The 57,671-nt window shown below is 28.5% G+C and carries 52 protein-coding genes and 1 pseudogene (1 of these 53 running past the window's edge); 13 read left to right on the forward strand and 40 right to left on the reverse strand.

The window, feature by feature from the left end:
• Positions 1–139: IS3 family transposase (locus Q5O29_RS03460; RefSeq protein WP_302631702.1), on the forward strand; the 139-nt coding region annotated here is incomplete at its 5' end.
• Between the two features lie 65 nt (positions 140–204).
• Here Q5O29_RS03460 and Q5O29_RS03465 read toward each other — a convergent pair.
• The 17 genes and pseudogenes from Q5O29_RS03465 to Q5O29_RS03545 form a co-directional block, all read right to left on the reverse strand.
• Positions 205–909 carry an IS3 family transposase gene (locus Q5O29_RS03465; protein ID WP_370545593.1) on the reverse strand — a complete coding sequence of 235 codons (705 nt, stop codon included), beginning with the start codon at positions 907–909 and terminating at the stop codon, positions 205–207.
• On the reverse strand, positions 867–1,565 hold the full coding sequence (locus Q5O29_RS03470) for a helix-turn-helix domain-containing protein (protein ID WP_022211613.1): 699 nt from the start codon (positions 1,563–1,565) through the stop codon (positions 867–869). The genes Q5O29_RS03465 and Q5O29_RS03470 overlap by 43 nt, the downstream gene beginning before the upstream one ends.
• A 65-nt stretch (positions 1,566–1,630) precedes the next feature.
• Positions 1,631–1,791 (reverse strand): annotated as a pseudogene (locus Q5O29_RS03475) (sugar phosphate nucleotidyltransferase); the annotation flags it as partial.
• Positions 1,792–1,824: 33 nt separating this feature from the next.
• Positions 1,825–2,742 carry a DMT family transporter gene (locus Q5O29_RS03480; RefSeq protein WP_022211614.1) on the reverse strand — a complete coding sequence of 306 codons (918 nt, stop codon included), beginning with the start codon at positions 2,740–2,742 and terminating at the stop codon, positions 1,825–1,827.
• A 4-nt stretch (positions 2,743–2,746) separates the two neighbouring features.
• Complete coding sequence (locus tag Q5O29_RS03485; protein WP_022211615.1) at positions 2,747–3,637, reverse strand: choline/ethanolamine kinase family protein; 891 nt, start codon at positions 3,635–3,637, stop codon at positions 2,747–2,749.
• A gap of 197 nt (positions 3,638–3,834) precedes the next feature.
• Complete coding sequence (gene gdhA, locus Q5O29_RS03490) at positions 3,835–5,172, reverse strand: NADP-specific glutamate dehydrogenase (RefSeq protein WP_370545594.1); 1,338 nt, start codon at positions 5,170–5,172, stop codon at positions 3,835–3,837.
• Positions 5,173–5,294: 122 nt separating this feature from the next.
• Entirely contained in the window at positions 5,295–6,407 is a 1,113-nt protein-coding gene (locus tag Q5O29_RS03495; protein WP_022211617.1) for a glycosyltransferase, read from the reverse strand.
• 36 nt (positions 6,408–6,443) lie between these two features.
• On the reverse strand, positions 6,444–7,058 hold the full coding sequence (locus Q5O29_RS03500; protein ID WP_022211618.1) for a hypothetical protein: 615 nt from the start codon (positions 7,056–7,058) through the stop codon (positions 6,444–6,446).
• Positions 7,055–8,020, reverse strand: coding sequence for a rhomboid family intramembrane serine protease (locus tag Q5O29_RS03505; RefSeq protein ID WP_022211619.1), 966 nt, complete (start codon positions 8,018–8,020; stop codon positions 7,055–7,057). Before Q5O29_RS03505 ends, Q5O29_RS03500 begins: the two co-directional genes overlap by 4 nt.
• 2 nt (positions 8,021–8,022) lie before the next feature.
• A complete protein-coding gene (gene pepF, locus Q5O29_RS03510) occupies positions 8,023–9,819 on the reverse strand; it encodes an oligoendopeptidase F (RefSeq protein ID WP_186834701.1) in 1,797 nt (598 codons plus the stop codon).
• Positions 9,820–9,857: 38 nt separating this feature from the next.
• Entirely contained in the window at positions 9,858–10,256 is a 399-nt protein-coding gene (locus Q5O29_RS03515; protein WP_022169263.1) for a DUF6762 family protein, read from the reverse strand.
• Positions 10,257–10,309: 53 nt separating this feature from the next.
• On the reverse strand, positions 10,310–10,576 hold the full coding sequence (locus tag Q5O29_RS03520) for a hypothetical protein (RefSeq protein ID WP_022169264.1): 267 nt from the start codon (positions 10,574–10,576) through the stop codon (positions 10,310–10,312).
• A 14-nt stretch (positions 10,577–10,590) separates the two neighbouring features.
• Complete coding sequence (locus Q5O29_RS03525) at positions 10,591–11,265, reverse strand: sensor histidine kinase (protein WP_370545595.1); 675 nt, start codon at positions 11,263–11,265, stop codon at positions 10,591–10,593.
• A 21-nt stretch (positions 11,266–11,286) separates the two neighbouring features.
• Entirely contained in the window at positions 11,287–12,075 is a 789-nt protein-coding gene (locus Q5O29_RS03530) for a Fic family protein (RefSeq protein ID WP_022211622.1), read from the reverse strand.
• 16 nt (positions 12,076–12,091) lie between these two features.
• Positions 12,092–12,862 (reverse strand): hypothetical protein, encoded by a 771-nt coding sequence (locus Q5O29_RS03535; protein ID WP_022211623.1) that lies wholly within the window; start codon positions 12,860–12,862, stop codon positions 12,092–12,094.
• A gap of 72 nt (positions 12,863–12,934) precedes the next feature.
• Positions 12,935–15,520, reverse strand: a complete 2,586-nt coding sequence (locus Q5O29_RS03540; protein ID WP_022211624.1) for a 3'-5' exonuclease — start codon at positions 15,518–15,520, stop codon at positions 12,935–12,937.
• Positions 15,521–15,736: 216 nt separating this feature from the next.
• Positions 15,737–16,291: a manganese efflux pump gene (locus Q5O29_RS03545; RefSeq protein WP_022211625.1), complete on the reverse strand. Its 555-nt coding sequence runs from the start codon at positions 16,289–16,291 to the stop codon at positions 15,737–15,739.
• A gap of 221 nt (positions 16,292–16,512) precedes the next feature.
• Between Q5O29_RS03545 and Q5O29_RS03550 the strand changes: the two genes are divergently transcribed.
• Positions 16,513–17,703, forward strand: a complete 1,191-nt coding sequence (locus Q5O29_RS03550; RefSeq protein WP_022211626.1) for a 6-phosphofructokinase — start codon at positions 16,513–16,515, stop codon at positions 17,701–17,703.
• A 51-nt stretch (positions 17,704–17,754) separates the two neighbouring features.
• On the opposite strand, the gene Q5O29_RS03555 is transcribed toward Q5O29_RS03550, so the two are convergent.
• Entirely contained in the window at positions 17,755–18,159 is a 405-nt protein-coding gene (locus Q5O29_RS03555; RefSeq protein WP_022211627.1) for a carboxypeptidase-like regulatory domain-containing protein, read from the reverse strand.
• Positions 18,160–18,243: 84 nt separating this feature from the next.
• On the reverse strand, positions 18,244–19,536 hold the full coding sequence (locus tag Q5O29_RS03560; RefSeq protein WP_022211628.1) for an aminotransferase class V-fold PLP-dependent enzyme: 1,293 nt from the start codon (positions 19,534–19,536) through the stop codon (positions 18,244–18,246).
• Between the two features lie 177 nt (positions 19,537–19,713).
• On the opposite strand from Q5O29_RS03560, the gene Q5O29_RS03565 reads away from it, so the two are divergent.
• The 4 genes from Q5O29_RS03565 to Q5O29_RS03580 all read left to right on the forward strand — a co-directional run bounded on the left by Q5O29_RS03565 (position 19,714) and on the right by Q5O29_RS03580 (position 23,428).
• On the forward strand, positions 19,714–20,376 hold the full coding sequence (locus tag Q5O29_RS03565; protein ID WP_302631689.1) for a hypothetical protein: 663 nt from the start codon (positions 19,714–19,716) through the stop codon (positions 20,374–20,376).
• Positions 20,377–20,388: 12 nt separating this feature from the next.
• A complete protein-coding gene (locus tag Q5O29_RS03570; RefSeq protein ID WP_022211630.1) occupies positions 20,389–21,006 on the forward strand; it encodes a DUF4397 domain-containing protein in 618 nt (205 codons plus the stop codon).
• A 181-nt stretch (positions 21,007–21,187) separates the two neighbouring features.
• Positions 21,188–23,107, forward strand: a complete 1,920-nt coding sequence (gene abc-f / locus Q5O29_RS03575) for a ribosomal protection-like ABC-F family protein (protein WP_022211631.1) — start codon at positions 21,188–21,190, stop codon at positions 23,105–23,107.
• A gap of 135 nt (positions 23,108–23,242) precedes the next feature.
• The gene (locus Q5O29_RS03580; protein ID WP_022211632.1) at positions 23,243–23,428 is read left to right on the forward strand and encodes a hypothetical protein; all 186 of its coding nucleotides are present in this window, start codon (positions 23,243–23,245) and stop codon (positions 23,426–23,428) included.
• Positions 23,429–23,529: 101 nt separating this feature from the next.
• On the opposite strand, the gene Q5O29_RS03585 is transcribed toward Q5O29_RS03580, so the two are convergent.
• The 4 genes from Q5O29_RS03585 to Q5O29_RS03600 all read right to left on the reverse strand — a co-directional run bounded on the left by Q5O29_RS03585 (position 23,530) and on the right by Q5O29_RS03600 (position 31,963).
• Complete coding sequence (locus tag Q5O29_RS03585; RefSeq protein ID WP_022211633.1) at positions 23,530–25,287, reverse strand: helicase-related protein; 1,758 nt, start codon at positions 25,285–25,287, stop codon at positions 23,530–23,532.
• Positions 25,288–25,454: 167 nt separating this feature from the next.
• The gene (locus Q5O29_RS03590) at positions 25,455–27,605 is read right to left on the reverse strand and encodes a YhgE/Pip domain-containing protein (protein WP_022211634.1); all 2,151 of its coding nucleotides are present in this window, start codon (positions 27,603–27,605) and stop codon (positions 25,455–25,457) included.
• A 274-nt stretch (positions 27,606–27,879) separates the two neighbouring features.
• Positions 27,880–29,718: an ABC transporter ATP-binding protein gene (locus Q5O29_RS03595; protein ID WP_022211635.1), complete on the reverse strand. Its 1,839-nt coding sequence runs from the start codon at positions 29,716–29,718 to the stop codon at positions 27,880–27,882.
• Positions 29,711–31,963, reverse strand: a complete 2,253-nt coding sequence (locus Q5O29_RS03600) for an ABC transporter ATP-binding protein (RefSeq protein WP_022211636.1) — start codon at positions 31,961–31,963, stop codon at positions 29,711–29,713. Before Q5O29_RS03600 ends, Q5O29_RS03595 begins: the two co-directional genes overlap by 8 nt.
• 178 nt (positions 31,964–32,141) lie before the next feature.
• Between Q5O29_RS03600 and Q5O29_RS03605 the strand changes: the two genes are divergently transcribed.
• Positions 32,142–32,579 carry a MarR family winged helix-turn-helix transcriptional regulator gene (locus Q5O29_RS03605; protein WP_022211637.1) on the forward strand — a complete coding sequence of 146 codons (438 nt, stop codon included), beginning with the start codon at positions 32,142–32,144 and terminating at the stop codon, positions 32,577–32,579.
• Positions 32,580–32,714: 135 nt separating this feature from the next.
• On the opposite strand, the gene Q5O29_RS03610 is transcribed toward Q5O29_RS03605, so the two are convergent.
• Positions 32,715–34,007, reverse strand: a complete 1,293-nt coding sequence (locus tag Q5O29_RS03610) for an NCS2 family permease (RefSeq protein ID WP_022211638.1) — start codon at positions 34,005–34,007, stop codon at positions 32,715–32,717.
• A 229-nt stretch (positions 34,008–34,236) separates the two neighbouring features.
• On the opposite strand from Q5O29_RS03610, the gene Q5O29_RS03615 reads away from it, so the two are divergent.
• Genes Q5O29_RS03615 through Q5O29_RS03630 form a run of 4 tightly spaced genes read left to right on the forward strand, consistent with a single transcriptional unit; the run spans position 34,237 to position 37,313 of the window.
• Positions 34,237–35,190: a metal ABC transporter solute-binding protein, Zn/Mn family gene (locus Q5O29_RS03615; RefSeq protein WP_022211639.1), complete on the forward strand. Its 954-nt coding sequence runs from the start codon at positions 34,237–34,239 to the stop codon at positions 35,188–35,190.
• The gene (locus Q5O29_RS03620) at positions 35,187–35,975 is read left to right on the forward strand and encodes a metal ABC transporter ATP-binding protein (RefSeq protein ID WP_022211640.1); all 789 of its coding nucleotides are present in this window, start codon (positions 35,187–35,189) and stop codon (positions 35,973–35,975) included. The genes Q5O29_RS03615 and Q5O29_RS03620 overlap by 4 nt, the downstream gene beginning before the upstream one ends.
• A 2-nt stretch (positions 35,976–35,977) precedes the next feature.
• Positions 35,978–36,820, forward strand: a complete 843-nt coding sequence (locus Q5O29_RS03625; protein WP_022211641.1) for a metal ABC transporter permease — start codon at positions 35,978–35,980, stop codon at positions 36,818–36,820.
• Positions 36,821–36,866: 46 nt separating this feature from the next.
• On the forward strand, positions 36,867–37,313 hold the full coding sequence (locus Q5O29_RS03630) for a Fur family transcriptional regulator (RefSeq protein ID WP_022211642.1): 447 nt from the start codon (positions 36,867–36,869) through the stop codon (positions 37,311–37,313).
• Between the two features lie 75 nt (positions 37,314–37,388).
• Here the strand turns inward: Q5O29_RS03630 and Q5O29_RS03635 are convergent, their stop codons facing one another.
• The 3 genes from Q5O29_RS03635 to pulA form a co-directional block, all read right to left on the reverse strand.
• Positions 37,389–38,444: an aldose epimerase family protein gene (locus Q5O29_RS03635; protein WP_022211643.1), complete on the reverse strand. Its 1,056-nt coding sequence runs from the start codon at positions 38,442–38,444 to the stop codon at positions 37,389–37,391.
• Between the two features lie 123 nt (positions 38,445–38,567).
• On the reverse strand, positions 38,568–39,371 hold the full coding sequence (locus Q5O29_RS03640) for a DUF4037 domain-containing protein (protein ID WP_022211644.1): 804 nt from the start codon (positions 39,369–39,371) through the stop codon (positions 38,568–38,570).
• 89 nt (positions 39,372–39,460) lie between these two features.
• Positions 39,461–41,443 (reverse strand): type I pullulanase, encoded by a 1,983-nt coding sequence (gene pulA / locus Q5O29_RS03645; RefSeq protein WP_022211645.1) that lies wholly within the window; start codon positions 41,441–41,443, stop codon positions 39,461–39,463.
• Between the two features lie 298 nt (positions 41,444–41,741).
• On the opposite strand from pulA, the gene Q5O29_RS03650 reads away from it, so the two are divergent.
• Positions 41,742–42,293, forward strand: coding sequence for a hypothetical protein (locus tag Q5O29_RS03650; protein WP_022211646.1), 552 nt, complete (start codon positions 41,742–41,744; stop codon positions 42,291–42,293).
• A 79-nt stretch (positions 42,294–42,372) separates the two neighbouring features.
• On the opposite strand, the gene Q5O29_RS03655 is transcribed toward Q5O29_RS03650, so the two are convergent.
• From Q5O29_RS03655 to Q5O29_RS03710, 12 genes are all read right to left on the reverse strand, one after another.
• On the reverse strand, positions 42,373–42,528 hold the full coding sequence (locus tag Q5O29_RS03655; protein WP_186834737.1) for a zinc-ribbon domain-containing protein: 156 nt from the start codon (positions 42,526–42,528) through the stop codon (positions 42,373–42,375).
• Positions 42,529–42,747: 219 nt separating this feature from the next.
• Complete coding sequence (locus Q5O29_RS03660; RefSeq protein WP_022211647.1) at positions 42,748–42,906, reverse strand: DUF1540 domain-containing protein; 159 nt, start codon at positions 42,904–42,906, stop codon at positions 42,748–42,750.
• A 77-nt stretch (positions 42,907–42,983) separates the two neighbouring features.
• Positions 42,984–43,859 (reverse strand): radical SAM/SPASM domain-containing protein, encoded by an 876-nt coding sequence (locus Q5O29_RS03665; RefSeq protein WP_022211648.1) that lies wholly within the window; start codon positions 43,857–43,859, stop codon positions 42,984–42,986.
• Between the two features lie 80 nt (positions 43,860–43,939).
• Entirely contained in the window at positions 43,940–44,767 is an 828-nt protein-coding gene (locus tag Q5O29_RS03670) for an energy-coupling factor transporter transmembrane protein EcfT (protein WP_022211649.1), read from the reverse strand.
• Positions 44,764–46,470 carry an ABC transporter ATP-binding protein gene (locus tag Q5O29_RS03675; protein WP_022211650.1) on the reverse strand — a complete coding sequence of 569 codons (1,707 nt, stop codon included), beginning with the start codon at positions 46,468–46,470 and terminating at the stop codon, positions 44,764–44,766. Before Q5O29_RS03675 ends, Q5O29_RS03670 begins: the two co-directional genes overlap by 4 nt.
• 139 nt (positions 46,471–46,609) lie before the next feature.
• The gene (locus Q5O29_RS03680; protein ID WP_022211651.1) at positions 46,610–47,164 is read right to left on the reverse strand and encodes an ECF-type riboflavin transporter substrate-binding protein; all 555 of its coding nucleotides are present in this window, start codon (positions 47,162–47,164) and stop codon (positions 46,610–46,612) included.
• 106 nt (positions 47,165–47,270) lie between these two features.
• Positions 47,271–48,704 carry a spore germination protein gene (locus tag Q5O29_RS03685; protein ID WP_302631697.1) on the reverse strand — a complete coding sequence of 478 codons (1,434 nt, stop codon included), beginning with the start codon at positions 48,702–48,704 and terminating at the stop codon, positions 47,271–47,273.
• Positions 48,705–48,809: 105 nt separating this feature from the next.
• A complete protein-coding gene (galT, locus tag Q5O29_RS03690; RefSeq protein ID WP_022211653.1) occupies positions 48,810–50,336 on the reverse strand; it encodes a UDP-glucose--hexose-1-phosphate uridylyltransferase in 1,527 nt (508 codons plus the stop codon).
• Between the two features lie 35 nt (positions 50,337–50,371).
• Positions 50,372–51,586: an ROK family transcriptional regulator gene (locus Q5O29_RS03695; RefSeq protein WP_022211654.1), complete on the reverse strand. Its 1,215-nt coding sequence runs from the start codon at positions 51,584–51,586 to the stop codon at positions 50,372–50,374.
• A 185-nt stretch (positions 51,587–51,771) separates the two neighbouring features.
• Positions 51,772–53,211 (reverse strand): DEAD/DEAH box helicase, encoded by a 1,440-nt coding sequence (locus tag Q5O29_RS03700; protein ID WP_022211655.1) that lies wholly within the window; start codon positions 53,209–53,211, stop codon positions 51,772–51,774.
• 101 nt (positions 53,212–53,312) lie between these two features.
• Entirely contained in the window at positions 53,313–54,977 is a 1,665-nt protein-coding gene (locus Q5O29_RS03705) for a ribonuclease J (RefSeq protein WP_022211656.1), read from the reverse strand.
• A 168-nt stretch (positions 54,978–55,145) separates the two neighbouring features.
• Positions 55,146–56,480 carry a CoA-disulfide reductase gene (locus tag Q5O29_RS03710; protein ID WP_022211657.1) on the reverse strand — a complete coding sequence of 445 codons (1,335 nt, stop codon included), beginning with the start codon at positions 56,478–56,480 and terminating at the stop codon, positions 55,146–55,148.
• 155 nt (positions 56,481–56,635) lie between these two features.
• Here Q5O29_RS03710 and Q5O29_RS03715 point away from each other — a divergent pair, with 155 nt between their 5' ends.
• On the forward strand, positions 56,636–57,172 hold the full coding sequence (locus Q5O29_RS03715) for an NUDIX hydrolase (RefSeq protein WP_022211658.1): 537 nt from the start codon (positions 56,636–56,638) through the stop codon (positions 57,170–57,172).
• Positions 57,173–57,324: 152 nt separating this feature from the next.
• On the opposite strand, the gene Q5O29_RS03720 is transcribed toward Q5O29_RS03715, so the two are convergent.
• Positions 57,325–57,671, reverse strand: part of the annotated coding region (locus tag Q5O29_RS03720) for an HAD-IIB family hydrolase (RefSeq protein ID WP_022211659.1) (this coding region is incomplete at its 5' end). 377 nt of the annotated region lie beyond the right edge of the window; 347 of its 724 annotated nt are in view.

The following is a 57,671-nucleotide window of genomic DNA, read 5'->3' on the forward strand; positions in this document are numbered from 1 at the left end:
TACATATCGTACCTTCGAAGAAGCTAATATGGCTGTTTTTAAATATATTGAAGGTTGGTATAACAGAAAAAGGCTACACTCTTCTATTAATTACATGACTCCAGATCAATGTGAATTATTAGCTAGAAGTGCAGCATAAAAAAGTTTGACTTTTTGTGTCTAAAATATTGACATAAGACCAACCTACTCTAGACATTGATTGTATCATCTTATTTTTTTGAATTTTTTTTGAAATAATTTATGAGTATATTGGAAACCTCTATCACTATGAACTAACGGTTTAGCTCCAGGATTAGACTCTATTGCCAAATCTAATGTATCAAATACAAGTTTATTATTATTACGGTTACTAAGAATATATGAAACTATTGTTCTATCATATAAATCAATAATCGTACTTAAATAAAGCTTTTTATTAGAAGCAGGAATTTTAAATTCGGTAACATCAGTTGCCCATTTTTCATTTGGTTTTGTTGCTAAAAATTCACGATGTAATACATTTTCAGCAATTGCTTTAGATGTCGACCCTTTATACTTTTTCCTTTTTGCTCTAATTAAAGCTTTGATTCCTAATAAATTCATTATTCTTTGTACTCGGCCTTTGCTAAAAGAAGTTCCTTTATCTCGATTAATCCAATTTGTCATTCTACGGTACCCTAAGATATGATTATACTTATCATCATATTCTTTAATCCAAATTGCTAATTGCTTATTTTCAACTTCTTCTTTTGTTTCTTTTCTATGAAGCCATTTATAATAACCGGCTCTAGAGACTTCAAGTTGTTTACACATCCAAATTATATCCCAATCCTTTTCGTCTTTAAAAAATTTAATTGCTAGATATTTAGGCTCTAATTTTCCTCTGGCTAATATCGCCTCCCTTCGATTTCCTGTACTTTTTTTAACAATTCTATCACCATATCTTTTTCTTCTAGCTGACGCTTAAGACGATTGTTATCTCTACGCAACCTTTCAAGCTCATCAACCTCATCATCTTTCTTATGATGACCACGTTTATCAATTAGTCCAGCATCGCCGTTAGAATCATATTTCTTTACCCATGTATAAACTTGATTATAAGAAACTTTATACTTATCAGCAGCTTCCTTATAATTTCTTTCATTATTAATGCAGTATTTAACAATTTCTACACGTTCTTCTTTACTTGTTTTTCTTCCTTTAGCCATATAGACCTCCCACTTTGATTTATAATCTTTAAGTTCTATATTGCTATTATACTTTTTAATCCATCTTCCTAAAATACTAGGACTTAAAATTTCATATTTAAAACAAATGTCTTGTTTACTGCCTTCTCCTCTTAAATAAGATTCTACTGCTTCAATTTTCAATCTAGAAGAGTATGATTTATTATGAGGCTTATCATAAAAACTCATTTCTCCTAATTCTTGATATTTTCTTGCCCAAATACGTACTATATTTCCTTTATTACTGTTGTATCTTATTCCTAGCTCACTACATATTTCTTTAGTACTTTTTCTACCTGAAAGATAATCTTTAGCTGCTTGAATTTTATCTTCTGGTAAGTACTTAAATTTTCTACCCATAAAAAATACCTCCAAAGTAGATTTTGGTTATTTACCGTGTCTACTTTAGAGGTATCATATCATCATGTCACAACTATTATTTCATTTATTCCTATTTCTCTAATAAATTTTATTTGCCTTTCAATTATACTTTCATTATTTATTTTAATTAATGGCTTGGGGGCGTATTTAATGTTAATGGTCTCAATCTACTCCCCATTCCTGCTGCCAAAATTATATCCCTCATCTTATTTTCCCTTACTTTCTCTCTTAAAAAATATTATTCTTTTTTATTAATATCTATAACTGTAAATATTGAACCAATTATAATTAAAACACAAGAAATTACTGACTTTATATTTATCTTATGTCCTAATAACACTATTTCCATAAGCACTGACCATGCTGCATAACTTATATTTAGTGCCATTGCCCTAGTAACTCCAATCCTATTAATTGCCTTATAATAAAATATATATGAAGAGGTTCCTAATAATGATATTAAAAATATATAACTGTTAATTGAAGTACTTATTATTTCCAATGTAACCCTCAATTCATTAATTATTGGAATTATAAAAATTCCATATGTTACTGCTGATATAAATTGTCTAATTTGTAATGATTCTTCAGGTAAAATATCATTATCTTTCATTCCATAAGCACAAATAACAGCTTCTAATGCCCAGCTAATTACACATGATATAGCAAAAATTAATCCTAGTATAGAACTAGTTTCTTCATTACCTTTAGAATATCCTAAAATTATTATTCCAATAATGCTAATTAGCAATCCAATTAAAGATGTCTTATTTATTTTTTCATTTAAAAATATATTTGAAAATAATGCTCCAATAGCTGGATATATTGCAGAAATCATTGCAGTATATGAAGCTCCTACAAAATTAATTGACAAAAGATATGATGTCATCCCAATTGGCCCCCCTAATATTGAAGCCAACATTATTATTTTTCCATTCTTAGTTTTTAATATTTTAATAACTTTAGATAATTTTTTTTTAATTATCATATATAATGTCATCCATAAAGATGAAAACATATCATGTAAAAAGGCACTAATAAAAGGAGCTAAAAATATTATTTTATTTGTTTTTGTAAAGTATTCTGATGTTATTATAATACCCATTAAAACAGTATCCATAGCCCATAATATACCAGATAATAAACCATATATCATATTATTACACCATTAATTCAAATACTTTTTTCAAATTTTCTTTAGCCCTATTATATCTATTTATTCCATACTGTCCAAAATAATCACCATTAGCTTCCTTTATAGTAATCCATATACTCCATAGAAAATCTTGATATATTTTATTAATCAAAATTCTTTTAGTATACTTATCTTCTACATTTCCTTTAAAATAAGTTTTTAAAAATAACTCTTCCTCATTTTCTGTAAAATTATTTTCCAAACAATATGCTGCTAAATCCCACATTGGATCATTCATTCCTGCATATTCCCAATCTATTAAATACATTTTATTTTCCCTATTTTTAATAAAATTTTCTGATACTGTATCATTATGACAAGGAACTAATTTTATATCATCTATAATATCTTTTAATAAATATACTCTTTCTTTTATGTTGTAATAATCTTTGAAAAATAGTGCATTTTTCTGTTTTGATAATTTTTCATATAATTCAATTTTTGAATATATATCAAATATATTTTTCATTTTTTCTTTTGATATATGAAGCTTTCTTAATATAGAGCATCCCATTTCAATATTCTCTATTTTTTTAGATGAATTAAGATTTAATGCTTCTGAATTTTCTATAAATTTAGAAATTTTTACTCTAGTACCTTTATTAAAATAAATTAAACCAGAATCTAATCCTATCTTATTAGCATAAATAATATTATTATATTCTTCTTTTCTATTTATCATATCCCCTGTTCCAGATGTTGGTATTCTTAATGCATACCACGTATCTTTAATAAAAACTTTAAAATTTCTATTAGTCATCCCTACCATAGATACAATTTTCTTTATTTCTTCTTTATTTATATTTAGTGAATTGCACACTATTTCATTTATATATTTTTTATCTAAATATTTCATTAAAAACCTCAAGAATTAGTTTATATTATTATATATTTAATGCTGAAATTAATTATATCAAAAATGAGATTAAATATAAATAGAGAGATTACTATATCTTAAAAATAACTTAGATAAAAACTTATCTAATTATTACCCTTTATTGGCTAGGTAAAGATATATTATCTCTCTATAAAAAATGTTTGGATATTACATTATTAAACTATTCCTTGTGCCATCATCGCATCTGCAACCTTTATAAAACCTGCTATATTGGCACCAGCTAATATATTTCCTTCACAGCCATATTCTTTAGCTGCTTCTGCGGAGTTTTTATAAATATTGGTCATTATATCTTTTAATTTTGCATCTACTTCTTCAAATGTCCATGATAATCTCATGCTGTTTTGTGACATTTCAAGAGCAGAACAAGCAACTCCACCAGCATTAGCAGCCTTAGCTGGTCCAAACAGTACACCTGCATTTTGTAATTCCTCTATAGCATCTAATGTTGTAGGCATATTAGCACCTTCTGAAACAACTTTTGTCCCATTAGCAATTAATACCTTAGCTGATTCTAAATCTATTTCACCTTGTGTAGCACATGGAAGAGCAACATCACATTTAATATGCCATATACCTCTACATCCTTCATGATACTCAGCAGTAGGTACATAATCTAAATATTCCTTTATTCTTCCTCTCTTAACTTCCTTTATTTCCTTTACAGCATCTAAATTAACTCCATTTTCATCATAGATATATCCATTAGAATCACTAATGGCAACAACTTTAGCTCCTAGTTCTGTAGCTTTTTCAGTGGCATATATAGCTACATTTCCTGAGCCAGAAATTACAACTTTCTTACCTGAAAAAGAAATATTGTTAGCATTCATCATTTCTTCTGTAAAATACACTAATCCATATCCTGTAGCTTCTGTTCTAGTAAGGCTACCACCATAATTTAAGCCCTTACCTGTCAAAACGCCCATATGACTTGCATTTCTTAGCTTTTTATAATATCCATAAAGATAACCAATTTCTCTTCCACCAACTCCAATATCACCAGCTGGAATATCAGTATCAGGTCCTATATGTTTATAAAGCTCTGCCATAAAACTTTGACAAAATCTCATAACTTCGCCATTTGATTTACCTTTAGGATCAAAATCCGATCCACCTTTTCCTCCACCTATTGGAAGTCCTGTTAAGGAGTTTTTAAATATCTGTTCAAAACCTAAAAATTTAATAATACTTGCATTAACAGTTGGATGTAATCTTAAGCCACCTTTATATGGTCCAATAGCACTATTAAATTGCACTCTATATCCTCTATTTACTTGTACTTTCCCTTGATCATCTACCCATGGAACTCTAAAAAATATTTGTCTCTCTGGTTCAACTACCCTTTCTAGAATACCAGCTTCAATATATTCTGGATGTGCATCTAATACTGGTGCAATTGAAGTTAATACTTCCTTAACAGCATCATTAAATTCCTTTTCACCGCTATTTCTTCTCTCTACTTGTAAAAGTACGTCATTTACATATTCAATTCCTCTCACCTTTATAAGCCCCCTTAAAATTTTTTCACTTTATATTATACCCCTTTTCAAAGCAAAAAAGTAATGTTTTGTAAAATTTTTAATATTTTATAAAATCTCTCTTTACTTTTTTATTATTTTATTTCTTTTATTAAACTAAATATATTTTCGCAAGATTTACTTTTATCAAAAGCAATACATGCTTTTTTCATTGTTTCTAATTTTTCATCATTAGTTAATAAAACTTCAATGGTGTTTCTTATGCTTTTATCGTTACTGCTTAATCTTACAGCCATATTATTCTTAATAAGAAAATCTGCATTTTCTTCCTCTTGGCCTGGTATTGCATCAAAGATTACCAAAGGTATATTACAAGCTAATGCTTCAGTTACTGTAAGACCTCCAGGTTTAGTGATTATCATATCGGCACACTTCATATACTTAACAATTTCCTCTGTAAAGTATATAAGCTTTACATCCTTTTCACTTAAAGCAACCTTTTCTTGAAACTTTTCATAAAGCTTTTTATTTCTACCTGTAACTATAATTAATTCAAAATCATAGTCAATATCTATAATATCTTCATAAATTCCAAGTATATTTTTTACACCAAAACTTCCTGCCATCATAAGAACAACTTTCTTATGATGATTTAAATTTACATCATTCATATAAATGCTATTCTTTTTATCATCATAGAAATCATTTTCTATAGGGATACCAAAAGAATGTATCTTATCTTTACCTACACCGGATTTTATCATTTCCTTCATCATATCATCATTAGATACTATATATTCATTTACATTATCTCTTATCCAAGCATTATGTGGACCATAATCTGTCATAATACATATCAAAGGTACATTTATCTTTTTTTTATCTTTTAAATATGCAATCATTTCCGTAGAAAAAGGATGAGTCGTAAGTATTATTTGTGGTTTAAATTCCTCAATAAGAGGAATTAACTTTTTGGCAAATATACTATTCATCCTATTAACATAATTATTCATCATAGGTTTATCATTGCTTAATTTATATAGCTTTCCATATAATTTAGGAGTTTTCTTTGCTAGATATAAATATCCATTTGTTACTGTCTTATCAAGTAACGGATTAATATACTTAAAAGTATCCACTACATTTACGTTGATGGCATTATCTTTTTCCTTAAAATAACTTTTCAAAGCATTTGAAGCCCTTATGTGGCCACCACCGGTAGATGCAGTCAGTATGAGCACATTCATTTTATTCCTCCATAACTATTTCTATAGTTTCTTACTCTATCTATTCATTTCCTTAATAATATTTTCTATAAAAGATATATTTTTTCCTTTGATGTATAGATATATAGGTATATTAGTTATTATGCCCATAATGCTTCCACATATAATATCCATCATTGTATCTATAAGGCTATTATTTTGTGAATGAAATCCAAAAAGCATATCAGTGGAAAATTCCCATATCTCCCATACTCCTGCAGCTGCAATTGAAAATAAAATTGAAAATATAACTGCAAAATAAGTATTAAAATCACCTTTAATTTTTCCATTATTTAAATGTAAGAATAATATAAACCCTATGATAGCAATTATTATACCTGATAATAAGTGTAATAATTTATCATAAATAGGCACTATTCTATATAAATCCCATACATTACCTAGATATATGGCACAAATAGTAAATGATAGTATTACATAAAAACTTATTTCAGATTTCTTTAAAAATGTTATTTTACATACAAAATAAGCCATCCATGCTGTAACTGCAGATAAACCTATTCTAAACAACTCATCATAATCTTTAATCGCATACTTATATACAAATGTTATAATTAATACCACCATATAAATAAGATTAACTAAAAATGGTTTATTTTTTTTAATGGTCATTTAAAATTCTCTCCTTCACCTAATAATAATGCTATTAATGCTCCAATAATAAGCCCACCAAAGTGAGCTGCATTATCAATGTTGCTAGTACTTATACCTATTACTACATTTACAAATATAACTTGTAAAATATTCATCATATATGCTTTTCCTATTTGTTTTCTATGCTTTATACCAAATATAAGTATTGCACCAAGCAATCCAAATATAGCTCCTGAAGCTCCTACTGAAACTGATTGTGGTCCAAAAATATAACTAAATATACTTGCTGCAATAGCTGATAATAAATATATTGTTAAATACTTTATTTTTCCATAAACATACTGAATTTCTGGTCCTAATATTTTTAAAGCATACATATTAAAAAATATATGAACTAATCCTCCATGAAGAAATGCACAAGTTATTAATCTCCAAACCTGCCCTTTATCAATAAGTGAATTTACTTTTGCTCCCATGATTATTAAAGTATCTATATCTATATTAAATATATTTTTTGAAATCCAGGCAGATATTAAAAATACTAACAAATTAATCGCTATTAATATGTTAGTCAACATCATATGTTTATTTCTTTTATTATTTCTGTTTTTTGTAATATTCATTTCATTAATGATAGGAATAAGTAGTTTACAACTACTACTGCTGTAAACTACTTTCTTATCTCTTAATGAATAAATAAGCATATTATCATGTTCATAATAATTATAAGAACCATCTGTGGTTACAATTTCATTTATGACAAAATTTTTATTGCTAAAAGATTTAAGATATCTATATGCCTCATCATAAAGTGAAACATTATATGAATTTTCTACTATCACTATAGCGTAAAGTACCTTTTCATTTTCTAAAATTGCTATCCACTGTTCTTTTTTAAGGCTTTCACTATAAAAACTTCTAATATAAAAACCTGATTTGCTTACTAAAGTATTAAAAAACTTTTTTTCAAATTTATCCATTACTATATTTCTTTCTCTAACATCTCTAATAATTCATTAAATCTATCAATAGTTGCTTGTAGTGGCATAGATGTAGTCATATCCACACCAGCTTTCTTTAATATCTCTATTGGATAATCACTTCCACCACTCTTTAAAAATCCTACATACTTTTCTACAGCATTTTCTTTTCCATCTAAGATATTCTTAGCAAAAGCTGATGCTGCTGCATATCCTGTTGCATATTGATATACATAAAAATCGCTGAAAAAGTGAGGAATCCTTGACCATTCAACATCTATATCTTCATCAACTATCATATCTTCACCAAAATATTTAACATTTAACTCATGCCATTTTTCATTATAATCTTTAGCTGTTAAAGCCATTCCTTGCTCAAAGCTTTCATGAGTCCAAAGTTCAAATTCAGCAAACATCATTTGTCTAAATACAGTAGTTCTGATTTGCTCTAACTCTTGATTAATTAAATATAATCTTCTCTTTTTATCCTTTTCAGTATTTATTAAATGATGGATTAAAAGAGCTTCATTGGTAGTTGATGCTACTTCTGCACAGAATAAAGTATATCCTGCATAATAATAGCTTTGCTCTTTTCTTGAGTAATATGAATGTATTGAATGACCCATTTCATGAGCTAATGTTGATACATCACCTAATTGATAATTATAATTTAAAAGTACATATGGTTTAGTATCATATCCACCCCATGAATATGCTCCACCTCTTTTACCCTTATTCATATATTTATCTACCCAACCATCCTTAATTCCTTGAGTAAATATATCTAAATATTCTTTTCCTAAAGGTGCAAGCCCTTCAACAATCATTTCTACACCTTTATCAAACTCTATATGTTCCTTATCAAGCTCAATCACAGAAACATATAAATCATACATATGCATTTCATCTAAACCTAATAATCTCTTCTTTAATGAAACATATCTATGAAGACTTGATAAATTCTCATCTATTGTCTTAATAGCATTAGTATATACTTCAACTGGTATATCATTTGGTTTTAATGATGCCTCTAAAGCGCTATTATAATTTCTTATTTTAGCTCCAAAATTGAAAGTCTTGATAGAACTTGATAAAGTGGTTGCTAAAGTATTTTCAAATGCCTTATATTCTTTAAATAGTCCTTCAAATGCAGCTTTTCTAACAGCTCTATCCTTTGATCTTATAAATGAAGAATAGTTTCCTTCTGTTAATTCCACAGTGTGCCCTTCTTCATCTTTAATATCACCAAATTTCATATCTGCATTGGTCATTATATTATGAATAGAAGATGCTGAATCAAGACAATCTGATGCTGCTGCTAACAATTCTTCTTCCTTTTCACTTAAAACATGTGGTTTTTCTTTTAAAATATTTTCCAATAAGAATTTATATTCTTTTAAGCCATCTAATCTTTCTATTTCTTTTTCAACAAATCCATCTTCCAATGAAAGAATTTCTGGTACAAAGTAAGCTGAATATGTAGCATACTCTGCCATATAGGCATCTATTCTATTCATCATGCTTTGATACTTAGTATTGGCCGTATCTTCATCACTTCTTAAATGTGCATATACATAAATCTTTTCTGCTTTTCTAGATATTTTTTCATTTACTTCAAAGTATTCTAATAGCTTTTCTCCAGAACCAAGCTTTCCTTGAAATTCTTTTAATTTAGGTGCTTCTGTTTTAAGCTCTTCAAATTCCTTTTCCCATACTTCATCATTGCTGTATATTTCATTTACAAGCCATTTATCTTCTTCTCTTATTTCCTCTCTTTTCTTTAAAACCTTATCGTCCATAGCCATATCGCTACAATCTATACTGTAGCACTCCTTTCTTATTTATACTCTTCTTCTTTTCCCTCAATATCCTTAAATACCTTTTCCATTGATTCTTCAACTAATTCTATACAAAGATCTAATTTTTCTTTTAAATAATCATAATCATCCTTATATTCAAACTTTACTAAAAATGTTGGATTATATTCATCTTCTATATCCTCTATATCTAACCCTTCACCTTTAAATAATTCATAATCAAATAAATCATAAATAGCAGAATATTGCCATTCTTCTACATCCTCTTTTGTATCAAATATGAAGTAAACTGTATCACCTTTTACATAGAAGTTTTTTACAAATTCAGCACCTTCTGAAACTTGAAAACTTCCAACCTCCTTCGATACAAATCCTGTTTCATTATCTCTTTCCATTAATATTAAACTTGAATAATCCATTGCATTTCTCCTATTTCTCTCTTGTAAAATTTTCATATATTTTTATTATAATATTAGCTTAAAAGTTTATCAAATTTTCTTACTGTTTCAAAACAATGATAATTCATTCCTTCTTTTGAGTGATTATTAATGAAATCTTTTACTTCTACAGTAAAGTTTTCTGACTCATCTAATTCTATATCCACAGTATCATCTTCATTAAAAGTAAGACTTGTTACTTCTCCATGAGAAATTTCTTCATCTTCATAATAAAAAGTTACTCCTGCATCCACTAGTGTTTCATAAATGTCCATTAACTCTTCTATTTTATCGCTTCTCATTTGTTAATCTCTCCTTATATTATTCCTTTTAAAAATGTTATATAAAATGTAGTACCTTTATTAAGCTGGCTTTCCACTGTAATAGTGCCGTTATGTGCCTCTATTATTTTACGGCTTAATGACAAGCCAATACCTATACTGGTAGGATTCAATGAATTTTCTCCTTTATAAAATCTATTAAAGATTTTTCTAAGTTCATCCTTTTTTATGCCTTCTCCATTATCCTTTATTGAAATTCCTATAGATAAAGGTGTTTCTTCTAATTTTATATCTATAATACCATTATTTTCTGTATGTTCAATAGCATTTTTTATAATATTACTAATAGCCTCTTCCATCCATTTTTTATCATGAAGATAATATCCTTGGCTATGACAATTTAAAATTATTTTTTGACTTTTTTCTTCTGCTTTTAACCTTAGAGGTCCTATGACATTAACTATAGTTTCTTTTAATGGTATTGTATCTTTATTATATTTCACAACATTACTTTCTATTCTGGCATATTTTAATAAGGTTGTTATAAGCCATTCCATTCTATCTAATTGCTTTGAAGTAAATTCTATAAACATATTTTTATCTTCTACAGACATACTTTCATGATTTTTTAAAATATCATTATAAGATATAAGTGCCGCAAGAGGTGTCTTTAATTGATGTGATATATCGCTTATTATATCTTTTAAAATTCACTTTATTCTTTAAAATCCTTATTCTATATCTAATAAAAACGTATCCTCTAACTCACACATAAATTTCATATATGTTAACATAAACTTAAGCCATGCATCATATTTACCAACTTTTAATGAATCTTCTATTGCATCATAGTAAAAGCCTTTATCTTGGTTTCTAATAATTATTCTTGGATAACTCTTAGCAGTTAAAAGACCATTCATAATAAGCCTTGATAACCTACCATTACCATCCATGAATGGATGTACTCTTACAAAATCTAACTTAAATTTAAAAATATCTATTAACTCTTTATCACTATTATTAAATCTATCTATAGCTTCATTTAACTGCTCTTTAACCTTTTCTGCTAGCGGTGGATTAATTAGGCTATTTGAAATATATACCTGACTACTTCTAATTTTTCCTTCCCATTCACTATTTTCTAATGTATTAAATGTTATATCTTTATGAATTCTACAGATAAGTTCTAAACTTAAATCATTATTTATAGAAAAATTATCTCTTATAGCCCTATTTAATTGTATTACTTCAGTTTGTGATCTTAAATCAGCATCTTGAGCAATTCCTTCAAGTACAGCTTTTGTTTGACCCTTTGTTAAGGTATTACCTTCTATTTTATTAGATGTATATACCTCTAAATATGCAATTCTATCATTAAATGGCCTATATCTGTATGTTTCTATAATCTTAATCATTTCATCTTGCGAAAGCCTACAATTTTTCACATTATAACTTTTAAATTTTACTTTTTTAAAATTAGTAAAAAACTGAACATCTCTAGCTTTAAAATCATCTGACATCTTACTAACCTCCCTATCATAATATTATTTCTTCTATACAATTTCGAATATATTTAGGAAAATAATTTGTAAGTTCGGCATGACTATTATATTTCATCACATCAAACTCACAATCATAATTTAATTTATTAAGCTCATTAACCAAGGGCTTTAAATCACTTTCATAAGTTTCCTCTTCACTGGAATAATGTAAGAATATCTTAGTATTATTCTTAGTGCTTTCTTCTAATTTTTTCTCCATAAGCACATTTAAATACTCTATGGATTCTTCACATGTATTTCCCATAATATATTCTAAAATTTCTTTATGGCCTGGTAAATTTAAATAATTACCTAACATATATTGAGGCGCCCCTGCAATAACATAAGTGTTCTTTCTATCTAAAGCAAAATATAATGCTCCATAAGCACCTTTGCTTGAACCTATATAAACTTCTTTTTTAGGCTTTATCTTATTGCAAATGCTGTTTATCAAACCTTGTACATCTTCTGCAATCTTAAAATCCTTATCTTTTCCTAAATAATATGCCCCTCGTCCATCAAAGCCAAAATCATCTAAGATAAAAAGCTTATTAACATCATAATTTTCAACTGTTCTCATATAGTTATATCTAGCATTTTGTCCTTTAGCTGTGCATGAAGTAAAAAGAACTAATAAAACTTCTGAATTTTTATTTTCTTCTAATATATATTTAACCTTATATTTTTTGCCTTGATAGATTTTCTGTTTCCTTACCATTTTATATTTTGTCTTTAACAAATCTATTGCCTTACTTATCTTCCTCATTTTTACCTCTTAGCTACTTATATTTAATTTCTAATTTTTTTAAACTCCATTAATTTATTCCATAACTCTTAATTAACCTAAGTATTTATAATCTATTAGCTTTATAAACCTACTTTCTTCTCCTCTTCTTCCATAAGCTCCTTCAAGACTGCATGTCATATAAAGCCTTTTCTTTGCTCTAGTGATAGCAACATAAAAAGTCCTTTTTTCTTCATCAATATTATTTGCTTTCACTGACATATATGAAGGGAAAGTATTTTCCTTTAGTCCTGCTAAAAATACCGTATCATATTCTAGTCCCTTTGACTGATGCACTGTAATTATAGGTATCTTAGTAAATTTGCTTCTATTTATAATAAGTGCTTCTAAATCGCCATTAGATAATGCAGTGATCTTAATTATTTCCATAAGAGCATCCCTATTGCTCTTTTCTTCTTCATCTAACTCCTTTAAAAGCATATAAAAATCCCTCAGACGCTCTATTTTTTCACGTCCCTCTTCTCCTGGATATAAGGTCTTTATACTAAACCCATTAATAACTTCAGCCACAATATCACATGGTCTTAAAGATTCAGCCTTAATAAATAAAGCATTTAACTTATTTCTTATAGCTGTAAAAGCCTTCATATGCTTTGACATATGAGCAATTCTCTCTAGTGATGTAGGTTTTATCTTATTTTTTATTGCCATCACTAAAAGTTCTTTTGTGGCTAAAATATCATCCATAGCATCATGGCTTGGTTTGTTAACAGTTTCAAAAATCCTGCTTAATGTATCTAATTTATGATTAGGTAAATTGGAATAAAATCTCTTATAAATATCTAAGGTATCAAAAAAGCCTTTAAATTTTACTTTTCCTAAATTTAATCTACTTAATTCACTAGTTAATATATTTATATCAAATTGTACATTATGCCCTACAATTATTGCATCCTTTGAAAATTCTATAAACTCTTTTAATACAACTTCTTTATCTTCACCATTTTCCATTAAGAATTTATCACTAAAGCCATGAATATGCTCCGATGATTTTACTGACTTCTTATTCTTTAAGAACTTTTCAAATTTTTCTGTAACCTCACCATATTTATTTATCTTTATGGCTGCTATTTGAATTATTTCATCTTCAGTAACATCAACACCAGTGCTTTCCACATCAAAGACAATAATATTATTATTTTCAAATTCATTGATTAAAAGCCCGTATTTCTCACCAAATAAAACAGTATTTTCATCAATATAATCACAAAGGCTTATGCCTATTGATTTATACTCATCAGATTCTATAGCCTCAAAAGCCTTATCTCCTACACCAGTAGGTAGTCTTTTTACAATTCTTTTTAAACTAATTGCATCATTCTTATTGCCAATAAGCTTTAAAAAAGCAATAATATCTTTTATTTCCTGCCTTCTAAAGAATCTAAACTGATCCACTAAGGCAAAAGAAAAATCTGCTCCTTCTCTAGATAATATATTCTCAATGTTTCTGCTAAGCTCAACATTATATCTATTATCTCTTGTTAGTACTGCTATCTTATTTAAATCTTCACCTTTAGCTTGTAGCCTTCTTATTTCATCCACAATGAATCTTGCTTCTTCCATGGAGCTATTTAAAGCTTTATATTTAATCTTTTCACCTTCAGCTTCCGTAAAAGCCTTTATTTCTTCTTTATATATTTCATTTACTTCATTTTCAAAGGCATTTTTTAAATATGATAAAGATGCCTCTGTAAGATTCTTAGTTGCCCTATAATTTTTTACAAAGATAATTTCCTTTGGTTTATATTTGTTTTTAAACTTGTCAAATATCTTATCAGGTTCTGACCCTCTCCATTTATATATGGTTTGAAAAATATCTCCACAAATTAAAATATTGTTATTGGCAAATATCTTTTCTATTATTGAATATTCCAATAAACTAGTATCTTGTACTTCATCGATATTTATATATTTATATTTGATTTTTAATGCCTCTATCAACTGTTCATCTTTAAATAGCTCTTTTACACTAACAATTATATCGGCAAAATCAACAGCATGATTATTACGTAAAGTCCCATTATAACTATTAATAAGTATATGACCTTTTTCCTTAAGAAATTTTTTTAAATTTAAATTTATATTACCTCTATCTGAACATAAACTATTTATTTTCTCTTCATTTTCTTTAAAAGATAACTTTACTACTTCTTCATAATCTTTTTTTTCATCTTCTGAATAAATATCTCTTCTTGCTCTTTCTAACTTTATAAAATCTAAAAATCTTTGAATTAATGGAATAGGAAAGTTAAAATAATTACATGTCTTTATTATTTCTATACAATCATCTTCATCAAAAACCACAAAATCAGTAAATATATCTGTCCTCTTTTTAGCTTGTTGCTTAATAATATCAAAACAAAAACTATGGAAAGTTCTTACCTTAACCTTATTTCCTTCAGCACCAACAATCTGCTCCACTCTTTCCTTCATTTCCTTACAAGCCTTATTTGTGAAGGTAATACATAATATTTCATCACCAGGCGCCTTCTTAGTTTCTATTATATTAGCAACTCTTCTTGCTAAAGTTTCAGTCTTACCTGTTCCTGCAGAAGCTAAAAGCATAATATTTTCATTTAATTCATTAATAACTGTAAGTTGCTCTCTATTTAGTGCCACAAAAACACCTCCAAAAAAAATATATACTACATTTAATTATATCTAAAATTAAATAAACTACAGATAAAATTATAAAAAATATTACTGGAAGTGTTATTTTCCAGTAATATTTTTCTATAATCCATTAACATAATTAATGCTCCTATTGTTAATAGTCCTATAGTGTTTTTGTTACAATTTTGTGTCAATAAAAGAAAAATTTTATTATTTCTTTATTTAAAAGAATATCATTTTTATTGCAAATAAAATAAGTATTATTCCTCCAAAAAAATCTGCATATTTAGTAACAAAACTTATCCTTCTTATAAAACGACAAAAATAAAATCCTGCAGTGCATATAATAAGAGTTATGATTCCTACAAAAATAGAATCAAGAAAAATTATTTCGTAAGATATTGTAGTTCCTATTGTAGTAAATCCTACTACCAAGGCATCTATACTTACTGAGACACCTAAAATTAAATACATAATATTTTTTAAAACCAAATCTTCATTTTCATTTTTTTCAAAGCCCTCTCTTATCATCATTACCCCTACTATACCTATGGCTATTCCTCCAATAATATTGGGAATTGCAGTAATATATTTTTCAAATAAAAAGCCCATAATAGCGCCACTAAAGAAAAATAAAAATTGAAATAATGCAAAAGATATAATGAAACCTATTTTTTTGCTTCTATTTACATGTTTATTTAATCCAATACTTATAGTTATACCAAATGCATCCATAGCCAAAGCTACTCCAACTATAAGAATATCTTTAATATTCATATGCACACTCCTAAATTATACTTATATAACATTGTATTATCTAATATTTTTACATATGTTACTTGGATACATATTTTCATTTTACTTTTACTTTTTTACATTATATTGTATTTTATTATAAAAATAATACTTTTATTTATCTATTTTTTGTTGTATAGTATATATTGTATTACGAATTAACTTTAAATAGTATAGCATATATAGAAAAGGAGTGTATTTTAATGACAAATTGTATCATAGCACAATCAGGTGGTCCGACTTCTGTAATAAACTCAAGCGTAGTAGGACTTTATAATGCAAACAAAGAGTTAAAAGCATACAATAAGGTTTTTGCAGGCTTAAATGGAATTGAAGGTATTTTAAACGGTAATATAATTGACTTAACTTCTTATAGTGATGAAGAAATTAATAAATTTAGATTTACTCCATCTTCTGGCTTAGGTTCATGTAGATATAAAATGAAAGATTTAGATGAATCAACTGAAGAATATGACAAGTTATTGGACATACTAAAGGCTAATGATATAAAAGCGTTTTTCTATGTAGGTGGCAATGACTCTATGGATACCACTGCCAAACTTAGTAGATATGCAAAAGAAACTGGCATAGATATTACATTTATAGGTATTCCTAAAACTATAGATAATGATTTAATGTATACAGATCACACTCCTGGTTTTGGAAGTGCTGCACAATTTATTGCAAATTCAGTTTTAGAAACATATTTAGATTCTTCTGTATATACTAACAATGGTATATTCATATTAGAAACCATGGGAAGAGATACTGGCTGGTTAGCTGCTGCTGGAGCATTAGCACAAATGAATGGCAAGTCAGTTGCAGATTTTATTTATCTTCCAGAAAGAGCTTTTGATATTGAAATATTTTTAAAAGATGTTACAGATAAATTTAAAGAACAAAACCAAGTATACATAGTTGTTTCTGAAGGTATCAAAGATAAAAAAGGAAAATTCATTTCTGAAATTCAAGCAGATGCCAATGATAAATTTGGGCATGCTCAATTAGGTGGCGTAGGTAATTACTTAAAGAAGCTTATTATAAATGCAGGCATAACAAAAAGAGTAAAGTCTTTAGAGCTTGGCGTACTGCAAAGATGTGCAATGCATTGTTCTTCAGAAATAGATTTAAAGGAAGCTTATGAGGCTGGATATGAAGCATTAAAATATTCACTTACTGGAAAGTGTGGATACATGGTTACAATTGAAAGAACTTCTAATGAACCCTATGAAACTTCTTATTCACTTATTGAAGCTGATAAAGTTGCTAATAATATTAAATACTTTCCAACTGACTGGATTAATGATAAGGGAAATCATATAGAACCACAAGCTCTTAAATATTTACTACCACTAATTTCTCCTCTTCCAGAGTTCAAGGTATTTAATAAATAATATAAACAAAAGGCTCTAGTTTAATTACTGGAGCCTTTTATTTACTTATTTCTATAAAATAGTATCTTCAGATTTTCTATAGCCCTCTCTGCTTCTATTAGAACAGCAATTGTTGTTTCCTAAACATGAACCAACTTGGCAATTACAAATTAGATTGATATTATCTACATTAATATCATCTTTATATATCTTTAGCATATAAGTTGTATTAGGGCATAAAGGTCCAAATACAAACTGGCCATATCTATCTGTAAAAGTATGAGTTATTGGTGTTGGAATTGAACATCTATCAGTAACTTTTAATAATACAACTACAGCATCTGCTATTGCTCTTCCAGAATTATTAACTACAGTACCTAATATTGCACATCTATCTTCATTTTCTATTCTTGCTATAGCATTTATTTGCTGATTGCACCCAGTTGAAAAAGTACAACTACCTATTCTTCCGCTCATAACATTTCCCTCCTAAGTTGTTATACTATAAAGTATGATAAATTTACAAAAAGGGTGAATTTAATGCAATAAATATATTATTATTTACAAACATTTTTTACATATATATTCTATAGTTTCTAAAAATATATTTACTTCTTTTTCTGAATTATATGCTCCTAAGCTAACCCTTACCATTCCTGGCATACCATTTCTTGCAATATATTCTTCTATTTCATCACTCTTTATACCAAGTAGCCTTCGTGTATACGGGTGTGCACAAAATCCTCCCTGTCTTACTGCAATACCTCTAATACTAGCTAAATATTCTCCAACCATCTCATATCCTAATCTATCTATATTAAACACCATTATCCCTAATTTATCTTCGATATTTTCATTGTCACCATACAGAATTACTCTTGAAAAATTTTTCATTCCATCAATCAACATTTTCAGCAATTTCTTTTCATTATTTTCAATTAACCCAAGTCCAATTTTATTCATTTCTTTTAAGGCCTGCATTAATGCAACTGCACCGAAAAAATTTGGACTTCCTGCTTCATTTTTCTCAGGTGTAGATAGCCATATTAAATGATCATCTAAAACTCTCTCTACAGTTCCTCCACCTTTGGTATCCGGTGGATACTTCTCTATTTCATCCCTCAAACCTATTATTGCACCACTACCAAATGGTGCATATACCTTATGTGCTGAAAATATTAAAAAGTCTATATAATCATCATCTTCTTCTCCACACATATTTACTTCCCTATGTGGTACTAATTGAGCTCCATCAATTATAACCTTTGCTCCATATTTATGGGCTAATTTAGCTACCTTTCTTATATCAGTAATATATCCAGAAACATTAGAAGCACCTGTAATAGTTACATACTTTATTCTTTCTTTATAAATATTAAACATTTCTTCTAACTCTTCCATGATTATGCGACCTTTTTCATCAACTTCTATATATTTCAAATCACACTTATCTCTCCAGGGAAGGTCATTAGAATGATGCTCCATTCTGCTGGTTATTACTATATCATCTTTATTTTCAATTAAAATATTAGACAATTTATTAATTCCTTCAGTGGTATTACTTACAAATATAGCTGTATATTTATTTAGAGGTGCATTAAAATAATCTATAACGTATCTTCTACATTCCTCATATAAATCGCTACTATACTGTGATTTTTGTCCATCGCCACGAGCAATAGATCCATAATTTTCACTAGCTTTTAATACAGCTCTCATAACTTTTTTTAAAACTGGAGTAGTAGCTGCATTATCGAAATTTATAGGAATAATTTGTTTTTTTCCATTAATTACAATCTTATTGTCTAAACCTATAAATAATTTTCTAATTTCATCTATATTATCTCTACGCATGACATTCTCCCCTCCCTTACATACTATTCATTCTAATTTGACATTGCTACTACCTCTTTTTATTATATTTTTATTATAAACTTCTAAGGATAAAGCCCCATTCATAAACTTAAGTAACAGATAAATTATTTTTTTCATACATTATTAATAAATTATTTCTGGAGGATAAAAATGAAAATGGAGAAGAAAAAAGTAAAAAATAATAATAATAATAATGATTTAAAATTTACACCTTTAGATATTAATCCTTCCTTGAATATAGGCAACGAGAAGCTAAATTCAATTACTCCACCAAATACTTTAGATGGGATTTCCATAAATAGTGATTGTAATAATATTTATATAGGCTTCCCTCCTCTAGGATTAACTTCATCTAAATATAGTCCATTAATGACTAATTCATCATTGCTTAATTCTACTTTAAATTCCAATAACACCACAGGATATTATCCACCAATGCCTTATCCTAATAATATTCCTTCAATGGATACCAGCAATACTATACCTATTACGTCACCTAATGAAAATATCTTAAATAATGAATTTCCATCTGAAACATCTTCTGATAATTTATATTCATATAATACTAACGATTCTCGCAATATAAGTTACTATCTTCCTTCTATAAATCCATTAGATATTTTAAGAAATTTTGACTTATCATTCTCTGGTGATGACTCTAGGGATTCTGTTTCTAATAAGGAAATTGATGATATATTTGAATGCATAAAAACTGATAATTCTGCTATTCTTTCTACCTTAAAAGCCTACAGAATACCACTTCCTATTGCATCCTTAATAATTAAAAAAATTATTAAAATAACTTTAGAACATAAATAAGTAGGTGATTAAATGAGTTTATTTAATAGAAATGCACCTGTTATTGATTCTAATATTAGAATACTTCATGCTGTTCCAACTGCTACTGCTATTGATATATATGCCAATGGTAATCTCATTGCTAGAAATGTATCCTTTAGCCAACTGACTAAATATTCTGCTCTACCAGCTGGTAGCTACCAATTCCAATTATATGCTGCATGTACTTATGATAAACCATTACTTTCTCAAGATATAGCAATCACTCATGGTTCAAATTACACAATATCAGTGGTTACATTACAAGATAACTTATATCTTTTTAGGCTTAAAGATGATAATGTTCCTTCCACCAAAATATCTACTTTCCTTAGGTTTATGAATCTTTCTCCTAATTCTCCATTGCTTAGCCTTTCGTTGCCTAACAATACGGAGCTTTTTAATAGTGTGGAATATTTGGAAACTACAGGCTACTATATGATTTCTTCTGGAATTTATAATTTACAAGTTACCATTGCTTCAGATGAAAGCGTTAAAAAATATATAAATAATATTTCTTTTGATAATGGCAACTTCTATACCATTTATATAATTGGTCTATTTAATGATACTCCAAAACTGGGATATCTTCTTACTGTAGACTACCAATAAAACTTAGGAACTGTTGTAATTGAATTAAATATTCAAATAACACAGTTCCTAAATTTTATTTTTCATAAATATTCATTAATTATTTTTCCACCTTAGATTATTACTTTACTTTTACAATAGCTTTAAATTTCTTATTATAGTATAATAATTACGACTCTACTTAATATGGAGGTTAAATATAATGATAGTTTTAAGTTGTAAAGATATATGTAAAAGTTATGGTATTAGAGATATATTAAAAAACATTACATTCTCTATAAATGAAGGAGATAAAGTTGGTGTAATAGGCCCAAACGGCGAAGGTAAATCAACTCTTTTTAAAATAATAACTAAAGAGCTTTCCCAAGATTCTGGTGAAGTATTTATAGATAAAACCAGTAATCTTGGATACTTATCACAAAATTTATCTCTTGATTCTTCAAAAACAATATATGAAGAAACCTTATCTGTCTTTGAAGAATTATTAAATATTGAAAATAGATTAGCTACTTTAGAAGTTAAAATGAACGAGCCTTATGATGCTAGCAATGCAGCTTATCATGATAAATTAATAAAAGATTATACTACTCTTCAAGACATCTATTCACATAAAGGTGGTTATATTTATAAAGGTGAAATATCTAGAGTGTTAAATGGACTTGGTTTTGTAGAAGAACTTTTTGATAAAGAAATATCTACTTTAAGTGGTGGCCAAAAAACAAGAGTAGCTTTATGTAAGCTTCTTTTAAGAAAACCAGATATACTACTTCTTGATGAGCCTACCAACCATCTTGATTTAGAAGCAATAACTTGGTTAGAGGAATACTTAAAAAGCTATAAAGGAACTGTGCTAGTTATCTCCCACGATAGATTCTTTCTTGATTCTGTAACAAATAAAACTTTTGAAGTAATCGGTGGAAGCGTTGAAACTTATAATGTTCCATATACTAAATATCTTGAACAAAGAAAGAAAAAATATGAAGCTTTACAAAAAGCATATGATCTTCAACAAGCAGAAATTAAAAGACAGGAAGCTATAATTGAAAAATTCCGTTCTTTCAATCGTGAAAAAAGCATTAGAGCTGCAGAAAGTAGAGAAAAAGCCCTAGAAAAAATGGATAAGATTGATGCTCCTCCTACTGATAAAGAAAGCTCTAAGATAAAATTTGAAGCTCAAGTTAAAAGCGGATATGATGTTTTACATATTGAAAACTTGAAGAAATCCTATAGTGATAAGATGCTTTTTACAAATCTTTCATTAGATTTAAAACGTGGAGAAAAAGTAGCTTTAATAGGTGAAAATGGTAGAGGAAAAACAACATTATTTAAAATAATAATGGATAAAATTGAACCTGATTGCGGATTAAAAGTATTAGGTACCAATGTAAATGTAGGTTATTACGATCAAGAGCAGTCTAGTCTTGACATGTCAAAAACTATTTTAGATGAAGTGTGGGATGAATTCCCTAATATGACTACAGCTAAGCTTAGAAGTGTACTTGCCTCATTCTTATTTACTGGTGATGATGTTTTTAAAGAAATAAGTAAATTAAGTGGTGGAGAAAAATGTAGAATTAACTTATTAAAACTTATGCTTTCTAAGTCAAACTTACTTTTACTTGATGAGCCTACAAATCATTTAGATATACTATCTAGAGAAGCACTAGAAGATGCCATCCTTCAATATGATGGCACATTAATGATCATATCTCATGATAGATATTTCTTAAATAAGGTTATAAATCGTATTTTAGAACTTACGGAAGGTGGAATTACTGAATACCTTGGTAATTATAGCTATTATCAAGAAAAGAAGGAAAACCCCAACCGCTTCCATAAATATGAGGAATTAGCTGCTGGTAAAACAAAAACACAAATAAAAGAAGAAAAAAAGAAAAAAAGAGAAGCTGATAAAGAAGCAAAGGCATTAAAACTTCAAATTAAAAATATAGAAAAAAGTATTAGCGAATTAGAAGAAACTTTAGAAGAACTTCAAAATCAACTATGCCTAGAAAGCGTCTATTCTAACCCTGAAGAAAGCAATAGGGTTAATAAAGAAATACGCTCAGCTGAAAGTAAGCTGGAATCTCTTTATGAAGAATGGGAAAAACTTGCTGAATAAATTTCAGCATTTTTTTATTTATCACATAAAAAACACTTGAATTTTTTTTTATTTAGTTATAATATAATCTTGCTTAAGGCATATAGTAAGCAAAAATTATTACTAAAGAAAAATAATATTTAGGGGGTGCTTTCTATGATAAGAATATGCAGATATTGTTCTAATGTTGATATCGATGCCATTAAAACAATTGTTGGTGATGAAAATGTTGAAGTTGGATGCATCGGTCAATGCGGACAAAAATTTGTTGCTTATATTAATGACGAATTAATTGAAACTTCAACTGAAGAAGAACTATTAGATTATATAAAAAGAATCTAATAATTATTCTAAACTTAATATTTTACATATAAAATGTAATTTTAAAAATAAAATGCATTAAGATAAATCATTGTATCTTAATGCATTTACTTTTAATTAATTTAAATTCTTACTAGAATATCATTTATGTCTTCACTTACTCTCCTTCTTTCATTATAGACCCATTCCACATCAAAATCCAAATTAAATACCTTAGAAAATGAATAATACATATTAATCTTCTGATAATATATTTCTAAATCATCTAAGTTTCCTACAAAACATTGAGGTTTTGTTAATTCTTTGTATTTTAATACAAATAGTTCATCTACATAATATAAGAATAATTCCATTAAATCATCTCTAGACACATCAAAAGGAACTCTTATTAAATTCCACTGTTCTACTTCCTTTAACTTATACTTTTTAATTCTCTCAAGTATTAATAAATATTCACTTATATCCATCTTTGTATAATAATCTAAGCTTTCTTCTCTATCCTTCCATAATGCTAATTTTTGATTTAATGGTAAGTTCTTTATCTTTAATATGGCATCTGATGGGCCTATAACAGCCTTCTCTATAGGCTTATCCTTCATCTCTAACTTTTCTTTAAGTAAATCTTGTGTTCCACCTACAGCTGCTACATAACCTACATCATATATTCCCTTTCTTCCAGCTCTTCCTGCCACTTGTTTTACTTCCTGTGATGTAAGTTCTCTAACTTCCTCTCCATCATATTTAGAAACTGACATAAAAATAATTCTTCTTATTGGTAAATTTACCCCCATTCCTATGGCATCAGTAGTTACTAATACTTTAGTTTCTTTATTTAAGAATTCTGCATACTGCATTTTTCTAACTTCTGGTGGCAAATCTCCATAGATAATACTTGCTTTAATGCCCTTCTCTGAATAGCTTTGTGCTATTTCTAAAACTCTCTTCTTAGAAAATACCACAATAGCATCTCCTTCTTTAGTATCATTGTAGCTAAAGTTATTATATTCAACTTCCAATGGAGTATTTCTTGTATATTCATTTATTTCATAATCATCATTGCAATCAGTTAAGATTTTTTCTAATAACTCCTTGGTATTTAAAGCTCCACATACATGTATCTCTTTACATCTTAACCCTAATAAAGCCCTACTCCAAGCCATTCCCCTCCTACTATCACCAATCATCTGTATTTCATCAATAACAGCTATATCATATTCTTCATTTAAATTTACTTTTTCAATAGTGCATGAAACATGAGTAGAATTCTCATTTATTATTTCTTCCTCGCCAGTGATTAAATCACAAGGAACGCCTTCATTATTAAGCTTTTCATAATTTTCTAAAGCAAGAATTCTAAGTGGTGATAGATATATTCCTTTCTTTGCACTTTTTAAACGCTCAATAGCATTATAAGTCTTTCCAGTATTTGTATCTCCTAAATGAATTATAATTTTTCTTTTTATTGCTCTTGCTAACTTATATTCTTCCTTAGGATTTTCAGGAAAATTCTTTTCAAATTCTTCACCTACTATTTTAGGAATATGAAGCTTAGTAAGTACTGTCATAAATCCAGAGTTAAGAAATGAATTATAATTTCCAGCAATTACATCATAGAAATCAAATGTTGTTTTATTCTTTTTATTATAATCTTCTAAAAGCTTTTTAGCTGCTTCTTCTAAAGCTTCTTCATACTTCATTACTACTTCTTTATACTCCCTAAATCCTTGATTTTCCATTTCCTTCAAGGTTTTAAGTTTCTTTCTAAGAGCCGTTTCTTGCTCTACTAAAGCTCCTGCCTTAGAATGCTTTATTATGTCCTCAATATTTGCTATTTGCCCTTTTAACTTTTTAAACTCCCTTTGAGCAGCATTTTTTTTCATGAATTTAAGCTCCCTTCCAAAAGTATCCTTATAATTTATTTTAACATATTCCTGTCCATATCTTTTATCATTTCATGGAATTTATTCTTTAATTCTTAATTTTATTAAAAAAAGCACTAGATACACAATTTTGTATCTAGCACTTTTATTTTTACTACTATTTATTACTACTCTCCTAATCCACTTTCATGGAACTTTTTAGTGAATCCACTTAGAAGATTATTTATTGGCTTCTTTAAGAATATTGAAATAAGTATTGATACTACTATATAAATTAACATTATAACTATATCTTTTACAAGTACTGATTGAACTACTCCTCCTATTGCTTCTCTAGCAAATGAAATAGCATAAGTAAATGGTAAAAATGGATTTATTATCTGGAAGAACTTAGGTGTAAGTTGTATAGGGAATGTTCCTCCTGAACCTGCAACTTGTAAAACAAGTAATATTATTGCAGTTACCTTACCAACATTACCAAATACAGATACTAATGAATAAACTATAGCTACAAATACTACACTAGTAAATAAAATTCCTGTTACAAATAATGCTGGATTTACACAATATATCTTTAATAAATATAAATCACCTAATGATACTATTAAAGCTTGTGTCATTCCTATTGTAAGGAATAATAATAGTTTTCCAAAATATACTTCCATATGATTATATTCACCATGTGCCTCAACACTAAACATAGATACTAATAAAGTCATACCTACCCAAAGAGCTAATACTGAATAAAATGGAGTCATAGCAGTACCATAATTTCTCATAGGATATAAAGAATTTTCTTCTAACTCTACTGGTGAAGTAAGATAATTAGAACGCTCTTCAACATTATTCGCTATTAGTTTTAATAAATCTTTTAAATCGCTACTATCTTTTATTTTAGCTACCTTAGAAGTTACCTCATTTACAATCTCTTCTGCTCTTGGAAGATTATCTTTTGCATATTTAATTCCTTCATTACCTTTATTACATAAAGCAGATACAGTTGTCAATATTTCTTCTACTTTTGGTAGCTTATCTTGTGCTCTTTGTAATATTTCTAATGCACTTTTTGCACTATCATTAGCTGTATTTAATATTGTATTTATATTTCCTAATATTTCTGTATCAAATTTTTCATATAAATTTCCTGCAATATTACTTACATCATTTAATACAGTTTTTGCATTTTCAAGTTTTGATGTGTCTAATACATTTCCATTATCAAGTAAATTCCTTATACTTTGAATTTCATTATATAACTGATTTAAATTATTTTCAGCTGTTTCTAATTGACTAAGAACTCCAGATAATGCTCCATTTTGTGATTGACCATTTATCTTCTCTACTAATACTCTTATAGATGTAACATATTCTTTAAGACTACTTACTTTAGTACTTAAATTTTCTAATAATACTTTTACATTTTCACCATTAGTTTTTATAGCATTAATTACCACATCTACATAAGATGATACTTCATCTGCTAAGTCTTTTACCAAACCAATATCTGTTTTAATTGTTGGTGCTATATTATTTATCTCTCCTTGAGATGTAGTTATAAAATCAATTAAATTTGTTGCTAATCCTTTTGTACTATTTAAAGTATCAGTAATTAATGGAATATCATTTTGAAGATTTGTTACTAAATCAGCTACTTTATTTACTCCATCATAAGCTAAATCTGTTGTTTCATATAAATCTTTAAATTTAGATTGAATTTCCACAAGTTTATCATATAAATTATCTAACTTAGGTAGCTGTCCTTCAACTTCTATTCCTAAATCTTTCGCTGTTGAAAGAACTATATCACTTACCGTTTCTATAACTGTTTTATTAACATTTTCTTGTACTGCTGTTGCACCTTTAACAGTAATCTTCGGCGCTATTGCATTTACCTTTTCATTAACAGTATAAATAATTTTTCCTTTTTTAATATCATCAGTTATTAATGATAATATATCTTCAGAAAATTCTTCTGGAATAGTAATCATTGCATAATAACTACCTTCCTCAACGGCTTTTACAGCTTCTTTTTCACTTACAAATTGCCATCCCATGACATCATTTTCTTTTAGCTGATCTATAATCTGATTTCCTATGTTTTTAAATTCACCTTTAAGCTCTGCACCTTTATCCTTATTTACTACACCTATTTTTATTTGACTAGTTGCTTCTTTACCATATGGATCCCAACTTGCCTTAATATTAAACCAGGCATATAAAGAAGGTAATATAGAAAGTGCTATAAATACTATTAGTGCTGCATAATTAGTAAATATTTTTTTAATATCATCTTTGTAAATTTTAAAAATATTATTCACCTTGTTTGCCCCTTTCTCATCTTAAGTCATATAATAATATTTATCCAATCCTTTTTATTTATATATAGTATAATTTTTAGCCAAACTCTTCAAACCTCATATTAGGGCAAATTTCTTCTTTTATGACCATTATATTTAATTATGTTCTAAAAATATGTCTTTTTACATTTTTATACTATTCGGTCTAAAAACGTGAACATTCTTTAAATATCTGTTCATATTTATAGCTGAAATTGTTAAATATTATCAGAAATATTATTATAATAATATTATTTTAAAATTGACTATTATATAGCGATGCGTAGAATCCGTCTTTTTCTAATAATTCATGATGGTTTCCTTGTTCAATAATATCTCCATCTTTCATCACTAATATTAAATCTGCATCTCTTATAGTTGATAATCTATGAGCTATAATAAAGCTTGTTCTTCCTTCCATTAATTTATCCATAGCTTTTTGTATAAGCAATTCTGTCCTTGTATCAACAGAACTTGTAGCCTCATCTAGAATAAGTATTTTGGGATCTGCAAGTATTGCTCTTGCTATAGTTAAAAGTTGTTTTTGCCCTTGTGATACGTTACTTGCTTCTTCATTTAATTCCATATTATATCCATCTGGAAGTGTTTTGATAAATGAGTCTACATGGGCTGCTTTAGCAGCTCTCTTAACTTCTTCATCACTGGCATCCAATCTTCCATATCTCAAGTTATCCATTATACTGCCATTAAATAACCAAGTATCTTGTAATACCATACCAAACATCTTTCTTAAATCGCTTCTACTGAAGTCCTTTATATTATGTCCATCTATAGTTATATTTCCTTCATTAACTTCATAGAATCTCATTAACAGCTTAACCATAGTAGTCTTACCAGCTCCTGTAGGTCCTACTATAGCCACTCTTTGCCCAGGTTTAACCTTTGCTGTAAAATCATTAATTATTGTTTTTTCTGGATTATATCCAAAATGTACATGGTTAAATTCCACTTCACCAATAATTTCTTTAGTACTTATAGGATTTTCCACATCTCTAACTTCTTCCTCTTCATCTAAGAATTCAAAAACTCTTTCAGCGGCAGCTGCTGTAGATTGAAGAACATTAGCAATTTGTGCTGTTTGTGCTATAGGTTGTGTAAAAGATCTCACATATTGAATAAAAGCTTGAATATCACCCACTTCTATAGATCCTTTGATGGCTAAAAATCCCCCAATAATTGATACTAAAACATATCCTAAATTCCCAACAAACATCATTATTGGTTGCATAAGCCCTGATAAAAATTGAGATTTCCAAGCACTCTTATAAAGAGTATCATTTAAATCATTAAATGTATTAATTTCTCTTTCTTCTGAATTAAAGGCCTTTACTATATTGTGTCCTGAGTACACTTCTTCAACTTGACCATTTACATGTCCTAAATATTCTTGTTGACTTTTAAAGTATCTTTGTGATTTCTTAACAACTACTGATATAAGCCCTAAGGATACTGGTATTATTAATAATGCTACCAATGTCATTACCCAATTGATTGAAAACATCATAATAAGTACACCAATTAAAGTTGTTGCTGAAGTTATTATTTGTGACATACTTTGATTTAGCGTCTGGCTTACTGTATCAACATCATTAGTAACTCTTGATAACACTTCTCCATGAGTTTTAGTATCGAAATACTTTAAAGGCATTCTATTAATTTTTTCTGATATTTCTTTTCTCATCTTATAAGAAACCTTTTGTGCTATTCCTGACATTGCAAAACCTTGTATCAATGAAAAAATAGTACTTATCACATATAGAACCAATAATACTATTACTATTTGTCCTATATATCCAAAATCAATTCCTGCTCCAGCCTGACCTGTAACTTTGCTAACTAAACCTTCAAATAAAGCTGTTGTTGCCCTTCCTAATATCTTAGGTCCTACAATTGAAAATGCTGCTGAACCTATGGCAAATATTATTACTATTATTATCATCAATCTATAAGGCTTTAAATAAGACATTAAAGATTTCATAGTCTTCTTAAAATCTTTGGCTTTTTCACCACCAGCTCTTATACCGCCCATAGGTCCTCCCATGGGACCTCTCATTTTTCTTTGATCATTACTCATCTTGAAGCTCCTCCTTTGAAAGTTGTGATAAAGCTATCTGTCTATAAACTTCACAATTTTCCATAAGCTCTTTGTGAGTTCCTTTCCCTACAACTTTCCCCTCATCTAGCACTAATATCTGATCAGCATTCATTATTGTACTGATTCTTTGAGCTACTATTAATAGCGTACTATCACTTAATTCTTCATTTATAGCTTTTCTTAATTTAGCATCTGTCTTAAAGTCTAAAGCTGAAAAACTATCATCAAATATAAATATCTCTGAATTCTTAGCCAGTGCTCTAGCAATAGCTAATCTTTGTTTTTGCCCTCCTGATACATTAGTACCACCTTGAGAAATCTCTGTGTTAAATCCACTTTCTTTGCTAGAAATAAATTCTGTTGCTTGAGCTATTTCAGCTGCTTTATGCATATATTCATCACTTATATGTTCTCCACCATACTTTAAGTTAGATTCAATAGTCCCTGAAAAAAGCATCCCTTTTTGTGGAACAAAACCTATTTTTTCTCTTAAGTCATGTAATGAAACATTTTTAATATTTTCTCCATCAATTAAAATTTCACCACTAGTAACATCATAAAAACGTGGAATTAAATTAATAAGTGTTGATTTACCGCTACCTGTGCTTCCTATAAAAGCTGTAGTTTCTCCAGATTTAGCTTTGAAATTAATATCTTTTAATATATATTCATCTGCCCCTGGATATTTGAATGAAACATTTTTAAATTCAATTTCACCTTTTTCTTCTACTTTAAAGCTAACTGGATTTTCAATATTCTTTATGGCAATATCAGTATTTAAAACTTCTGATACACGTCCTGCTGAAACTAATGCTCTTGGTAAAATAACTGATACCATTGAAATCATCAAAAATGCCATAATTATTTGCATAACGTATTGCATAAATGCCATCATATCTCCAACTTGCATTACACCGGAATCAACTCTATGAGAACCTACCCATACTATTAAAAGCGTTACTCCATTCATAATGAACATCATTAAAGGCATCATCATAGACATTGCTCTATTAACAAAAAGATTTGTCTTTGTTAAATTCATGTTAGCTCTTTCAAATTTTTCTTCTTCATACTTTTCTGTGCTAAAAGCTCTTATTACAAGCATTCCTGTTAAACTTTCTCTTGTTACTAGGTTTAATTTATCCACTAGCTTTTGTACCATCTTAAATTTAGGAATTGCAAATACAAATAACACTGCCACTAAAGATAAGATAGATACTACAGCCACTACTATAACCCATCCCATTCCAGCTCCACTCTTAACTACTTTTACTATACCACCTATTCCTAATATAGGTGCATAAAATACTATTCTAAGTCCCATAACTATCAACATCATAATTTGCTGAATATCGTTAGTAGTTCTTGTAATAAGTGATGCTGTTGAGAATCTATCAAATTCAGCATTGGAGAAACCTACAACCTTATTAAATACATCTTTTCTTAAATTTCTTCCTAATGCTGCTGCTATTCTTGCTGCTATAAATGTAACTATTACTGCTGCAATAGTTCCTATTAAAGCAACTCCTAGCATCTTAGCACCTGCCATAAATAAATAATTTGTCTGTACTTTATCAATATCTATACCTAACTCTTTATATTGTTCCCTAACATATGTAACTGCTGATTGAGTAACCATACTTTCAGGCATTTCATCTAATTTTTCATTAATTCCCTTAATAATTTCTAAAACTTGCTCTTCTGGCATATTAGATAACATCATGAAAGGATCCATATTTGCCATATCAACACCTTCAGGTGCAGCCATAACATTACCAGAATCCCCCATAACTTTAGTAGCATCTCCACTTTCAAATAGAGATGTTATTAGCATAGGTCTACCTAGAATCTCATTCAATTTCCTTTTTACATCTTTACTCTTAGTATCTAATACATATATATCCTCATTGGCTAACTCTGGATATTGTTTTATATATTTTTCATAATCATCATCAGATAATTCTTCTTTCCTTATGAGCTTATAATTATCTTCAACCACTTTTTTATCGTCACTATTAGTAAATAATAATAACTTATTTAGTTCAGAAGATTTTATTGCTTTTGGTACTGCATCTTCGATACCCTTTTGCTGTATTCCAATATTAACTATATTAGACATATAGCTTGGCAGTGATAAATCACTTATTGCTTGAACAAATAATAGCATTATTGCAACTATTATAGCTCCTGCAAAAGGCCTTAAATATTTTAGTAATTTTTTCATTGCTTTATTCTCCTTATGCATTAAACTTATTATTTAATAACTATTATATTTTTATAACCTTTTTCCGTCAATAGATTTTATTATATTTATATAATAATTATATTTTTATCACTATTTTATTGTAAATTTTTATACATTAGATTATAATGATAATATTAAGAAATTCAGGAGGTAACTTATGAATTCTATAGACCATATACCTAATAATTTATACATACTTTTATTATCTCTAAATAGACGAGTTTTTAATCCAAATGATGCTTTAAAATCATTAAATCTTCCTTCATCTCATGCTAAAGTTTTATTTTATTTAATACATAACGGAGCAAATCCTATTTCAAAAGTAGCTAAAGATTTATCAATATCTAAACCTAATATGACTCCAATTATTGATAAATTAGTAAACGATGGCTATGTTGAAAGATATTGTGATGATAATGATAGAAGAGTTATATTAATTAAACACACAAAATCAGCATGCAATTTATTTAAATCTTTAGAAGCTCAAGTTAAAAATAACATCTATAATAAAATAAAAGTTTTAGATGAAGCTGAATTAAATCTTCTTTCTGAATCAATTGATAACATTTTAAATTTAATACCTAAAATAACATAATTTTAGGTATATGCTTTCATTGAAATAATATAGCAATATATAAATATTATTTTTTCATTTAAATTAAAGTAATAAAAATAGACACATTAGTTGGTTTTATATCAACTAATGTGTCTATTTTTAATTCTATATATTTTAATGTATCAAAATAAATTTTAGTATGAAAACTACTCCAATTATCCATGTAGGTATTGTTATTTCTTTTATTTTTCCAGAAAATGCTTTTATTCCTATATATGATAGCACTCCAAAGGCAATCCCATCTGCTATAGAATATGCAAAAGGCATCATTATTATTGTAAGGAAAGCTGGAATAGCTTCTGTATAATCTTCTAAATTTATGTCCTTGATATTTTCAATCATAAATAATCCAACTATAACTAAAGCTGACGCTGTAACTGCTGGTGTAACCATTCCAAATAACGGTGCAAAGAATAATGCTAAACAGAACATTCCTGCTGTAGATACTGCTGTAAGACCAGTTCTTCCTCCTTCAGCAACTCCAGATGCACTTTCAACAAAAGTACTTACAGTACTTGTTCCTAAACAAGCTCCTACTGTTGTACCAATTGCATCAGCAAATAAAGCTTTTTTAATGTTCTTAACTCTACCATTCTCATCAAGCATATTTGCTTTTGTAGCCACTCCTACCAATGTTCCAATTGTATCAAACATATCCATAAATAATAATGTGAATAATACTATTACCATATCAAATGAAAAAATATTATGCCATTCAAATTTCATAAATGTAGAACTAATTGATGGTGGAATACTTACTATAGAGTTAGGTAACTCAATTACTCCCATAGGAATACCAATGATTGTTGTAATAATCATTCCTAAGAATAATGCACCTTTAACTTTTCTCGCTACTAATATACCAGTGATTAGTATACCAATTAATGATAGAAGAATCGTGTTATTTCTTACATCACCTAATGCTAGTATTGTAGCTCCATCACCGATTACTACTCCAGCTGCTTCAAGCCCTAATAGAGCTATAAATAAACCAATTCCTATTGAAATAGCTTTCTTTATATTAACTGGAATAGAATCAACTATTGCTTCACGTACATTAAATAATGTTAACAATATAAAAATTAAACCTTCTAATAAAACTGCTGTTAGTGCAAACTCAAATGAATATCCCATTTGTAATACTACTGTATATGCAAAAAAAGCATTTAATCCCATACCTGGAGCTTGAGCAAATGGTAACTTTGCATATATACCCATAATTAATGTTGCCACTATAGATGATAATGCTGTTGCTGTAAAAACAGCCCCTGAATCCATTCCTGCTGCTGATAAAATTGTAGGATTTACTATTAGTATGTATGCCATTGTCATAAATGTAGTAATCCCTGCTACAACTTCTTGTCTAACATTCGTATTATTTTCTTTAAGTTTAAAAAATCTTTCCATTTTTTATCTTCCTTTTCTTTTATTTCGCTAAATACTAAATTATAATATCATATTTTTATATTTTTTCAATAGTTTTATCGAATATTTATTTATAGTTAATGTTTATCATTCGTAAAATCATTATATTATTTATTATTTTTTACTTTTTTGTTCTAAAATTCCTCTTTTTAGTTTATAATATTATATATGCAAATGCAAACTATTCTTATTTGAATTTAGGAGGATATTAATGAAAACTACATTAACAAAAATTTTAACCATAATTATTCTAGTATCTCTGTTTCTTACAGGCTGCAATAATTCAGCAAAATCTAATAATTCTACAGAATCTAATAATAAATTAACCATTGTTACTTCTTTTTATCCAATGTATATATCTACTTTAAACATAGTTAAAGATATTCCAAATGTAGAAGTTCTAAATATGACAACTTCTCAAACTGGTTGCCTTCATGATTACAGTCTTTCTACAAAAGATTTAAAAACTTTAAGCAATGCCGATATATTAATAATTAATGGTGCAGGAATGGAATCATTTTTAGATGATGTTATAGATGAATATTCTGATTTAAAAATAATTGAAGCCAGTAAAGGAATTGATTTAATTGAAGATACAGAGCATGATGATCACACAGAAGACCATGACCATGAAGATCATGATCACGATGTTAATCCTCACGTTTGGGTAAGTATCTCTAAGAATATTGAAGAAGTTTCTAATATAGCTGAAGAACTTTCTTCTTTAGATCCAAATCATGATAATGAATATCAAGATAATGCCAATGAATATATTGCAAAACTTGAAAACTTAAAAACTGAAATGCACTCAACTTTAGACAATATAGCTCATAAAGATATTATAACTTTTCATGAAGCCTTTCCTTATTTTGCTGAGGAATTTGGTCTTAATATTGTAGGCGTAATAGAAATCGAACCAGACTCTGAACCATCTGCTAAAGAAGTAGAAAATATTATTTCAATAATTAATGAAAAAAATATTAAAGCTCTATTTACAGAACCTCAATATTCTTCAAAAATTGCTGACACAATTGCTAAAGAAACTGGCGCTTCTATATATACTCTTGATCCAATTGTAACTGGCGATTCCAATGAAAAAGCCTATAACGACTATATTATCAAAATGCAAGAAAATTTAAATACTTTGAAAGAGGCCTTAAAATGATAAATAAAAATAACTTTTCTAACATTAATGAAAGCTGTAAGAACTTTTGCTGTACTAAAATTGAAAACTTTTCTGTAACCCTTGGTAGTAACAAGATTTTAGATAACGTTAATCTCCATATTCATTGTGGAGAATTAACTTCTCTTATTGGTCCAAACGGAGCTGGAAAAAGCACACTTTTAAAAGCATTATTAGGTGAAATTAAACATCAAGGAAGCTTAAAATTTCTTGGTACAAATGATGTAGCATTTCATCAACCTATAATTGGTTATGTACCTCAATATCTTACTTTTGATGCTAATTCACCAATAAGTGTTTTAGATTTATTTACTTCTTGTAAATCTCCTAGACCATCTATCTTTAACCCTAAAAAGAAAATTAGAAATGAAGTCTACGAAAGCCTATGTAAAGTAAAAGCTTCACATTTAATTGACAGAAGACTGGGAGCTTTATCTGGTGGAGAAATGCAGAGGGTTTTGCTTGCTTTAGCTTTAGATCCAATACCTAATATCTTATTACTGGACGAACCTATTTCAGGTGTAGATCAAAATGGAACTGAACTTTTTTATCATATACTGATGGAAATAAAAAAAAATTATGATTTATCTATTATCTTAGTTTCTCACGATCTTGATTTGGTTTATAAGTACTCTGACAGAGTAGCTCTTATTAATGGTACAGTAGTATGTTCAGGCACTCCTGCTCAAGTATTTAATAATCCAGCCACTAAAAAGCTCTTTGGTTTAAATTACAATGATAAATCATCTACATCAGGAGGACTATAACAATGTTTGATTTTATTTATAACTTGATGGATACACTTTTACCATTTCAATGGCTATCATATACTTTTATGAAAAATGCCTTACTGGCAGTATTAATAGTAACTCCACTTTTTGGGTTTCTTAGTACTATGGTTGTTAATAACAAAATGTCCTTCTTTGCTGATTCCTTAGGGCATGGTGCTTTTACTGGAATTGCTCTTGGTATTCTTTTTGGTGGTTTAAATCCAATGTGGGGTGCAACATTATTTTCAATTTGCTTTGCCATAGCAATTACTGTAATTAAAAATAAAGGGGCTTCATCCACCGATACTATCATTGGAGTATTTTCATCTACAGCCATTGCTTTAGGATTAGTACTTATGAGTTATTCTAGTAGCCTTAGTAAATTTTCTTCATATCTAGTTGGTGACTTACTTAGCATTACTAGCTCTGAAATAATACTGCTTATCATTGTATTTGTAGCAGTAATTATTTTATGGTATTTTATTTTTAATAAGCTACTTATAACTAGTTTAAATACTTCTCTAGCAAATAGTCGTGGTATCAATACATTATTAATAGAAATCCTATTTACATGTACTATTGCTGTAGTTGTAACACTTACTGTAAGCTGGGTAGGACTTCTTATTATTAACTCCTTATTAGTACTTCCAGGAGCTTCTGCTAGAAATATTGCTAAAAATGTAAGACAATATAATTTATTTTCTATGATTATTGCATTATTTTCAGGTATAACAGGCCTTATATTATCTTATTACTTAAATACAGTTACTGGAGCAACTATAGTTTTAGTTTCTTCTGTGGTATTTTTCATAACTTTAATTTTAAAGAAAAAGTTTATATAATATAAGTAATTAGCAATAATTATATAAAAATTTGGAGGATTTAAGTTTGCAAACAAAAACTGATTTTACTACAGCGCTAAAGAAAAAAGGCTTAAAAGTTACAAAGCATAGAAACTCACTTTTAGAAGTTTTAGAAATTGAAAATCAGCCTTTAACAGCAGAAGATATCTTTTTAAAGCTAAAAGAACAAGGCATATCCATAAATTTATCATCTGTATATAGAATACTTGATACTTTAGCAGATAATAATTTAATAATTAAATATGTACTTGGTGATACTAACAAAACTTTTTATGAAATAAATACATTAAAGCATAAACACCATTTAGTTTGTACATCCTGCAAAAAAATATTTCCTTTAGAAAATTGTCCACTTTCAAAATATGAAAGTGAATTAGAAGATAATTTAGATTTTGAAATAACAGGACATAAGCTAGAAATATATGGCATATGTAAAGAGTGTAGAAAGCATAAAAAAAGCCATTACGATTAACATCGTAATGGCTTTTTTTAATTGATAAGGGATAATAATCCATTTTTTTATTTTCAATTATTATTTATAAATCTACTACTTAGTAGTAAATTTATAAATAGTAGTGTGGTTATATTCTTCACCAGCCTTAAGTATAGTACTTGGAAATTCCGGATTTGCTAATGCATTTGGATAATACTGAGTTTCTAAGCATAAACCAGCTCTTCTTTTATACACAACTCCATTCTTTCCTTTTTGTCCTTCTAAAAAGTTTCCAGTATAAAATTGTACTCCTGGCATTGTACTATAAACATCCATTTTTATACCTGAAGTATCTTCTATCACTTCTGCTACAATATTTAGATTTCCTTCTTCTCCATCTATAATCCAGTTATGATCATATCCATGACCATTGTTTAATTGATCATAATCATCATCTATGTTTTGTCCAACTACTCTAAATTCTGTAAAGTCCATTGGAGTATTTTTTATATTTCTAATTTCTCCCCTAGGAATACTTTCTTCATCAGCTGTAGTTATATAACTACCATATATCTTTAACTTATGATTTAATATGTCTCCTGACTCTTGTCCAGCCAAGTTAAAATATGAGTGATTAGTTAGGTTCACCACTGTATCCTTGTCACTTTTAGCTTTATATTCTATTACAAGCTCATTTTTATTATTTAATCTGTAATTTACTGTAACATTTAAATTTCCTGGGTAATTTTCTTCTTTATCTTTGCTTAAATAAGTTAGCTCAAGATATTCACCTTGTTTATCTTCTTTAATCGTAGAGTTCCAAACCTGTTTATCAAAGCCCTTCTTTCCACCATGAAGATGATTATTTCCATCATTCTTTACTAGGTTGTATTCCTTTCCATCAATTTTTATTACAGCTTCTTGTATTCTGTTAGCACAACGTCCTACTAACGCTCCAAAATATACAGTACTTGTTGTATAATCATCTAAATAATCAAAGCCTAAAACTACATCTCTTTTATCTCCATTTTTATCTGGAATGTCTAATGATAAAATAACTCCACCATAATTCATTATTCTTGCAGTCAATCCGTTTTCATTGCTTAATGAATATATGTATATTTCTTTATTATCAATAATTTTATTAATTTTTTCTACTTTTATACTCAAAGTTTTGCTCCCCCCTTTTATCTCACTTTCACTTTTTAATTATATCACTGCATATTTTTAATGTAAATATTTTCATTAATTATTATACTATTAAATAGATAGGCAGCTTAATACTGCCTATCATTATATATCAATATTTTCTTTTCTCAATACCACCTCTAGATTATCCACAATTATATCTAAATTCTTTAAGATTTTATCATTACCTTCAATAAAGACTTTCTCTAAATTTTCTTTAAAATTTTCTGGCTTTATGTTACATTGATTTTCAATTATATCTATTAACTTTTTTTCTCCAGGATGAGGAATTTCATTGATGGCAAATAATATATCGAAATAGCTTGCTATAAATGCTGATAGCCTATGATTTATACTAACTAAATCATTTCTCCTCAGAGCTTTAGTTATTTGATTATAATATGAAGAAAAGCCTCTTCTTAAAATAGGATAATTTTTTTTCACTATATTATTTTTTAACTTTTCTGGATAGGCTATTTTACATTTATTTTGTAATTCTGTAAATACCCCATCTCTATCATAAACAATAACGGCATTTTTTACGTTATGCCAAAAGCAGGTTGTATATCCTATACATGCAATATTTCTATCTAATATGTTTGAAATTTGATCCTTTATCCAATTTATTTGAAAATATGTTATATCTACTTGTATATCTGAATTTCTTAAAAGAAATTCATCACCATCTCCCCAATAATCATTGCCTACTTCCATATAATCTGAAACTTTCTTAATAATCTGTGTTCTTCTATCATTATCAATTTCTTTTGATACTATAATATCTATATCTATATCCGAATAATTGTCTTTTCTACCGTTAGCTCCTGAACCTGCTAAAGTAATTGCCTTAACTTCCGGAATTCTTTTATACTCATTTACAAGCTGATATACCACCATGTTCATTCCCATAAAACTCACTCCTGCTTTTATTATATTCAAGTTAATAATGAATAGGTATTAAAATCTAACTATTCATCATTAACCTGTTTAATTGGAAATTACTTTATTAAGATGTAGGTACTTCTTGCTGAAACTTTAACCATAGAATCTTCTATTTTATATTGAGCTTTGCTATCAGCTTTTTCATTATCTACAAGCACACTCCACCCACCTTCATTCAAGTGAACTTCCACATCATACTTATTAGAATTAAATATTACAGCTATTTTACTATAACTTTCCTCATAATCTTCTGTATTAATCATATAACCTACTATATGATCTTCATTAAATTCATTACCTTTAGTCATAAAGGATATATTCTTTTGTATCTCTTTATTACTATTCATCCTAAAGGCTTTATATTCCTTTCTTAACTTAATGAGTCCTTTATAATAATTAAACAAATCAATATACCTCTGTTTTCTAAGCCATTTAAGTTCATTTATATAGTCTGAAGAATTATAGCTATTTTCTATAATTTCTCCTTCTAAATTTTCCTTAACTCTTGCAAACTCTTCACCTTCATGCAAAAAACTTATACCTTGAGATGTTAACACTATAGCTGCTGCCAACTTATTCATTTTTAAGATTTCTTCTTCATTTTCATCCTTACAAGACATTCTAAGCTTATCAAACAAAGTATTATTATCATGAGCTGAATCATAAGTAATTGTTTGATATGGCTCATTAGCCCAAAATACTTTTGAGTAAATTACTTTTGATAAATCTATTTCATCATGCTTTGTAGAAGCACATATTGCATATTTTATAGACTCTTCAAAATTATCTCCTCCATTAACAAAGCCCAAAGCTTCTTTTAAAAAAACTGAACCTTTTATAGAATCTCTTGCATCATCACTAAAGGCAGCAATTTGTAAATCATCAAATTTTATTATATTATTTTTAACTGCTGATTCATTACTATTTAATGGCGTATTATAACAAGTCCATCCTTCACCATACATAATAATTGATTTATCAACCTTATTTAACTCATTTCTAATTATCCTCATAGTTTCTAAATCATGAAGACCCATTAAATCAAACCTAAAACCATCAATATGATATTCCTTAACCCAATATAAGACAGAATCAATCATATATTTTCTATACATATACCTTTCAGATGCAGTCTCATTGCCACAGCCTGAACCATTGCTATAATTTCCATATTGATCCTGCCTATAATAGTAACCTGGAACAGTGATGTTTAAAGGAGATTCTAGATTATAGGTATGATTATAAACCATATCCATAACTACTCTAATGCCAGCTTGATGAAATTTATATACCATTTCTTTAAATTCACTAATTCTTACTGAACCTTCATATGGATTTGTAGAGTATGACCCTTCTGGAACATTATAATTTTGAGGATCATATCCCCAATTATAATTATCAGGACTATCATACCTTTCATCAATAGATCCGTAATCAAATACTGGCATTAGATGAATATGAGTTACTCCTAATTCCTTTAAATGGTCAAATCCTGTAGTTATGCTTGTATTTTTAATTTTACTATTTTCTAAAACAGCACCTATATACTTGCCTCTTAATGCTGGCAACACTCCTGAAGCTTCATTTTTAGTCAAATCTCTTATATGAGCTTCATATATTATTGAATCAGTTGCAGCTTTTAGTAAAGGTCTTTTATCATTACTCCATCCCGTGGGATTAGTAATTTCCATATCTATTACCATTGATTTTTCACCATTTATGGAAACAGCTTTTGCATATGGATCCACTGATTCATATGTTTTGCCATTATTTCTAACTAAATAATTATAATATTCACCATTTAAATCTTCATCTATTATAACTCTCCATACGCCTCTATCTTCTTTATTCATTTTTATAATAGTCTTATTAGCCTCTAGGTTATTATACTCTTTCCCATATAAAATTAACTGAACTTCTTCTGATAATGGTGCCCATAATTTAAATTCGCTACTATTCTTAGAATATATTACACCTAGCTCTCCATCATAATTATACTTTTCATTAAATTCTTTTGATTCAAAATAATTACTTTTCATAATATTTATTCCTCTCATACTCTTTTATCCTAATATGCCTTTAAGTATCGTTTCTATAGTCTACATTTTATTTTTACTTTTTTTACCATTTATTTTTTTATTATATCATACATTATATTTTTTTACTGCTTCATTTGTGAAATTTATAATTTCTCTAAAAAAGACAATGTAATTCTTAATATAAAAAATATTTTATTTTTTATATTAAAATTCACTTAAAGTTCACATACTATATCTATAGTGTGGAACAAGAAAATATAATTTTTGTTTTACATCAAGTTTTCAAGGAGGTATTTATATGAAAAAAAAATCTTTATCTTTAATGCTAATTTCTTTATTAGTATCTACCGAAACATTAATTATGCCTACAGCTCAAGCTTTTGCTTCAGTAGATACTGCTGATATCCTACCATGTTCTTGTGATGATGAGCGTCATAAAGATAATTGTGAAAAAGAACAGAAAAAAACTGAAAAATATAAAAAAGATTGTGAAAAAGAAAAGAAAGAAACTGAAAAAGATTGCAAAGATAATAAAAATTCTGGAGAAAAGGAGCAAAAAAAAGAAGTTTGTCCTGATATGCAATTTTGGACTGAAGATAATATTAAATTATTAAACTCAGATCAAAAAAATAAATTATGTGAAATTCAAGAAAAAATAAAAAAAGGAACTGCCCTTGATGAAAGTGATAAAAAAGCTTTATTTGAATTAAGAGATGCAGTATTTAAATGTAAACTTGGCGATAAAAAATATGAAGAATTTAAAAAACTAATTGAAAAGAAAAAATGTGGCGATAAATTAACAAAAGAAGAAGAAGAAAAATTAAAATGTTATTTTAAAGAGCTAAGATAGATCATAATTACATATTTTTATTTGCAAATAAAAAGGCTGTAATGAATAATCATTATAGCCTTCCTTAATTAAACAATAATTATCTATTATTGTTGTTTGCTTTTCTTGCTCTTCTGCATTCTACGCATCTCTTTGGTTCATTATCAAAACCTTTTTCTTTGTAGAAAGCTTGTTCACCTTCTGTAAATATAAACTCTTTTCCACAATCTTGACATACTAATGTCTTATCCATTATTAATTCCTCCACTTCAAAAGATTAATTAAATAATAATGTCTCTCTAACTCTTGGAGAAATTTATTATCATCAGAATCTTTTTTATTAATTATTACTGTTTAATTATACCATCTTATAAAGCTTTTACAACGTTTTTTTACTAAATTAATCATAATTTTACAATATTTACTTCAGAAGGAATGCTAAACAGCACTCCTTCTTTATTTAATACAAATACTATTACTTAAGTTCAAATGACTGACAATCTGTACATTCCACTTGTTTTGGATTTGCTTCATGTGTTCCTACTTGAATGACATCTAATGTACAGTATTGTTTATTTGTATTATTATACTTACAACTATCTACACTACATTTAATTCCTGGATTAATATTCAAAATACTCACCTCCTAACAAGATTATTATTAGTAGGTACTGCTGAAATTATTCTCCATAAAACTGTATTATTTATCTTCTATTTTGAATATCTTGTTACATATCCACATCTCTTACATAACTCTTCTATAGACTTTCTATTAGAAAATCCATCATATAATTCTTTTGCTCTCTGAGAGTTAATAATATCTTTTAAGGAGCTCTCAAATACATTTCCTAGAGGGATATTTCCTTCACTATCAAGACAACATGGCACTACAGTTCCATCCACTAAGATACCTATCTGATCTCTTAGCCCATAGCAAAATGCACTTTCACTAATAACTTCTCTATTAATATTAGGCCATTCAAATTTTTCCGCACTATTTACATAAACATTCTTACTTACCTTTATTCCTGGCTTATTACTTAAAGCTTCTTTAATATTTACTTCAGAATTCAAGCCATCTTGCAACATTTTTAATATATCATCATTTAAAGTATTCTTTCCCTTTAAATTTAAAACTCCGTTATCCATATTCCATAACCTTATAGAACATATAATATTTTCTTTTGCTTCATTAATAAAATTTAATACTTCAGATACATATTCCTCTAGTTCTTTAGTTACTTTATTTGCTTCAAAACTATGAAGTGATATATTTACTTGTCTTAATGCCTTGGCATTTATAAGACTATCTTTTTCTTTTTCTAATAAAGTTCCATTGGTAGTTATATTTACTTTTAAACCATTTTCATAACAAATCTCTAAAAATCTTGCTAAATTTTTATTTAGTAGAGGCTCTCCCATTAAGTGAAAATATACATGATCAGTATAAGGCTTTACTTTTTCTATTATTTCTTTAAACTTTTCTTCATCACTAAATTGAAGCTTTCTTCCTGTCTTAGGGCAAAAGTTACAACTTAAATTGCAAACATTAGTTATTTCTATATAAACTTTTTTAAATCTTTTCATTTATTTTCTCCTTTGCATAATTTTCATGTAATATACAATAAGAAAACCCAGCAGAAGCTGAGTTTTCTAATCATTCATCATTAAATAAATGGGTTATAAAATCTACTACCATTTTTAATTGTCATTATTATAGCTACGATAAATATTATGCTTACTAAAAATATAGATATATAGTCACGTTTTTCAAACTTTCTTCCACTATACCAAGTACGGCTTTTACCATTACCAAAAGCTCTTAGTTCCATTGCTGAACTAATGGTTTCAATTCTTTCTAAACTTGAAAAAACAAGTGGCATTATTATAGCCGCTGAACTCTTTATACGATTAAATAAGCTTTCTTTATTTGACATTTCAATCCCTCTTGCTTGTTGAGCAAATGATATTTCCTGATAATCTCTTTGTACATCTGGAATATATCTTAAAGCTATAGCCACTGAATAAGCTATTTTATAATTTACACCTATCTTATTTAAAGATGCAGCAAATTCACTTGGATTTGTAGCAACTATAAATAATAATGCCATAGGTATTATTGCAAAATATTTTAACGTTATGTTTAATTGATAAAATAACTGCTGCGTAGTTATAGTATACTGACCTGCAATATGGAACAAATCAGTCCTGCTTCCATAAATATACGTCCCCTCTAAAGGTGAAAATAAAAATATAGCAATATTATTAATTAGTAAAAATACTAAAATTAAATAAAATACAAATGATACAGTTTTAAATTCAACCTTTGATATCTTAAATATGGCTACGCTACAAATAACCATCACAACAAGGATTCTTGTGTCATAAGTCACCATCGATGCTAATGCCCAAATAACTAGACATATAAGCTTAGTTGCTCCAGTTAATTTATGTATAGGTGAGTTTATCTCTGAATACTCTAGCATTGCGCTCATATTCCCCTTATCCTCCTATCATAATTTATAAACCTTCTTACAAATTCCCTTGGGTCTTCTATACCACTCTTTACTGCTAATGCATATAATGAAGTTTCTTTTAAATTAGCTTCTTTTATGATATTCTCATTAGTTAAAATATTGGCTGCCGTATCTTCTGCAAGCTTCTTTCCATTGGATAATACAATTGCTCTATTGGTATATTCAAGCATTAAGTGCATATCATGTGTTATCATCACAATAGTAACTCCACTTTTATTTAATTCCCTTAAGAACTCCATAATTTCTGTATAGTGTTTAAAATCTTGCCCTGCTGTAGGCTCATCTAATATTATCACTTCTGGGTTAAGTACTAATATAGAAGCTATAGTAACACGCTTCTTTTGCCCAAAACTTAAAGCAGAAATTGGCCAATTCCTAAATTCATATAATCCACATATCTTTAATGTATTATATACTCTTTCTTTAATTTCATCTTCTGGAATACCTCGCACTTTTAATCCTAAGGCAACTTCATCAAAAATCATGGCTTTTGAAATCATTTGATTAGGGTTTTGCATTACTATACCTATTTTATCTGCTCTTTCTTTTATACTTTGCCCTGCAATATCTTCATTTTTAAATAAAATTCTTCCAGAGGTTGGCTTGTAGAATCCACAAATAAGCTTTGATATAGTTGATTTTCCAGCACCATTTTTTCCAACTATACTAACCATTTCACCTTTCTTTATATCAAAAGATACACCATGTAGTATTTCCTTTTCTTTAGAATAACCAAAGCTGATGTCCTCTAATCTTAAAATACTCTCATTATCATATGACGTTTCTTCACTGCTTAGTGATGTATACCAATCAGCAAGTTTTTCCTTGAAAACATCAACATTTAGTTTATCTATATGCTCTGGACTACACTGAGGATTTATCTCACAACCAGCATATTTTAATGCAGAAATATATAGAGGTTCTCTAATTCCAGATTCAGTTAGTAAATTGCAACTTAATAATTCTTTTGGTTTTATATCACTAACGATTTCCCCATTATTAACCACAATTATCCTATCAACATTGCAATGTAATACATCTTCTAATCTATGCTCAATTATTATTATAGTTTTTTTATTTTCCTTTTGAATCTTATCTATAAGCTCAATAGCACTTTTTCCTGTAGCTGGATCTAAGCTTGCTAATGGTTCATCAAATAAAAGTATCTCAGCTTCTCCTACCATAGCTCCTGCTAATGTTACTCTTTGTTTTTGTCCTCCAGATAATCTATGTGGAGCACTATTTAAATGAGTATCTATTTCTACTATCTTTGATACCATTTGAACTCTTCTTTTCATTTCTTCTTGCTCTACACAGTCATTTTCTAATTTAAAAGCTATATCTTCTGCCACTGTCAGCCCTATAAATTGACTATCTGGATCTTGAAGAACTGTTCCAACCATATTTGAAATCTTAGCTATGCTAAGTTCCTTTGTTTCTTTTCCATTTATCTTTAAACTACCTTTAATTTCACCTTTATAAGAAAATGGTACCAGTCCATTTATACAATTCGATAATGTACTTTTACCAGAACCTGACGGCCCTACAATAAGAACCTTCTCACCTTTATAAATAGTTAAATTTATATTATTTAATGTAGGTTTTGCTTGAGCTCTGTATTGAAAACTAAAATCCTTAAATTCAATTGCTGGTTTTTTCATACAAAATTCCTTCTCCATTTTATTTTATTACCACTAACAAATATACTATATTTTAAGCTATATGTCATTAACTTAATTATGATAAAAGTAAAAAGACAAAGAATTATGTCAAAAAAACATATTTCTTTGCCTTTTATTTCTATTCTTTATGTAAGCTTCCCTTTTTAACTCTCGTCTTTGTATATGTTGCAATAAGTATACTTCCAAGTATTCCAACCATCAATATATTAAATCCAAAAGATACAGCCCCTTGAACAAATACTTTCTTGACAGGCTCTGCATAAATAAGCACATCTAATCCCGGTGCTACTAATAACCATGCAATAGCATTTGCTATTATTTGATATATATTAAATACTATTATTTTGTTTCTTCCAAACTCACCATCTTCAAGATTAAGCCTTTTTTTAGATAATCCTATTACTAATCCAACTATACCTGAAGCAATAATCCAGCTTATCCAAGGTGAACCATAAAGAATTAAATCCTTTAATAAATGTCCAACAAGTCCAATTGATAATCCAGCAACTGGTCCATAAATTACAGCCATTAATGCTAAGAATGCATATACTGTTTCAACATTGGTATTTGGTATAAATGTTGGAATAGAACCAAAACGGCTTAAAATTATAAATACCGCTGCTCCTATACCTATAGCTACGATAGTATTTATAGATAATTTACTTTCACTCACAATCTTTACCCCCTTCTAATAATCATATACATCTTAGAATATATTATTAATGCCCATTCGTCAAGATTATATGTCATTCAACAAAATTCTATATTATTTAACAAAATTATTTATTATCTACTTCCTTCTTCCATCTAAAGATAAGCTTTAATAATTTTGCTCTATCAAAAGGTATTAATGGATAAAGATATGAATCGCCTGTAATTGTCTTAGTTGTAGCTATTATTATTGTATTTATTATTATTCCTGCAATAAAACCTAATGTACCAAAAATTCCTGTTAATAAAAGAAGTATTAACCTAGTAAATTTAAATGCATAACTTAACTCCACACTTGGTTGAACAAAGCTAGTAAGTGCTACTATTGCCATATAAAGAATAGTTTGTGGTGTGAACCATCCAGTCTGGACAGCATAATCTCCTAATATAAGTCCACCAATTATCGATAATGAAGTACCTAATGAATCTGGTGTATTAAGCGATGCCAATTTCAATCCATCAATAGCAAATTCACCAATAATAAATTGAAAAAATATAGGTATATTATATGAGTCCTTTGGTAATAGAAAACTAAAAAAACCTCCTGCAAAATTCATTAGCCAGCTTGGATTATCTGTTAATAATACATATACAGGCGTTAAAAATAAATTTGCAATAAGCACCACTATTCTAATGAGCTTTAAGTAATTACCAGTAAGTACAGGAAGATAGTAATCATCTACTGATTGTAAAAAGCTAAATACTGTAGTTGGTAAAATCAATATAGATGGGGTATTATCTATTATTATGATTATACTTCCTTCTACTAGCTGTGCTGCTGCAACATCTGGCCTTTCAGTATACCTTATCTTTGGGAATGGTGTAACCCAACTTTTACTATTTATTGATTCAACAAAGCTTTGATCACCTAAAGTCAGTGACTTAATATTTAGGTTTTCAATCATATCATTTATCTTTTTTAATTCGTCTGGCTTAATCTTGTCAGAAATATATCCCACAGCTACATCTGTCTTTGATATACTACCAATACTATGCATTTCAAAAACTAAATGAGGATCTCTTATCCTTCTTCTAATTAATGCTGTATTAAATACAATTGTTTCTACAAATCCATCATGTGCCCCTCTTAATACCTTTTCCTTATTTGGTTCATCAATACCTCTTGCAGGATATGTTCTAAAATCTAGAACTATAGCCTCTTTCCATGGTCCAAGCATTATGGTCTGACCGCTTAATACTGCTTTAACAAGGCTATCTACATCATCATCAGTACTTGCTTCTATGGAGCTCAAAGCCTTTTCAATTAATTCATTGGCACCTTTTATACTGTTGAAATCTTCTTTTTTTAAATTATACATATCTCTTCGTACGTATTCTAAATTAGTGTCCTTTATAAAACCATCTAAATAATATAAATAAAATTTGGTATTATGAACATCTACTATCCTTGCTAGCATATCAAATGTATTTCCTACATTTAGATTTTTCTCAATGATTTCTATATTTTTCTTTAAATCATCAGTTAACTTCATCTTACGCATACCCCCTAAATCTTTAGTATTATCTTTAGTATGCTTATTTTTAAACTAAATTATCCATTTTCAATTACCACTGAAAAAAAGTGCAGCTTTTTGCTGCACTTATCATTAATATATACTTTCAGTTATAAACTTTTCAAGTCCCCTTTGTCCTTTTTCAGTTCTCTTAAATACACCTGCATCTTCAAGAACTCTACTAAATATTTGTCCAACACTCTCTTTCACTATTCTTCTAGCTTCTTCTAATGAGACATTTCTATTTTGCTCTATAAGCTCTTCTATCCATGGAACGTGCTTATCTAATGCTGGGTTATTTAATGCTTCTTCTTTATTGTATTTAGTGTTGTCACATAATAAATCTGCTATTAATTCTAATTCATTTTGTAATCTTCCTGGCAATACTGCTAATCCCATAACCTCAATTAACCCAATATTTTCTTTCTTAATATGATGAAGTTCCCCATGAGGATGGAATATTCCATCTGGATATTCTTCAGTAGTTCTATTATTTCTTAAGACTATATCCATTTCATAAGCATCACCATTTCTCCTAGCAATAGGCGTAACTGTATTGTGAGGAACATCTCCTGAATATGCTAAAATATCATTTTCTTCATCAGAATATTCCTTCCAACTATTGTATATCTCCATTGCAGCATTTATTACTCTATCCTTATTATTAGAACTTAATCTCACTACCGTCATTGGCCATTTTACAGTTCCAATCTCAACATCTTCAAATTTATGATTTGTATAAGTCTTTTCAATAGCTGCCATTTCCATTGGGAACTTATGTCTTCCACCTTGATAATGATCATGAGTAAGTATTGAGCCACCTACTATTGGAAGATCTGCATTAGATCCTATAAAATAATGTGGGAATTTATCAATAAACTCAACAAGCCTAGTTAAGGAATCTTTTGTAAGCTTCATTGGTTCATGTTTTCCACTAAAAACTATACAATGTTCATTATAATAAACATATGGTGAATATTGCATATACCATTGTTTATTTTGAAGCTCTAAAGGTATTACTCTATGATTTTGTCTAGCTGGATGATTTAAACGTCCTTGATACCCTACATTTTCTACACAAAGAAGGCATTTAGGATATGTAGCTGCTTTCATCAGCTTAGCCTTAGCTATCTCCTTTGGATCTTTTTCTGGCTTAGATAAATTTACAGTTATCTCTAAATCACCATATTCTGTTGGTGCAAGCCACCATAAGTTTTTATTTACTCTTTCAGTCATTATATAATTTGATGATTTACTTAAATCATAATACCAATCTGTTGCTTTTTCTATACTATTCTTTTCCGCCTTTTCATAGAACTTCTTAACAACTTGTCCTTCTGTAGGCATAACTAATCCCATTATTTTAGCATCTAATAAATCTCTATAAGTTGTTGTATTTTCTTCAATTATTCCTTTTTCATAAGCATAATCTAAAATATTTTCTAATATTTCTACAGGAGTTTCACGAGCATCATCCTTTACTTCTCCCTGAAAAGGTTCTTCAACGTTTAAAACAGCCATTAATGAATTTCTTACAGGAATTATATCCCATACTGTTATCATTTTCTTCCTAACTGCAAATTTAATTAATCTTTCAATTTCATATGCCACATTCACCATTTTTGTTCCTCCATGTTCTAAATACCATATATTATTTAATTAAAAACTATTTTTTCACCTTCAAACAATTCTTTAATAACTAAAGTTACAGCACCTATGGTTGCTGCATCTTCTCCCAATGAAGATTTTGTAATCCTCACAGTTTCAGCCGAAAGCTTTAATGCTCTTTTGCTTACTTCCTCTTCAATAATCTCTATTGCATGAGAATTATCTTTAAATATTTCACCAACCATTATTATATATTCTGGGTTTAATATGTTAATCAAATTAGAAATTACCATTCCTATATACATAGCTGCTTCAGCAATTGCATTCACTGCCAAAGAATCCTTTTCTTTGGCTGCATCACATATATCCTTAATTGTTATCCTTTCAATGCTACCTTTTTTTAATAAGATACTTTGAAAATCATTTTTTAATAACTCTACTACTTTTTCTACTATACTATTATTAGAAGAAATTGTTTCTAAACAACCATAATTTCCACAATTACATCTTCTTCCATCATTTCTTACGGAAATATGCCCAATTTCACCAGCACTAAAATTAACTCCATAATAAGGTTTATTATCTATAATTATTCCTGCTCCAATACCATTGGAAACATTAATCACTATGAAATTTTCCTTGCTTTTTGCTATGCCAAACCAACTTTCTCCTAAAGCTATGGCCCTCACATCATTATCAAGGAAAATAGGATACTCTATTTTTTCTGATAACTCCTTTTTTATATCTATATTTCTCCAACCATAGTAAGGAGAATATTCTGATATACCTGTATAAGAATTTACTATACCATGCATAGCAATCCCCACACCTATAATCTTTTCTTTATGGATACCACTTTCATCTATTATCTCATTTACTAAATTTACTATTATTGATAATACATTATCTTTATTTCTATCTTGATTTTCTAAATCCACTGATTTTTTAATTAGTATCTCAGCTATAATATTACTTATTACTACTTCTATTTTTCCAACTCCAATGCTAACACCTATTATATAGCGAGCATTTGGATCTAATTCTAAGATTATAGGTGGCCTTCCTCCACTTGATTCACCAATCCTACTTTGAACTAGATATCCTCTTTCCATTAGCTCTTTCGTAATATTGGTTATGGTGGCGGGAGTAAGTCCTGTAATCTTTGCAATATCTGCCCTTGATAAAGCTCCATTACCCATTACAGCTTTTAAAACAACGGAAATATTTAATTGTTTCATTAATTCAAAGCTACCCTTTATCAATATCTCCACCTCATAAACCTTTGTTAATTATTTTAATAAAGTATATAAAAAAATATTCATGAAATTGTTTACTTACTTAAATTCTATACTTATTCCAATAAACTGTCAATAAATTTTTCATATAACCTAAAAATAAAGAAGCTGAAAATTTTTAGCTTCTTTATTTTTCTCTAACTAATTCATAATTATTTCTTGGCTCTTTCTACCCTAAGCTTCTTTCCTTTTATGGTCATATCCTTTAAAACATTTAGAACTTTATTACCTTTGCCATTTAATATATCCACATAGGAAGCAATATCTTGTACATCAATAATTCCTATATCTTCTGAATTAACACCATCAATTCTCGAAATAGCTCCAACTATGTCTCCTGCTCTTATTTTCTTTTTCTTACCACCATTTAAATATATCTTAGTGATTGCTTTTTCTACTTCTTTAGTCTTATTTTTTTTAGCCTTAGGATTTGTTTTTAGCTTGTTGGCACTTGCTTCTTTTTCTCTTATTTCATTATTTGATATTGGCTCAATCTCATTAATTTCAAAGCCTATGTACTCTTGGATTTGCCCTAAAAGTCTACCTTCATACTGATTTACTAAACTTATGGCCTTTCCTTTAGATCCTGCTCTTCCTGTTCTCCCTATTCTATGTACATATGCTTCTTTTTCCACTGGAAGATCATAATTAATTACATGAGTAAGACCTTCAACATCGATTCCTCTTGCTGCAATATCTGTAGCCACAAGTATTCTGAAGAATCCTTTTTTAAATCTTTCCATGGTAGCCATTCTATCCTTTTGCATCATTCCACCATGTATCTTATCAACTGAATATCCTTTTCTCTTAAGATTTTCTGCTACTTTATCTACATTTTCCTTTGTTTTACAAAACACAACTACCCCTTCTGGTATTTCTTTTATCAATACCTTACGCAGTTCATTTAATTTATCTTCTTCATTTATTTTATATAACTCATGGGTAATTTTATCAGTTATCAGCTTTTGAGCCTTAATTTCAATATTTTCAGGATTATTCATATAACTATTACTTAAATCTAGAATTTCCTCTGGCATTGTTGCTGAAAATAACATTGTCTGTCTTTTATCATTAAGTTTTGAAACAATAGATTTTACCTGATCAACAAAGCCCATATTTAGCATTTCATCTGCTTCATCTATTACTAATATGTTTATACCTGTTATGTCAAATGTCCCTCTTTCAATATGGTCAATCACCCTACCTGGAGTACCTACCACTATATGAGTTCTTTGCTTTAACTCTCTTATCTGCTCTGAAAAAGGCTGTTTACCAAATATAGCTGCCACTCTTATTCTTTTTAATCTACCTAAGCTCTGAATTTCTTCTTTAACTTGTATGGCAAGTTCTCTTGTAGGCGTTAATACCAAGGCTTGCGGCTTAGTATTATCCCATATTACCTTTTCACATACTGGTATGGCAAAAGCTGCTGTCTTTCCACTACCTGTTTGTGATTTCACCACTATATCCTTACCCTCTAATGCTTCAGGAATAACTCTTTTCTGCACATCAGAAGGATTCTTATACCCCATAGCATCTATAGATTTCTTAATTTCTTCACTTATTTTATATTTTTCAAATCCATTTTCCACTATCTTTACCTCTTCATTAAATATATTTTCATCTATCTAGTATAACCTAAAAATAAAAGAAGTGAGATATCTTTCTTAAATATTTCACTCCTTATCATTGATTATACTTCCATTATTATAGGTATAATGGTAGGTCTTCTTTTAGTTCTATCATAAATATAATTTTCTACAGTTCTCTTTACATTGCCCTTTAATACATACCATTCAATTATTTCCTTATCTAAACACTTTGTTAACTCTTCTGTTGCTAATGATTTTACAACTTTTATCAGCTCTTCTGATTCCTTAACATATACAAATCCTCTAGTAACAATATCAGGTCCTGAAACAATACTTAACGTCTCTTTTTCTATGGTAACTACTATTATAACCATACCATCTTGTGCTAGATTTCTCCTATCTTTAAGTACTATATTGCCAACATCACCTACTCCTAGTCCATCTACATATACTGCCCCTGCCCTTACCTTTCCATCTTTTTTACAACTATCTTTAGTTAATTCTAAAACTTGACCTGTTTCTAAAATAAAGACATTCTTTCTAGGCATTCCCATATCTACAGCCAAATCTCCATGATGCTTTAAATGCCTATATTCACCATGTACTGGCATAAAGTATTTAGGTTTCACTATGGTATGAATCATCTTTAATTCTTCTTTATAAGCATGACCAGACACATGTACTTCCTCTAGATCATCATAAATAACTTCTGCTCCTCTTCTAAATAATTCATTAATAACTTTAGATATCAATTTATCGTTTCCTGGTATGGGGGATGCAGAAATAATAAATGTATCTTTGGGCTCTATGCTAATTTTTCTATGGCTTGAAAAAGCTATTCTTGCCAGTGCTGCCATAGGCTCTCCTTGGCTTCCTGTGGTTATTATTGTTATTTGTTCATTGGAGTATTTAGATATATCATCCAAATTTATTATATCTGTATCTGGTATATGTAAGTATCCTAACTCTCTTGCTACATTTGATATATTTTCCATACTTCTACCACTAAAAGATACCTTTCTCTTATACTTAAGAGATAAATGTATTATTTGCTGCATTCTATGAATATTAGATGCAAATGTAGCAACTATAATTCTTCCTTTACTATTGGCAAAAAGAGTATTTAAAGTCTTTTCTATTGATTTTTCTGATGGCGAATATCCAGGAATTTCAACATTTGTGCTATCTGCCATCAATAACAAAACTCCTTCATTACCTAAATTAGAAATTCTCTGGAGATCTATTACCTTACCATCAATAGGAGTATAATCAATTTTAAAATCTCCTGTATGTAGAATTGTACCTACTTCTGTATATATTGCTAATGCACATGAATCAGCAATACTATGAGTAACTCTAATAAATTCTATCTTTATCTTATCAAAGGCTACCATATCTCCTGCTTCAACATTTATAAGAGTGCTTTCATTTAAAATATTATGCTCTTCTAATTTTGATTTTACTAAACCTAATGTGAGTTTTGTCCCGTATACTGGAACATTTAACTGTTTAAGTATATATGGCAGAGCTCCTATATGATCCTCATGTCCATGGGTTAAAAAGAATCCTTTAACTTTTTTTCTATTATTAACTAAATAAGTTATATCTGGAATTATTAAATCCACTCCATACATATCTTCATCTGGAAAAGCTATTCCGCAATCTATTACTATTATTTCATCTTCATATTCTATGGCTGTGATATTTTTCCCTATTTCACCTAATCCACCAAGTGGAATTATTCTAATTGTACCTTCTTTCATCATATAATCACCTTTCGAACTAATATAACTAAACATTCTTACTTTATATTTATTATTTGTTTTTATTAATTATTTAATTCTTTATATTTAATTTTATGAATATTCAATGAAAGAAAACAACTGTACATATAACAGATACTAAAATAATTAATTAATACTAACTACTACTTTTTATTTACTTACATTACCTGCTACGTTTAATACATCCCATGTTCTTGAGAATGGAGGTGCATAACTTAAGTCAAGCATTCCTAATTGTGCAGTTGTCATCTTAGCAAATATACATGTAGCTATTACATTACATCTTTGAACTGCATCTTTGTATCCTGCAACTTGCCCTCCATAAATAACTTTTGTATGAGCATCATAAATTAGTTTAACATATATCTTTGTTTGTCCTGGATAATAGCTAGTATGATTCATATCAGTAATAAACTTAGTCTTATAATCAAATCCTAAAGCTTTAACTTCTTTTTCAGAAAGTCCTGTTCTAGCTGCTTCCATATCCATAACCTTTATACAGCTTGATGCAAGAGAACCTTGGAATTCATTATTGGCACCAGCTAAGTTTTCTCCAACAATTCTTCCAAGTTTATTAGCACCAGTTGCCAATGGCACATACACAGGCTTATTAGTTATTACACTATTGATTGTTGCACAATCTCCAGCTGCATATACATCTTCTATTGAAGTTCTTCCATACTTATCAACAACTATTGCACCATTTTTAAGCATTTCTAATTTTTCATTTTTCACAAAAGCAGTATTTGGCCTAAATCCTGTAGCCACAATAACTATATCTGTTTCAAACTCTCTTTTATTAGTCTTAATATTAGTTGCTTTACCAGCTGTAGTTATTTCCATAACAGTTTCATCTAATAATAAATTAACATCATGCTTTCTGATTTCTTCTTCTAATAAATTAGTTATTTCTTCATCGAAAACCTCTGCTAAAATTCTATCTTGTAGTTGAACAACTGTTACTTCTTTTCCTCTCTTTTTAGCTGCTTCTACGGCTTCAACACCAATAAATCCTGCACCTATTACTGTAACTCTTTTTAAGTTTTCATTTTCCATTAATGCTCTTAATTTATTACCATCATCCATTGATTTAAGTGTTAAAACATTTTCTGAATCTATTCCTTTAATAGGTGGAATTATACTTGAAGCACCACTAGCAATCATCAGCTTATCATAGCTCTCTTCAATAATCATATTTTGAATTAAATCTTTTACTCTTAATTTTTTATTATCAAAATCTACTTCTAAAACCTCATGATTAGTAAATAAGTTTATTCCTGTTTTTCTAAATTCTTCAGCAGTTCTTGCTATCATTTCATTAGAGTCATCAAAAAATCCACCTGCATAATATGGCAGTCCACAAGCTCCAAATGAAACTATATCTCCTTTTTCATATACTATTACCTCATCATTAGGTGACATTCTTTTTAATTTTGCAGCAGCACTCATTCCAGCCGCAATTCCACCAATAATTATAACTTTCATATGCACCATCCTTCGTTTTTATATTTATGATTTATTTTATATCTATTTCCCCAAATATAGCAACATATTTTACATTTACTTTTGGAGTATTTTCTATATCCTTATTTTTTCTAACATGATATAATCTTTATATAATTTTATGGAGGTCTTTTTACATGAATCTTTATGAAAAAACGTTAAGTGAAGAAATAGTCTATACAGGTGATTATCTAACATTTACTAAGGTAAAAGTTCAACTGCCTGATGGCAATGAAGCTAACAGAGATATTATTAAACACCCTGGTGCTTGTGGAATAATTCCTTTTGTAGATGAAAATCACATAATCTTAATAAGACAATTTAGAAAATCTATTGATAAGGTCATTTATGAAATTCCTGCTGGAAAATTATCTTCTGATGAATCTCCTGAAAATTGTGCTTATAGAGAGCTAGAAGAAGAAACAGGTTATCAAGCTTCTTCATTATTTCATCTTGGAACTGTTGCTATTGTTCCTGGATATTGTGATGAATTACTCTATATTTATAAAGCAACAAATCTTTCTCTATCAAAAAAACATGAAGATTTTGATGAGTTTACAGAAGTAGAAATTTTTACTCTTGAAGAAGTTAAGAATATGATTAAAAGCGGTGAAATAATTGATGCTAAAACAATAACGGCTTTAGCATACACTATGATAATGGATAATTATTAAAAGCTTGTAAAAGCTTTATAATCATCCATTTTTTAATTATCCATTGCCTTTTCTGTTAAGTTAAAGTTTTTCTACCTTTGGCTCATCATCTGTATTCTATATGGTTTATCCATGTCTTACTAATATATATCCTTATAAATGTCTCATAAAAATTACTGCATATTTAATACTTTTTCTATAGCCTTGCCAACCCCATCATTATTATTTGTCTCTGTTACATATGTAGCTATTTTCTTTATCTCATCTATTGCATTTTTCATTGCATATGAATTTTTAAATTCAGTAAACATTGAATAATCATTAAAGCTATCTCCTAAGACCATAACCTCATCTTTTTCAATGCCCTTCATCTCTGCTACTTTTGCTAATATTAATCCCTTTTGTGCTTGTATATCATTTACTTCTATATCATATTCTGAAGTTGAAGCAACTGCTAAACCACCTATTTCATTTATTTTCTTCTTCAAATTTCTTATAATATATTTATCTTTATGAGAAG

It is taken from the genome of Clostridium sp. CAG:265, from assembly GCF_000436575.1.
Classification (GTDB): domain Bacteria; phylum Bacillota; class Clostridia; order Clostridiales; family Clostridiaceae; genus Clostridium; species Clostridium lentum.

Bases quoted from the DNA above. Each gene is read 5' to 3' on its own strand.
- pulA (WP_022211645.1), bottom strand. From the start codon at position 41,443: ATGAAAAGTAATTATTTTGAATCAAAAGAATTTAATGAAAAGTATAAT.
- galT (WP_022211653.1), bottom strand. From the start codon at position 50,336: ATGGTGAATGTGGCATATGAAATTGAAAGATTAATTAAATTTGCAGTT.
- pepF (WP_186834701.1), bottom strand. From the start codon at position 9,819: ATGGACGATAAGGTTTTAAAGAAAAGAGAGGAAATAAGAGAAGAAGAT.
- Q5O29_RS03585 (WP_022211633.1), bottom strand. From the start codon at position 25,287: ATGAAAAAAAATGCTGCTCAAAGGGAGTTTAAAAAGTTAAAAGGGCAA.
- Q5O29_RS03640 (WP_022211644.1), bottom strand. From the start codon at position 39,371: ATGGGAATGAACATGGTGGTATATCAGCTTGTAAATGAGTATAAAAGA.
- Q5O29_RS03625 (WP_022211641.1), top strand. From the start codon at position 35,978: ATGTTTGATTTTATTTATAACTTGATGGATACACTTTTACCATTTCAA.
- Q5O29_RS03670 (WP_022211649.1), bottom strand. From the start codon at position 44,767: ATGAGCGCAATGCTAGAGTATTCAGAGATAAACTCACCTATACATAAA.
- Q5O29_RS03560 (WP_022211628.1), bottom strand. From the start codon at position 19,536: ATGCGTAGAGATAATATAGATGAAATTAGAAAATTATTTATAGGTTTA.
- Q5O29_RS03505 (WP_022211619.1), bottom strand. From the start codon at position 8,020: ATGGATAAATTTGAAAAAAAGTTTTTTAATACTTTAGTAAGCAAATCA.
- Q5O29_RS03545 (WP_022211625.1), bottom strand. From the start codon at position 16,291: ATGAATATTAAAGATATTCTTATAGTTGGAGTAGCTTTGGCTATGGAT.
- Q5O29_RS03595 (WP_022211635.1), bottom strand. From the start codon at position 29,718: ATGAGTAATGATCAAAGAAAAATGAGAGGTCCCATGGGAGGACCTATG.
- Q5O29_RS03515 (WP_022169263.1), bottom strand. From the start codon at position 10,256: ATGGATTATTCAAGTTTAATATTAATGGAAAGAGATAATGAAACAGGA.
- Q5O29_RS03605 (WP_022211637.1), top strand. From the start codon at position 32,142: ATGAATTCTATAGACCATATACCTAATAATTTATACATACTTTTATTA.
- Q5O29_RS03530 (WP_022211622.1), bottom strand. From the start codon at position 12,075: ATGTCAGATGATTTTAAAGCTAGAGATGTTCAGTTTTTTACTAATTTT.
- Q5O29_RS03520 (WP_022169264.1), bottom strand. From the start codon at position 10,576: ATGAGAAGCGATAAAATAGAAGAGTTAATGGACATTTATGAAACACTA.
- Q5O29_RS03620 (WP_022211640.1), top strand. From the start codon at position 35,187: ATGATAAATAAAAATAACTTTTCTAACATTAATGAAAGCTGTAAGAAC.
- Q5O29_RS03485 (WP_022211615.1), bottom strand. From the start codon at position 3,637: ATGAAATATTTAGATAAAAAATATATAAATGAAATAGTGTGCAATTCA.
- Q5O29_RS03470 (WP_022211613.1), bottom strand. From the start codon at position 1,565: ATGGGTAGAAAATTTAAGTACTTACCAGAAGATAAAATTCAAGCAGCT.
- Q5O29_RS03685 (WP_302631697.1), bottom strand. From the start codon at position 48,704: ATGCGTAAGATGAAGTTAACTGATGATTTAAAGAAAAATATAGAAATC.
- abc-f (WP_022211631.1), top strand. From the start codon at position 21,188: ATGATAGTTTTAAGTTGTAAAGATATATGTAAAAGTTATGGTATTAGA.
- Q5O29_RS03650 (WP_022211646.1), top strand. From the start codon at position 41,742: ATGAAAAAAAAATCTTTATCTTTAATGCTAATTTCTTTATTAGTATCT.
- Q5O29_RS03715 (WP_022211658.1), top strand. From the start codon at position 56,636: ATGAATCTTTATGAAAAAACGTTAAGTGAAGAAATAGTCTATACAGGT.
- Q5O29_RS03555 (WP_022211627.1), bottom strand. From the start codon at position 18,159: ATGAGCGGAAGAATAGGTAGTTGTACTTTTTCAACTGGGTGCAATCAG.
- Q5O29_RS03615 (WP_022211639.1), top strand. From the start codon at position 34,237: ATGAAAACTACATTAACAAAAATTTTAACCATAATTATTCTAGTATCT.
- Q5O29_RS03565 (WP_302631689.1), top strand. From the start codon at position 19,714: ATGGAGAAGAAAAAAGTAAAAAATAATAATAATAATAATGATTTAAAA.
- Q5O29_RS03535 (WP_022211623.1), bottom strand. From the start codon at position 12,862: ATGAGGAAGATAAGTAAGGCAATAGATTTGTTAAAGACAAAATATAAA.
- Q5O29_RS03550 (WP_022211626.1), top strand. From the start codon at position 16,513: ATGACAAATTGTATCATAGCACAATCAGGTGGTCCGACTTCTGTAATA.
- Q5O29_RS03600 (WP_022211636.1), bottom strand. From the start codon at position 31,963: ATGAAAAAATTACTAAAATATTTAAGGCCTTTTGCAGGAGCTATAATA.
- Q5O29_RS03495 (WP_022211617.1), bottom strand. From the start codon at position 6,407: ATGAATGTGCTCATACTGACTGCATCTACCGGTGGTGGCCACATAAGG.
- Q5O29_RS03480 (WP_022211614.1), bottom strand. From the start codon at position 2,742: ATGATATATGGTTTATTATCTGGTATATTATGGGCTATGGATACTGTT.
- Q5O29_RS03675 (WP_022211650.1), bottom strand. From the start codon at position 46,470: ATGAAAAAACCAGCAATTGAATTTAAGGATTTTAGTTTTCAATACAGA.
- Q5O29_RS03580 (WP_022211632.1), top strand. From the start codon at position 23,243: ATGATAAGAATATGCAGATATTGTTCTAATGTTGATATCGATGCCATT.
- Q5O29_RS03610 (WP_022211638.1), bottom strand. From the start codon at position 34,007: ATGGAAAGATTTTTTAAACTTAAAGAAAATAATACGAATGTTAGACAA.
- Q5O29_RS03500 (WP_022211618.1), bottom strand. From the start codon at position 7,058: ATGACCATTAAAAAAAATAAACCATTTTTAGTTAATCTTATTTATATG.
- Q5O29_RS03705 (WP_022211656.1), bottom strand. From the start codon at position 54,977: ATGATGAAAGAAGGTACAATTAGAATAATTCCACTTGGTGGATTAGGT.
- Q5O29_RS03665 (WP_022211648.1), bottom strand. From the start codon at position 43,859: ATGAAAAGATTTAAAAAAGTTTATATAGAAATAACTAATGTTTGCAAT.
- Q5O29_RS03570 (WP_022211630.1), top strand. From the start codon at position 20,389: ATGAGTTTATTTAATAGAAATGCACCTGTTATTGATTCTAATATTAGA.
- Q5O29_RS03710 (WP_022211657.1), bottom strand. From the start codon at position 56,480: ATGAAAGTTATAATTATTGGTGGAATTGCGGCTGGAATGAGTGCTGCT.